This is a genomic window from Desulfoluna spongiiphila (assembly GCF_900101345.1).
GTDB lineage: Bacteria > Desulfobacterota > Desulfobacteria > Desulfobacterales > Desulfolunaceae > Desulfoluna > Desulfoluna spongiiphila.
Genome location: NZ_FMUX01000012.1, coordinates 115,343 through 173,013, shown reverse-complemented (window position 1 = coordinate 173,013; position 57,671 = coordinate 115,343). Strand labels below are relative to the sequence as shown.

Here is a 57,671-nt window from a genome sequence, read left to right as displayed (position 1 = left end):
TTAAACGAATCAAACAATGCGAAAGCACAGGAGAAGGAATCGGCTACTGTTTTTATATATATTTATCGAATTTAGTAAGTCGGAACCTATAAAGCCCCCCCAAAAATGTCAAGAATAAAGCTCGAACCCGGGCTGCTTTCGTATCGTTAAGCAAGCTGCCACTCCATTTTTCGAAAGCTATAAAAGCCTTGAAAACCAAAGCCGGACCCGTGTTTTATTTTTTCGACGACGCCGTGATTCAGCAACGCCGACCAGGGCAAGCCCACGCGCCTTCCAGCAACGGGCGTCACAAAGAAAAAAGGCACCGTCGCCTCCCCACAGAACACCCTTAATTGCAGGATTTCAGGGCAAAAAAAAGCCCCTGAGACCAAACCGGTTCCAGGGGCTTTCATATTCTTCCTGTACTGCCGTACCCGGCTAACAAAGGCTACAGGTCGCCCCGGCAGGATCGCTACGAACAGTTTTTCCTATTTCAGGCCACGAACTACAAGGAGTTCAGGCTGAGGGTCATGGGCTTGTCCTCTTCCAGGTCCCCCCTGAACCGAATGGCCCCGGGCTTGCGGTACCTGTCCGGCCCCGGAGCGGCGGCCATCCATTTTTCCCGCATGGCCTTGACCAGGCGAAAGGCGTTGGAGTCCAGCTCCACCACGCTCTTTTCCAGTACAAGCTTCATTTTTCCGCCCCGCTCTTCCAGGTGCATAAGGGGGGCAATGGGAATCCCCAGGGGTTCCCAGGACTCAAAGGATTTTTCGAGGTTCCGGATCCCCACCATCTGACCGGTGCTGCCCCCGGCAATAAGGCTGAAGGCGGTGAGACCCAGGTTGTACGTGTAGGTGCAGTCAAACTTCGTGGGATCAGAACCCCGTCCGTCATAACCGTAAAAATGGGTCTGGACCTTGAGGTTCGGAACGGATTTTTCGTAGATCTTTATGATGGCCGCCGGAACCGGGTCCTCTTCTTCCATGAGCTCTGCCTTCACCAGGGCCTGTTTCAGGGTCTTGAGGGAGATCAGCTCCTCCTTGACGAGGAGAAAACGCCCCACCCCGTAATTCCGGAAAATAACCGGCCCGTAAGACTCCGCGCTGAGGCCGGCCCGGGCAAGGGTGTTGGTAAAGTAGGTATCTTCGATGCCCACCTTGTAGCGTCCCTTCTCCTTGAGAATGCCCAGGTAGTCCTTGACGAGTTCCAGGATGACCCGGTCGGTCTCCACCTGGGAGAACTGGAAGTTGCCGTGGCTGTCCCGCTCCATGAGGAGCCCCGCCTTGAAAAATTCGGGGATGTCGCTGAAAAGTTCGTCGTCCCTGGCGTTCCAGATGGTCTCGGGCCCCATTTTACGGATCCCCCGCACCAGGCGCCTCAGGTACTCAAGCTTGTCGTCCAGGCTCCTGAAGTCCGAATGGAAATCCGTATCGTGGACATCGTTGTACTCGGAGATGATGGTGTTGAGTTTGATGATGAACACCTGGACCTCGTTGATGAACTCCAGAACCCCTTCGGGGATGACCACCACGCCGTAGTTTTTACCTACGGCAGCCCGCCGGACAATGGCGTCGCAGACCACCCGTGAGAGGTGACGCAGGGTCATGCCGTAGGCGGTGTAGTCCACGGTGCCTTCGGTACGGGCTTTTTCGACGCGCTCCTGATCCACATACTCTGCCAGGTCTTCGCCGATGAGGGTAAGGTTGGCGTGGGTTTGAAGGGAGACCTCCAGGGCAAGGTGGCTGGCCACACGGCCCATGACCTTGCAGAAATGCCAGTACTTGACATCGGAGCTGCCGTCGGTGCAGAGATCCCCGATATTCCGGGCAAAGGAGCGGGCGGCGCTGTGGAACCCGAAGGAGATGGCGCAAAGGCTCTTTCCTTCGGAATCTTTCACCTGAATGTCGCCGTCGATGGTCTTGGGCACCCCGATCACCTGAATGCCTTCGTCCTTCATGGCCTCTGCCATAAAGGCGGCGTTGGTATTGGAGTCGTCGCCCCCCACCACCACCAGGGCGTCGAGCCCCAGCTTTTTGCAGGTGCCGATGGACAGGCGCATCTTGGTGCGGGTATCGATCTTGGTGCGGCCGGTCTTGATCATGCAGAAACCGCCCAGGTTCCGGTACTGGTTGACCCTCTCGTCGGTAAGCTCGCAGACGTTGCCCTCGATGATCCCGTCCTGGCCGAGGATGAACCCGTACACCTTGTTTTCAGGGTTCGCTTTTTTGGCTGCGTCGTACAACCCGGCAATGACGTTGTGCCCCCCGGGGGCCGGTCCGCCGGAAAAGACGATGCCGATGGTCCTGGGGCGACTGTACCCTTCAACCTGCTGCCCGGACGCCGTCACCACCTTCTCGACCCGGTTCTCGATCAGGTGCGGCAGCTGTTCCCGTGCAGCGACATTGATGTCAAACCGGTACTGGTTCTGGGGTTCCAGGGCTGTGGGCCCGTTTCTAAACACCTCGCACATAGGCGGGGTGTACGCTCGTCGCTCCATGACATCCAGGCTGTCTCCGTCAATGATCTGTTTGGCACAGTCGTTTATAAGGAGGTCATCCAGGCTCATCAGAGGTTTTTCACACATAAGTGTCTCCGTTATAATCGCTCGATTCGGCGGGCACAGGCCGATCCGTATATAAGGGCGAGTCATCATCGCCCCTGTCGACATCATAGAAAAAAGCCGCACACATCCGAAGCGTGTGGGGCCCGTCTTAGCAGCAGGCACAATACATTCCGCCCTGCATTATTAAGTATTGCTATAGCAGACAGTTAAAAGAGGATGCAAGAACCAATCCATATAATTGGCCTGTCCCGCCACACCCGAAGCCAGGGTATTTCAAAAAATCATCGAAGGGATTCAGGCGTTTCCGCCAGCTTTACATCCCCACGGCGGAATGATATGTGATAGCTGACGTAACGGCAGCAACCCTTCGGTTCGACAGGCTCCCACAATCTGAGCCGCTCATTCCGCCAACCCCACGGAAACATCACCACCAATGAAGCTCAAAAAACTCGAGATCACCGGGTTCAAATCGTTTATGGGAAAAACACGCATTGTGTTCCCCCCCGGAACCACAGGGGTGGTCGGTCCCAACGGATGCGGCAAGAGCAACGTGGTGGATGCCTTAAGGTGGGTCATGGGCGAGCAGAACGTCCGCAAACTCCGGGGAAAAACCTCTGAAGACATCATCTTTGCCGGATCCGCCGGAAACGCCCCCATGAACATGGCCGAGGTCTCCCTCACCATCGACAACGAAGACGGCAGCGTGGTGGGGCCCTTCAACGAATACAGCGAGATCACCGTCACCCGGCGCATCTTCCGCACCGGCGAGAGCAACTACCTCATCAACCGGCAGCCCGCCCGCCTGAAGGACATCCAGACCCTTTTTCTCGGCACCGGCACCGGCAAAAACGCCTTTGCCGTGATCCAGCAGGGCAACATCGGCGCCCTCACCGACGCCAGCCCCGAAGAGCGTCGGGTCTTCATCGAAGAGGCCGCAGACGTCACCAAATACAAGGCGCGCAAGCGGGACACCGAGTCCAAGATCAAGTCCACCCGGGAAAACCTGGAACGCGTGGGCGACATCCTCGCAGAGCTTTCAAACCAGCTGGCCTCCCTCAAACGACAGGCAAAAAAGGCCCTGCTCTTCAAAGAACTCCAGCAGGGCATCCGGGACCTGGACCTCATTCTCTCCGGGGTGGAGTACCTCCAGCTGGGCCGAAAAGCCAAAGAGTTGGTCTCCTCCACAGAGCGAACCAAGGAGCGCACCAAAGCCGCGGTGACCAAACGGGACGCCCTTTCAAGCGCCATGGCCCGCCTCAAGCTCCACACCCAGGAGACCACGGACACCATCGAAGTCCACAATCAAAAAATCTTCGAACTGAAGCGCCTCGCCGACCGGGACGAAAACGAAATCAGCCACCAGCGGGACAAAGCTGCCACCCTGGAAACCGAGGTTACCGAAGACACCCGCCACCTGGCAGAGTCCGGTCACAAGAACCGGGAACTCACCGAAGAGATCCGCTCTCTGCGCCTTGCCCACGGAGACCTCGACCAGGTGGTCACCGACCTGGACAAGCAGATGGAGGCAGCCGAAAGCCGGAAAAACACCGTCAGGGCCCACCTCACCACCCTTGAAAAAGAGAGCCACAGCGCCTCCTCCCGCCACATGGCCCTTGTGGCCCGTGAAGCCTCGGTGCGCCATGCCTATACCTCCGCGGAAAAGCTCCATGAAACCGCCGACCGGAAACTCAAACGGCGGGACGAAGACCTGGCCACCGCCAGAACAGCCCTGACCTCGGCAACGGAAAAAGGACACGCCCTCGAAGGCGAGATGACGGAGCTTAAAGACCAGACCACCGAACTCCGGGACCATCTGGATGATCTTCGGGACAGCATCAACGCCCTTAAACGGGACGCCGCCGGAATGGACGAGGCCATCAAGGGCAAAGAGATTGAAGAGAGCCGCGTCCGCTCCTACCTTGATACCATGCAGGCCATGGTCCGCAACCTGGACGGATACGGAGACGGCGTCAAGGAAGGCATGGACCACCTGGATGCCCTGGGCTCTGCCTCCCAGGGGGTGGTGGCGGACCTCCTCCAGGTGGAAAAAGGGTATGAAGCCGCTGCCGAAACTGCCCTGGGGAGCCTCCTCACCCATATTCTGGTAGATTCCCGGGACACCGCCCTTCAAGGGGCACAGGCCATGGAGGATAAAAGCGCCAGCCGCTGCGGATTCCTCCCCCCGGGCAATGAGGCGATGTCCGCCTATGACGGAGCGCCCCTGCCGGGCTGCCGGGCCCTGGCCGATCTCATCGTCGTCGACGGCCCCTTGAAAGCCCCCCTGCCCGCCCTTCTCTCCCGGCTGTTTGTGGCCGAAGACCTTGCCACAGCCGCAGCGGCCCGGGAAGCCACCGACCACTGGGTGGCCGTTGCCACCCGGGACGGCAGCCTCGTGGACTTTTCAGGAGCCGTCGTAGCCGGTACGCCCGGTGCCTCCGCCTCCCTTCTCAAACGGCGCTCCGACATGGCCGAGGCCGAGGAAAAACTGTTCGCCATGGAAGCGGACCTGTCAACGACCCGCAACCTCCGAAGCGGAATCCAGACAGAGCTGGACACGCGTCGGGAAGCCCTGAAACAGGCGGAATCAGAAATGGGCGGCCTGCTGCGCATGCGCTCGGAAAAAGAGCGGGAGTGTCTCCTGGCCGACGAACAGATCAAGCAGGGCAAAAAGCAGCTCACCCTCATGGACCTGGAGACCGAACAGCTCTTAGGCGACCTCGCGGACCTGGAAGAGGAGATGGACGGGACACGTGAACAGCTCGCCGCCGCCCAGGGAGAACTTGCCGCCCTCGCCCAGGGGAAGGAGACAACAAACGAAAAACTCACCCTGGCAAGGGAGAGCCTTGAAAAAGCCGAACAGGCCATCGTGGAACTGAAGCTCTCCCTGGCCCGGGAAGAAGCCAGGCACGAAAACCACCGAAGCACCCTCAAACGCCTCACCGATTTTCTGAAGGAGGGCGAAGAGCTCACCCGCCGACTCACCGAAGGCATCGAGAAGAAAAACCGGGAGTCCGCCGCCAGCCTGGAACGGGCAGCCAAACTGGAAGCGGGCCTTGAGACGGCCTTTAAGAAAGTCACCGCGGAGGAAGAAAACCTGGCCGTCACCCGCCACCGCCTTGCCCGATTTGAGGCGGACATGGCCGAAAAGGAGAAAGAAACCCGGGAGCTGGCCGGACTCCACGACGAGCTCTCCGACACCCTCAGAAAAGAAGAGGTGGAGCTGGCAGGGGTCCTCACCCGGGGAGAAGAACTCAAAACACGGGTCTCCGAGCAGTACCGGGCCCCCATCGACGAGCTCATTCCCGCCTTTGAGGACCAGATCCACGACGTGCTCGAAGGCCGCTCAGAGAAAAAAGGCCTCACCGACAAACTGGCCGGGCTGAAGCGCAAAATATCCCGCCTGGGGGACGTCAACCCCGCTGCCGTGGCCCAATACGACGAGGTCAACGAACGCCACGGCTTCCTGACGGAACAACAGGCAGACCTCACCTCCTCCCTGGACGACCTGGAGGCCATCATCCGCAAGATCAACCGCATCACCCAGGAGCGGTTCATCGACACCTTCCACCGCATCAACGAAAAGCTCGACGAAATCTTCCCCCGCCTCTTTGAGGGAGGCTCCGCGCGCCTGGTCCTCACCGAACCCGGCAAACCCATGGAGACCGGCGTGGAGCTGATGATCCGGCCCCCGGGCAAAAAACAGGCACGCCTCTCCCTGCTCTCCGGCGGAGAAAAAGCCCTGTCCGCCATCGCCTTTGTCTTCTCTATTTTTCTTTTGAAGCCCTCCTCCTTCTGCGTCATGGACGAGATCGACGCCCCCCTGGACGACGCCAACGTCCAGCGGTTCAACAACCTGGTGACCATGATCGCCGAGAACTCCCAGATCCTCGTCATCACCCACAACAAGATCACCATGGAACACGCCGACATCCTCATCGGTGTCACCATGGAGAAAAAAGGCGTCTCCAAGGTGGTCTCCGTCAACCTCTGCGGCAAGGAACTCCCCACGGAATTTGAAGAGCTGAACACGGCACCGGTTTAGCAAAAGCGATGCCTCCGGCGGCAAGGTGAGCCACCTTGAAAGCTGGTTGCATCAGGGCTTTCCCCCTCGTTCCTCTGGGAAAATCACTGCGGCATTCATGGGTGACTTGTCCGTTTATTTTTTGCCGGCGCCCTGAGGCACCAAAGCTGGCTTGCGGATGTTTACAAGAGCCTCATCCCCTGATACATTACCGGGATTTATGACAGGGCCTTGGAACGCGCCCGATCCGCTCCCATGGCTGTTGGCCTCACATGCACCCTGGATGACCACCTGCTGGCCACGATGATGTCATGCGTTTCCGAGCCCCTTTTTTTACGCCCCGAATCAGAACACAGGACGATCAATATGGATATGACGGTTCTCATGGAGACAGTGTCTCCTTATCTTGCCCCGGTGAAATCAGCCCTTGAACGCCTTGCCGACGCAGTTGCAACGGCCATCCCCGCCCTTGCACCGTATAAAGAGGCCCTCTGGTGGATGGTTCCCGCAACGGCAGTGATTCTCATTCTCTTTCTCCTGGTGGTGAGAGCCGCCCTTAAAGCCCCGAAAAAGGTCAAACCTGCCGAGGAAATGCCCCGGGTTGCAGATCAGCCCGCCAAAGAGAAGCCTGAGGCCCGGGCCACACAGCCTGCCCCTGCCCGGAAACCGGCCCCCCAGGCAGCCCCCGAGTCCGTCGCCGCCGAAGCAGGCGTCATGAAGAGCCTTAAAAGCGGCCTCTCCAAAACCCGCAACGCCCTGTCAAGCGGTGTGGATGCCCTCTTCAAAGGGGGACGGGTCCTGGATGACGATCTCCTGGAAGAGCTGGAAGAGCTGCTCATCACCTCCGACGTGGGGGTGCGCACCACCATGGAGATCATCGAAACCCTCTCGGAAAAAGCCTCGGAGATCTCCAACTCCGCCGAACTCAAAACAGCCCTGAAAGCCCTGCTCCTGGAACGTATCTCCTTTGATGCGCCCCCTGAAGAGACCTTCAAAAAACCCCACGTCATGATGGTGGTGGGGGTCAACGGCGTGGGCAAGACCACCACCATCGGCAAGCTGGCCACCCGCTTTGTCCGTGAAGGGAAAAAAGTAATCATCGTGGCCGGAGACACCTTCCGGGCCGCCGCCTCGGAGCAGCTCACCATCTGGGCCGAGCGCTCCGGCGCCGACATCGTCCGCCACAAGGACAACTCCGACCCGGCCGCCGTGGCCTTTGACGGGGTCCAGGCCGCCGTGTCACGAAACGCCGACATCGTCATCATCGACACTGCAGGGCGCCTCCATACCAAAAAGAACCTCATGGAAGAGCTCAAAAAAATCCGGCGCAGCGTCTCCAAAACCATCGAGGACGGCCCCCATGAGACCCTCATGGTGGTGGACGCCACCACAGGCCAGAACGCCCTCACCCAGGCCCAGCTCTTCCACGAAGCCGTGGGCATCGACGGCGTGGCCCTGACCAAATTAGACGGCACCGCCAAGGGCGGCATCGTCATCGGCATCACCAGCACCCTGGGCGTGCCCCTGAAATACATCGGCATCGGGGAACAGGCCGACGACCTTCGCCCTTTTGACGCGGAAGAGTTTGCAGACGCGTTGCTGTAGCGGAAAAAGATCAAAGCATACTCCCGGTGACACCGCCGGGAGCCAAGCTTTTGAAAAATCGGACAAAAAGACATTGCAAACGATGTTGATTTATGAGACTTCGTGGATTTGTTTTTAGGGCTGGATCAAAAGAATAAAGCGACACGTTTTTTCCAAAATGTGGCCACGACCGGCATGAACCACGCGAACCCGGAGCTGGAATGACACCTCTGGACGACCTGTCAACACGCATGGAAGAAGAGCTCCTCAAAGGAGGAGCGCGGGGCATTGAGCAGGCAGCCCAAGCCCTTGACCCCGGCTATCTGCTCCGGACCGCCCAGGGCATCCTGGACAGCCCGGGGCCGGTGCTCATCACCACCGGGTTTCCCGTCTCAGGCACCTTTGAGACCGACGGGCCCGTGGGAGCCATTGCCCTGTACCGCGTGCTGGAGTATTTGAACGGATGCCCCGTCTTTGTCGGGGCACCGCCCCTGTCCACCCTCCTCGGAAAACGCTTCCAGGTCACCGAACTGCCCATCGCCACCCCGGAAGAGACCGCGCCCCATATCGCAAAGCTCATGGACACCCACCGCCCCGGAGCCGTCGTCTCCGTGGAACGCCCCGGCGCATCGGCGCAGGGCAGCTACCACAACATGCGCGGCTCGGACATCACGCCCCACGCGGCCAAGGTGGACGCCCTCTTTAACAGAGAGGACCTCTTCTCCGTGGCCTTTGGCGACGGCGGCAACGAAATAGGCATGGGCAATGTCCTTGCTTCCCTCTCAACCCTTCCCATCATCCCCTCGGTGACCCCATGCCACGAGCTGGTGGTCTCCTCGGTCTCCAACTGGGGCGTCTACGGCGTCATCGCCATGATGGAAGCCCTCACCGGCGAAGAACTCCTCGACCTCTGCGACCCCGCGCCCACCACCCACTGGCTGGTGGAAAACGGCTGCGTGGACGGCGTCACCGTCCGCCCTGAACCCACGGAAGACGGGTTTCCCTTAAGCCGCGGCGAAACCCTCATCAAACGCTTTCAATCCTGGGTCTCCCCCTTCAGCACCGAAAGCTATCCCAAAACAGCCTGATCCGCACCCAAACAAAAAAAGCCCCCTGCCGCTTGTACGACAGGGGGCTTTTTGGATGTAATGGCTGCCTCCGGCGGCCCTGCCGGGAGCCCAACTTTTGAAAAGTTGGATAAACAGGTTTTAAAAAACAGATTTCGCGATCTGCATGGCGTTTTTCCATCCATGAAGAACTTAACAAACCCACGACTTTAATTCACAGGCGCAGCCCGTCAGGGAATGTGATGAGCCTGAGGCACGAAGGCGAAAGAGCATTCCCGAACCTGGGGTCCAGGGGATTTATCCCCTGGCCGCCGGAGGCATGATTTTTTTCCGATCATCCGTTGCTTTCAAACAACTCTTTTGCCTTGTACGAGCTGCGCACAAAGGGCCCGCTGGCCACATCGGCAAATCCCATGGCAAGGGCCTTGGTTTTCCAGGCATCAAAGGCTTCCGGGGTGACGTAGGTTTCCACGGGAAGGTGGTCCTTTGAGGGCTGCAGGTACTGGCCGATGGTGAGGATGGAGCACCCGGCGGCCAGAAGGTCGGACAGGGTGACTTCCACCTCGGCGTCGGTCTCCCCCAGGCCCAGCATGATGCCTGACTTCAGCGGCATGGAGGGGGCTGTCTTGGCGGCATACCGAAACACATCCAGGGACCGCTGGTAGATGGCCTGGGGCCGAACCGTATCGTAAAGCCGGGGCACGGTCTCGATGTTGTGGTTGAGCACGTCTGGTTTCGCGTCGATGACGCACTGCAGGTCGATTTCGCTTCCTTGAAAGTCCGGAATCAGCACCTCCACGTACACCCCGTCGATGGTATCCCGCAAAGCGCGGATGGTGGCCGCAAAGGCCGAAGACCCGCCATCCTCCAGATCGTCCCGGGTCACGGAAGTCACCACCACGTAGGAGAGGTTGAGCTCCCTGGCTGCCTCGGCAACGCGCCCGGGCTCCTCCGGGTCCGGCGGCAAAGGCTTGCCCCCTGCCACCGCACAAAACCGGCACCCCCGGGTACACACCTCCCCAAGAATCATGAAGGTGGCCGTGCGACTGGAAAAACACTCCCACTGATTGGGACACTTGGCCTCCTGGCACACCGTATGGAGCGATGACTCCCCAATGAGCCGCCTCACCTTCTCGTACTCCGGTGAGGTGGGCAGGCTTCGCCGGAGCCACACCGGCTTTCTCTTTCGCTGATACACCTTGACCTGATCCCGACACACATCCCTGTCCATACCCATATCTCCCTTCATCAAAAAAGCAGTGCCTCCGGCGGCGAGGTGAGCCACCTCGAAAGCGGATTGCCCTTGCGCTTTGTCCCTCGTTCCTCGGGCCAAAGCGCAAGGGCCTTCGGCTCGGGCTTCGCCCGACATAAAAACTGGCGGTTTACACGGACTGACTCACAAGCTTCGAAGTAACAGGATACGTTATCGTAACTTGAAGATTACTCGAATTATCCGCTGGAATTTTTGCTGTTAACGGCTTAGGATCCGTCCTACTCGACAGGCTACCCTGTCAGGTTCCAGCCCCACATAAAGCCGACGGGAAACCATTCAGCTCATTCAGTGTCGTCTCAACCAGCCCTTCGAAAAAAAGCGTCCCAAAAGCCCGTTTCATCTCGCACCGCGCTGCGGTCATACTCACCTTTCGGCCCAGCTCCTGTTCGGCCGTGGTCATGGAGACGGCAAGCCCGCAGGGATTGATCCAGGAAAAGAAGGTAAGGTCCGGGGCCACGTTGAGGGCCAGGCCGTGAAAGGAGACCCCGTGATTCACCCGGATCCCCACGCTGCCGATCTTGGCGTCTCCCACCCAGACCCCGCGATTCACCGCATCGGACCGGGCGGACACACCCAAAGCATCCAGGGTCTCGATCATCACCTGTTCCAGGGCCCCCACAAAATCGGCCACGCCCATGCGCGCCTCGTCCAGGTGCACAATGGGATAGGCCACGAGCTGGCCCGGACCGTGCCAGGTGATATTGCCCCCCCGCTCGGTCTGGACCACGGAGATCCCCTGTTCTTTCAAAAACCCTTCGGAGACCACGATGTTCTCGCGCCCACCCCGTTTTCCCAAGGTATACACCGGCGGATGCTCCACAAGGATCACCACATCGCCGTCAAGCTCTCCGGAAAGGCGCATGGACACCAACCGCTTTTGCAAGTCATGCACCTCTTCATAGGCGGTTAACGGCAACTCTATGATTTTTGCTTTATTCATCACTCGCCCCTCCCACAACCGCATCAAACAACCCCCCGGCCCCCTTATCCCCTGGAACGCCGCACTCCGGTGCGGCACGGGTCACGACGGACGAAAAAGCCGCACAGGAGTGCGGCGCTCCATTTCGGTCGATCTTTCACCGTTCGTTACGCATGTCATAAACGTTCAGGATATCGCAGTCCACACCGCCGGAGGCAGCCCGGTTAAAGTTGATAATCAATGAGTTACGATAACGAGCCCTAAGCCTTCAAGGCTTGTCGTATTGCTCGTATAAACCATCAGCATATGTTTCGGGCGAAGCCCAAGCCGAAGGCCGTTGCGATTTGGCCCGAGGAACGAGGGACAAAACGCAACGGCAATCAGCTTTCGAGGTGGCTCACCTCGCCGCCGGAGGCTTGCTTTTTCGCGATTCAGCTCCCCCCGGCTAACCGCAAAGACACGGCTTGCGTGCTGCGGCAGTTTCGTCAAGGCGCCTGACTTTGCTTCGCGTGGGGGCATTTTTCAGGAGTTCGGGGGACTCCTTGGCCTCTTTGGCGATGGCTTTCAGGGTATCAATGAAGTTATCGATGTCCTCTTTGGTCTCCGTCTCCGTGGGCTCGATCATGAGGGCGCCGTGCACCACCAGGGGAAAGTAGATGGTGGGGGGATGGAAGCCGTAGTCTATGAGGCGTTTGGCAATATCCAGGGTGGTGACCCCGTCCTCTTCCTGGCGGGCATCGGAGAAGACGCATTCGTGCATGCAGGTCTTATCGAAGGCCAGGTGAAAGGTGTCTTTGAGGCGTTCCTTGATGTAGTTGGCGTTGAGGACGGCGTGGGCACTTGCCTCTTTGAGTCCTTCGGCTCCCATGGAGAGGATGTAGCTGTAGGCCCTCACCATGACCCCGAAGTGGCCGTAGAAGGTCATCATGCGCCCGATGGAATCGGGATAGTCCGTCACGAGGCGGTAGGTGTCCTGGATTTTTTCCACCCGGGGTACGGGGAGGAAGGGTTCAAGGGTCTTGTTGACGGCCACGGGGCCGGAGCCGGGACCGCCGCCGCCGTGGGGCGTGGAAAAGGTCTTGTGGAGGTTGAAGTGCATGACGTCCACGCCGATCTCCCCCATCTTCACATAGCCCATGATAGCGTTCAGGTTGGCGCCGTCGCCGTAGACCAGGCCGCCTTTGTCATGGACGATCTCGCAGATTTCCCGGATGTTCTCCTCAAAGAGCCCCAGGGTGTTGGGGTTGGTCACCATGATGCCTGCGGTGTCCTCGTCCATGAGTTCCCGGACGTCTTCCACCCGCATGATCCCTTCTCCGTTGACGGGAACCGCCACCGGCGTGTAGCCGCAGAGGGCCCCGCTGGCCGGGTTGGTCCCGTGGGCGGTGTCGGGGACCAGCATTTTCGTACGAATCTGCCCTTTCTTCTTGTGGTAGGCGTAGATCATGAGGATGCCGGTGAGCTCACCGTGGGCTCCCGCCGCGGGCTGGAGGGTCACCGCGTCCATGCCGGTGAGCTCCTTGAGAAAGTGCTCCAGGTCGTACATGAGCTTTAAGGCCCCTTGGGTCCGCACCTCCGGCAGGAGGGGGTGGGCGTCGGCAAAGCCGGTGAGGCTTGCCTGGCGCTCATTCACCTTGGGGTTGTACTTCATGGTGCAGGAACCCAAAGGATACATGCCGGTATCCACACCGAAGTTCCAGGTGGACAATCGGGTGTAATGACGCACCACCTCCACCTCGGAGAGGTCGGGAAAGTCGGGGCCATCTCCTGCCAGGTCCCCTTCAAAAGAGACCTCGTCCACATCGCACTCGGGCAATGAAAACCCGCAGCGCCCTTTCTTTCCTTTTTCCCAGAGCAAAGGCTCGTTGAGTATCAGGCCGGAATCGCCTTGTCTGTAGCCGCTCATGCCGTCACCTCCTTGACCAGCTGGTCCAGATCGGTCTTCGAGAGGGTCTCCGTCACGCAGAGGAGATAGTGCCCTTGAAGTTCCGGGTAAAAACGTTCCAGGGGAAGGCCCGCCACCACCATCTTGGCCAGGAGCCGCTCGTAGGTGGCCTCAAATCCTTTCGGGAACTTCACCACAAACTCGTTGAAGGTGGGGGAGGCAAAGGTGATCTCCACCCCGGCCCCGGCCAGGGCCTTTTTCAGGTACTCAGCCTTGTTGTGGTTGATCTGGGCAAGGCGCCGGAAGCCGCTGCCCCCAAGGGACGCCATGTACATGGCCGCGTTCAAGGCGCAGAGGCCATTGTTGGAGCAGATATTGGACGTGGCTTTCTCGCGCCTGATATGCTGTTCCCGGGCCGCCAGGGTGAGCACGAAGCCCCGTTTGCCGTCCAGGTCCGTGGTGGCCCCCACGAGCCGTCCGGGGAGCTGGCGCATATGGGCCTTGGTGCTGGCCAGAAGGCCCAGGCCGGGCCCGCCGAAGGCTTTTGGGATCCCCAGGCTCTGCCCGTCTCCGGCCACGATATCCACGCCCTGCCTGCCGGGATTTTTCATCAGGCCCCAGGCGATGGCCTCGGTAAAGGAGCCGATCATCACCCCTTTTTTGGCATGGATGGTATCGGAAAACCCCTTCAGGTCTTCCACCACGCCGAAGAAGTTGGGGGACTGCACGGCAACGGCGGCAAGGTCGTCCATGGCCTCAAGGGCCTTTAAATCGGTTCGCCCCTCCGGGGTATAGGGCACCTCCACCACCTCGACACCGGCCGGGTCCATATAAGTGCGGATCACCTCCCGGTGGAAGGGGTGGCAGAGGACGGAGACGGCCACCTTCTTTCGTTTTGTTTTTTTCACAGCCATCAAAAGGGCCTCGGAGAGTCCCGTGGCGCCGTCATAGTGTGACGCCGTGGCAACATCCATGCCCAGCAGGCGTGTCACCAGGGTCTGGAACTCGTAAATGCCCTGGAGGGTCCCCTGGCTGATCTCGGGCTGGTAGGGGGTATAGGCCGTTGCAAATTCGGAGCGGGAGAGAAGGTAGGGAACCGATGAGGGGATGTGGTGGTTGTAGCTTCCCGCTCCGATGAACACGCGGTACTCGTTGGAGGACGCCATGGTGGCGGCCAGGGAGTCCATGTGGGCGTTTAAGTCCCACTCGCTCATGGCCGGGGGAAGGTCCATGGGTGTTGAATTCCTGCACGCGTCAGGAATGGTATGGAAGAGGTCGTCCACGGTATCGACACCGATGACCTTGAGCATCTCGTGGATGTCTTCCGGGGTATGGGGCAAATAACGCATCGCAAAACTCCTCTTATGCTGAAAAAATCCGGGCAGGGGCACTTCCCCTTCCCATGCTCGGCCAGGCCACGAGGTGGCCACGCCGCTCATGGGGGAGACACGGTGTTGCCGTCTCCTCAGGCGTCAAACAACGCCAGGTAGGCGGCTTTGTCCAACAGCGCCTCCATTTCGGACGGGTCCGCAGGTTTCACACGAATCAGCCACCCTTCACCGTAGGGAGCGCCGTTGACCAGGGCCGGATCGTCTTCAAGGGCCTCGTTGACCGCCACAATCTCACCGCCGATGGGCATGTACAGCTCGGAGACCGCCTTCACCGACTCCACGGTGCCGAACTCCTCTCCCTTGTCAAAGCTGTCCCCAACCTGGGGAAGCTCCACGAACACAATGTCGCCCAGCTGATCCTGGGCGTAGTCCGCAAGGCCGATGACAACCTCATCGCCCTCCACCCTGGCCCATTCGTGGTCCGTGGCGTACTTGACATCTTCCGGCAACACAAGCTGACTGATCTCTTTCATGGATTCTCCTTTGCAGGGTTTGTCTCCTGCCCCGGGCCGGCCAGCTGCCCCACGGGGTGGCTGATCAGGCGGACGGGTTTCTCATGTGGGTGATATATGCCAAGCCTTTTCGCTTCCGAGGGCTCGGGGTCCAGACAGGGTTCCGGTGGTGCCGGAGCCATGCCGTTACAACATCTCGCGTATGGGGCGCCGGGCCGTGCGTCCGGGGCGGATATCCGAGACAATCTCCACAGGGACCTTGCGCTTGCCGTCGGTGAGCACCACCTTTTCACCGGGAGAAAGGGCACGGTTCACGTTGAGGAAACCGCAGGAGAGCCCGCGCACCTTGGCCCCTTCGGGCAGGGAGCCCGATGCGGACGAGACGATCTGCCCGTCGTGGCGCCCCAGGGCCACGTCCGTGGTGCAGGTAAGGATGGCGCCGATGGCCTCCCCGTCTTCGGTGAGAACGCCGCTGCCCTCCCCGGCGGGTACTTTCCGGGGGTCAAAGCCTGCAAAGGCGACGGTAAACGAAGCATCCGAAGGGGCTTCAAGGGCGGTACGACCCCGAAACCGCTTGGTAAATGCCGTCTTTCCGGCATCCCAGGGAAGGGTAAAATCCCAGGGGTGGTTGATAAAGGGCCAGTCCCCGATGTCCTGGTGGGACAGGGGCAGCATGGCCCCTGCGCGCAGCGAGTCCCGGGAGGCAAGACCGCAGGGGCACAGTCCGGCCCCTTCACCGGCCTCAAGCAAAGCCGTCCAGACCGCTTCGGTCTTTTCCGGGACCACAAAGAGTTCGAATCCGAATTCACCGGTATACCCGGTACGTGACAGGAGAATGGGCGTGCCGTCTGAAAGACGGACCCGACCGGCCTGGGGGGCGCGATCATCAAAATGGCCTTGAAAGGAGAAATAGGGCATCCCGGCAAAGACCGTTTCAGGGTCTTGAAGGATGGCGCCCAGGATCTGTGCGGCGCGGGGATCCTGGATATCAATTTTACCCAGGCTGTCGGTGAGGTCTGTAATAAGGCTCAGACGGCCGTCGGAGTACCGCTCCAGTTCCATGGCGATGGGTCCGCCCATGCCGGCGTTTACGCAGACCATGAAGCGATCGGCCGCCATCTTGTAGACCAGGGCGTCATCGATGACATGGCCTTTATCGTTTAAAAACGCGCCGTAGACGGCCCGGCCCGGTACCAGGGGCCCCGGTTCCTTTCCGATGCAGCGGTCAAGGTCTTTGCAGAAGCACTCCTGGAGCAGGTCGCGAGCCCCCCCGCCGTCCACAAGGATCACGGCCATGTGGCTGGTATCAAAGAGCCCAGCCGCAGTGAGCACCGCCATGTGCTCCTCCCGGGTGCCGCCGCCGTACCAGAGGGGCATCTCATAGCCGCCGAAATTCGCCATGTTGGCACCATGGTCACAGTGCCAGGCGTGCAAGGGGGTCTTTTTCACCGTCGAATCCATACGCATCTCCTTTCCGGTTGACATCATCGTGACACGGAATCCACCCCGGACAAACGCAACGCACGGTCAGTAACAAGGATGCATGCTGAGGAAATCGCTGAGACATCGAAGAGGGGGGAGGAGAAAGCGTGGAAGGGTACAGCGGTATACCATCTGATGAAACCTGTCCTTTTTATGAAAACCCGCGACATCATCATCACCTGCCAGAGTTCTCGAAGGCGGCACGCCGGCCGAAGAAGACCCATCCTCCTTCCGCCGGAACGACCCGGACCATCCCGGTGGGTTCTCCCAGGCGCCCCATGACGCCTGATGAGCAACCACCTCCTGATTCACCTACAACAGATAGGGCACCTTCAAATTGTACCCTTTATAGACCACAAAGGTTTCAACGGACTGGATATCCTTTACCTTGGAGAGCTCTTCGGTATAAAATTCAAGAAGTCCGTAGCCCTCCTTGAACAGCACCTGAACGATCAGGTCATACCGGCCGGTTACAACGCTCACCGACACCACCCCTTTGAGCCGACTGATCTCTTCGCCCTTGTCCACGAGATTGACGTGGCTGATGTTCATCCCCACAATCACCACCCGGTGCCCCCGAAGGGATTCGGGGTTCACAAGGCCGGTTACATCAAGGACCCCTTCATCCTGAAGGCGCCTGACCCTTGCCCGGACCGTGTTTTCGGTGATGGAGAGTTCTTCGGCGATCTTCTTGAAAGAACGCCGTCCGTCCCGAAGCAACTTCATGATGGCAATGTGGGTTTCATCGATGTTCATAGACTCTCTTTTGTCCGTTGTGTTCTTTCGCTCGTCAGTAAACATAATTTTTTCACTTTCTGTCAATAATTTTTTGAAATATTCATGTTTCCATCAATGATGTTGACAATTTTTGACGTATTACTTAATAATCTTTCAAACAACTGATTCACATTTCCCCAACCGATGCCCCGTACAACACGTCACCGCCCACCATCCCTGCCTGCGCCTATGCGGTTTGCGCATCCCGTGGATGACGAGGTGCCGGAGGCATCCGCATCAAGGAGAAAAGGCATGGCAAAACGAATCATCGTCATCGGAGCCGGACCCGGCGGCTATGTGGCAGCCCTGAAGGCCGCAGCCTTGGGCGCCGAGGTCACTGTTGTTGAAAAAGAGGGCGCCGGCGGCACCTGTCTCAACTGGGGGTGCATCCCCTCAAAAATCATGAAAACCAGTGCCGACCTGATGGAAAAGATGGCCCAAAGTGAAACCTTCGGGATCGAGCAGGTGGGAAGCGTTGCCGTAAACATGGCAGGCCTTATGGAGCGCAAGCGCTCCGTCATCGCCACCCAGCAGAAGGGCATTTTGGCGCTTTTCCAACGGGCCGGGGTCACCTGGATCCACGGGTCGGCCAGGATTGCCGGAAAAGGACGCCTCGCCGTAACCGATGAAAACGGTGAAACCAGCGATCTGTACTGGGATAATCTTATCATTGCCACGGGTACCGTGCCAATGGCCTTGTCTGCCTTTCCCTTCGACGGCAAACGGGTGGTCTCCAGCAACGAGGTCCTGAGCCTTTCCGAGGTCCCGGAAAGCATCGCCATTGTTGGCGGCGGCGTCATCGGCTGTGAATTTGCGTTTATCTTAAACGCCCTGGGGGCCAAGGTCACCCTCATCGAAGGCATGGACCGGGTCCTTCCCATCGACTCCGTGGACGAGGCGTGCTCGAAGCTCCTCACCCGGGAGATGAAGAAAAAGAAGATCACCCTGTACACCAACCGCACAGTAACCGGCGTCGAGACCGCCGACGAGTGTGCCCGGGTCACCATCGGCCCCTCTCCTTTTGCTGAAAACCCCACAGCCAAAGAAAAAGAGATCCTCACCGAAGAGGTTGCCATGGTGGCCTTCTGCGTGGGCCGCAGCCCCAACTCCTCTGACATCGGCTTAGAGCACACCGGGGTCACCGTGGACGACCGGGGCTGGATCCGGGTGGACGACGGCATGCGCACCAGCGACCCGGCCATCTACGCCATCGGGGACATCACCGGGCCCGAACGGATCATGCTGGCCCACGTGGCCTCGGCCGAAGGGGTGGTAGCCGCCGAAAACATCATGGGTCAGGACCGCACCATGGACTACACCGCCGTGCCCAACGCCATCTTCACCATGCCCGAAGTGGCCTGCACCGGCCTCACCGAAGCCCAGGCCCGAAACCAAGGGCTTGACGTGCGCACCGACACCGTCCTCTTCCGCGCCATCGGCAAAGCCCAGGTCCTGGGGGAAATCGCGGGCCAAGCCTCCATCGTCTCGGAAACGGACACCGGAAGGGTCCTGGGCGTTCACATCGCAGGCCCCCACGCCACCGATCTCATTGCCGAAGGGACCCTTGCCGTTAACAAACGCCTCACCGTCACGGACCTGGCCGAAACCATCCACGCCCACCCCACCCTGGCCGAGGCCATGCTGGAAGTCGCGTTAAAAGCGTCCGGCAACGCCCTGCACGGGTAGTCGAAAAACACAAAAAGCATGCCTCCGGCGGCGAGGGTGGCGAAGCCACTGTAGCGAAAACACCTCGAAAGCATATTGCCATTGCGCTTTGCCCTTCGTTCCTCAGGGCAAATCGCAATGGCATTCGCCGCGGGCTGCGCCCGCCACCAAAGCGTGTGACGATACGGGTATTGTCACACATTCTGTAACGGTGTGGACTCAGTGTCGTAACATTCTCGGAATCAGTATTCACCTGAGCACCTTCGGCGGCAAGGGCGGCGGAACCACGATAGTGAAAAATCTTTGCCCGTTTCACCCAAAAACCTAAAGCTTGCGGCCCTTCGCGTCTGTGCTATAGTAAAAAACAGAATTTTTTAAAGTGCATAACACCCAACCTCCAACCAGACGGCGGCCCATGACCCACTCTGCTGAGAGTTTGAAACTGGAGCTGAAGTTTTCCGATCGCATCGGCGTCGTGGCCGATCTCACGCGCGAAGTCACGGACAAAGGGCTCAACATCCTCTCCATGGAAGTCATCCAGGACGGGGAAGCCGCCATCGTCTACATGGAGCTGACCCGTCCAAAGGGCAATCATCCCGCCCCGGCAGCCCTGGTAACGGCCTTCCACGGACTGCCCGGGGCCCTGTCTGTCCGCCTTGTCCGCACCCTCCCCCGGGAACGCAGGGAAAAACACCACCAGGCCGTCTTCGACGGCGTCTCAGAAGGCATCATCGCCACCAACGAAAGAGGCCTTGTCACCACCATCAACCCCGTGGCCTGCCGCATCCTGGGCTACGAGGCCCGACAGCTCCTCGGCAAAAACATCCGGGACATCAAACCCGAAGGCAACATCCTGCTGGACTGCATGGCTCAAAAACGCCCTTTGAGCCGCCGGGAATCCGTAGTCACCTCCGACGGACGGGTCGAATTCTACGCCTCGGCGCGACCCATCCACGACGCAGGCGGTCGGTCCGTGGGCACCGTGGTGCTCATGAAGGACCTTAAGGAGGTCCAGAAAATGGCCCGGGAGGTTGCGTCCCCGACCACGGCCTCCTTTAACTGCATCCTGGGCAACAGCAACGGAATAAAAAACGCCATCCTCCTGGCGCGGCGCATCGCCCCCACCGACGCCACGGTCTCTGTCCGTGGCGAAAGCGGCACGGGCAAGGAGCTCTTTGCAGGAGCCATCCACTTTGAGAGCGACCGCACCGGCCCGTTCATCGCCATCAACTGCGCGGCCATGCCCGAGCCCCTTTTGGAGAGCGAGCTCTTCGGCTACGCCGACGGGGCCTTCACCGGAGCCCGTAAAAAAGGAAAACCGGGCCTTTTTGAGGTGGCCAGCGGGGGCACCCTCTTTCTCGACGAGATCGGAGAGATGCCCGCCGGGCCCCAGGCAAAAATCCTGCGAGTCCTGCAGGAGGGGCTGGTGAGACGCATCGGGGGCACCCGGGAAATCCCCGTGGACACCCGTATCATCACCGCCACCAACAAAAACCTGGAAGCCATGGTTCAAAGGCGCCTCTTCCGGGAAGACCTTTACTACCGCATCAACGTGGTGCCGGTCCACATCCCCCCCCTTCGTGAACGCCGAGAAGATATCCGGCGGCTTGCCCCCCATTTCCTGGACCTTCTCACCGAAAAACTGAACAATCCACGCCAGACCATTTCGGAAGCGGCCATGGATAAACTCATGGGCCATCACTGGCCCGGAAATGTCCGTGAGCTGAAAAATGTGATGGAACGGGGGGCTATTTTGGGAAACGGGCAGGTCGTGGAACACGCAAATATCCTCTTCAGCCATGAAGCGAACCAGCCTCCCCTCTCCGGTGCCGAACCCCCAGACCCCCAGGGGGGCTTGCGACACCTCACCGCCCGGTTCGAAACCGATGTGATCACCCGGGCCCTCAGGGATACCGGCAGTATCCGGCAAGCTGCCCTTAGCCTGAGCGTCTCCCACACCGCCCTTCTCAACAAGATCAAAAAATACGGCATCCGTGTGGAACAAAAACGTTCCGTTGGAACGTATTCGTTCCAATAAGTCAACAGACCAAATTTGTTGACCTAAACCCAAATCAGGAGCTAAAGCGGTGCGATTTCGAACCATCTTAGCCCTTCTCTTCCCCACCCCCCGATGGCCCGTTGCGTTTTTTTTGAGGCCCACTTCCGGCTGCCCGAAAAATACTCCAACCCCTTTGTTCACGGGATGTTCTGCCCGGATTCACCGCCGCACTTTCACCAACCGGGATCTCCTCGCCGGATCTTTTTTGTCCTTCCCAGCCTCAGTGGCAGTGTTTTTGCTCCCTTTCATATCCATGGCCGGACGGCCACCTCCCACCCCGGGCCGTCCACACCACACGTTCACAATCCCCGGCGTGGCCCCGCTCCCTGTGTTGTGCCCCCGCCGAAAAACAGGCCGGCTCTGCCGGCCCCATGGAGGTTTCAATGATCGTAGGTATCCTGAAAGAGATAAAATCAGAGGAAAATCGTGTCTCCATGACCCCTTCCGGGGTTGAAGTAATGACCGCCAACGGGCACACCCTGCTCGTGGAACAGACCGCAGGCGTCGGAAGCGGCTTCTCCGATGCCATGTACGTGGATGCCGGGGCGGAAATCGTCGCCACCCCCGCCGAGGTGTTCGAGCGATCCGACATGGTTATGCACGTCAAAGAGCCCCAGCCGTCTGAGTACGCCATGGTGAAAAAAGACCAGATCGTCTTCACCTACATGCACTTTGCAGCCGACGAGGGACTCACCCGCGACTTCCTGAAAACCGACTCCGTGGCCATCGCCTACGAGACCATTGAAGACACCTCCGGAAGCCTGCCCCTTCTCACCCCCATGAGCGAGGTGGCCGGACGCATGTCCGTCCAGGAAGCCGCCAAGTACCTGGAACGGGTCCACGGAGGACGGGGCATTCTCCTGGGCGGGGTAACGGGCGTGCCACCGGCCACGGTGGTGGTCATCGGCGGTGGCATCGTGGGCACCAACGCGGCCCAGATGGCCTGCGGGCTGGGGGCAAAGGTCTACCTGCTGGACATGAACCTGGACCGCCTTCGCCACCTTGGCGAGGTGATGCCCAAGAACTGCTTTCCCATGATGAGCTCTCCGTCCACGGTGCGGGAGTTGATCCGGGAGGCGGACGTGGTGGTGGGGGCTGTTCTTATTCCAGGGGCCAAGGCGCCCAAACTCATCACCCGTGAGATGCTCGGCACCATGAAACCCGGAGCCGTCATCGTGGACGTGGCCATCGACCAGGGCGGCTGCTTTGAGACCTCCAAACCCACCACCCACGGCAACCCCATCTACGAGGTGGACGGCATCATCCACTATTGCGTGGCCAACATGCCCGGTGCCGTACCCATCACAAGCACCATCGCACTGACCAACGCCACCCTCCCCTACGCCGTAGAGATCGCAAACAAGGGGTGGAAAAGGGCATGCAAGGAGAACGAGGGCATTAAGCTGGGACTGAACATGGCCCAAGGAAAGATTACATACAAAGGGGTCTCCGACGCCTTCGGCCTGGAGTACACCCCGGCCGATACCCTCCTTTAAAAAAAAGAAGGGTGTCTTTCGACCTGCCCGCAGGGCCCTTGGGGGCCCTGTGGGATTTCGGTGCCCCCTGCCCCTCCGTCCCGGGGGTATGCGCTCCCAGGGGAACCAACATCCTCAGCACTTTCAATCCTTCCTCACCGGGAGATGGGAGATCTCCCATCGTGAGAACCACCAATATCCTCATATTTAAAAGCAGATATTGATTATTTATGCAAATCATGCTCTACTAACTTCCGTTTCCTTTAAGAATATATTTTCCATACAGATCTTTCTCATCTGAAGATGACGCTCTCTCCACTCGCCTGCTCCGATATTTTATTTTCTCTATTTCATACATGAAGTTATCGCCCCGACCCACCGGGACAAATAGCTTCTTTTTCTTTCTGCGGGTTGTGAAGGAGCTGTGACTAAGGCACGATATATCCCGGGCGGGAGGCACCGCCCGGTGCATATAGGCAAATCACACCACCACTGGAGGAATTTTATGGAGAACTTTATTGCGTTACTGGATAAAATTGACGGTATCATCTGGGGAATCCCCCTTCTCGTCCTACTCGTGGGGACCGGCCTGTGGCTGACCATCTCCCTTCGAGGGATTCAGTTCACCACCCTTCTTCACTCCCTCTACCTCGCCCTTGTCAAACGCAAAGAAGAAGGTGACGAGGGAGACGGCGACATCTCCCACTTCCAGGCGTTGATGACAGCCCTGTCCGCCACCGTGGGTACCGGTAACATCGCCGGCGTGGCAACGGCCATCGCCCTGGGGGGGCCCGGCGCCATGTTCTGGATGTGGGTCACCGGCCTGGTGGGTATGGCCACCAAGTACGCCGAGGCCGTGCTGGCCGTGAAGTACCGTGAAAAAGACGAAAACGGCAACATGTGCGGCGGCCCCATGTACTACATCACCAACGGCCTCGGGTGGAAATGGATGGGGGTTCTCTTCGCCCTGTTCGCCTCCATTGCAGCCTTCGGCATCGGCAACATGGTCCAGTCCAACTCCGTGGCCGACGCGGTACACGCCACCTTCAACATCCCCGTGGGCGTCACCGGCGTCATCCTCATGATCTTTGTGGGCCTTGTGGTCATCGGCGGCATCAAGAGCATCGGCAAGGTCACCAGTGTGCTGGTACCCATCATGATCGTCTTCTACATCGCCGGTTCCCTGATCATCCTCATCATGAACGCCGGCGCAATCCCCGCAGCCCTGACCCTTATCATCAAGCAGGCCTTCAGCCCCACGGCAGCCACCGGCGGCTTCGCCGGCGCAGGCATCATGCTGGCCGTACGCATGGGCGTTGCCCGCGGCGTCTTCTCCAACGAATCCGGCCTCGGCAGCGCGCCCATCGCGGCAGCGGCAGCCCAGACCAAGCACTCCGTCACCCAGGCCCTGGTCTCCATGACCCAGACCTTCATCGACACCATCATCGTCTGCTCCATGACCGGCCTGGTCCTGGTCATCACAGGCACCTGGTCCAGCGGAAAGAACGGGGCCGAGCTCACCACCTTTGCCTTCCAGGGAGCCCTCCCCGGCGGCGGCCTCATCGTCACCATCGGCCTGATCCTCTTTGCCTACTCCACCATCCTCGGCTGGTGCTATTACGGCGAAAAATCCATCGAGTACCTCTTCGGTGAAAAGGCCATCATGCCCTACCGGGTCGTCTTCGTGATTTTCGTCGGCATCGGCGCCACCTTGAAGCTCAACCTGGTATGGACCCTGGCCGATATCTTCAACGGGCTCATGGCATTCCCCAACCTCATCGCCCTTCTGGCCCTGACGCCCATCATCATCAGCGAGACAAAAGACTACTTCGACAACCACTACAAAAAGTAGGCAACCGGGCCCTTCAGGCAAAAAAACCCGCCCCCCGGACAGGGGGCGGGTTTTGTCGTTTTCAGGCCATTCACCGTTTCAATCGGCGAGCAGGCTCTTCGGGTGGGCTTGTTGCCACAGGTGCCATGAGGTGTCCTCATGGGCTATTTCCTGGAGCGTTTTGCCCAGGTGGTGCCCCTGGATGGCCTTAAGCCCCTTTTCTTCGGGGTACCAGAGGCTGCCGCTCTCCTTGTCATAGAGAACGAAGGTGTTCCGGTACGTCCAGCCCGAGGGAGCCAGTGTCAGGGATTCGCCGTCCACGTCTCGGCTGTACACAGCCGACAGGTTTACCAGCGGTCAGTAGGCCGCGGCAACCGATGCCCCGGCCAGTGCCGTGTTGAGGATCTCGTGACGGGTCAGGATATCCACCGAAACCGCCCGGGCGTCATCTTCGGCACCAAACCCGATGACCCGCGTCCCACCCCACAGGCCGGAGGGGGCCCTTGAAAAGGCACCCTCATCCAGGGGGACGATGGCATCGCGGCCGATGCCGTACTGAAACCTTTCAGGCTCGAAGCCCAGCTTTTCAGCGTCCGTCACCTCCCATCGCTCGCCCATGCGATCGACAATCCACACCCGGTCCCCGTTGCGCTCCACAGGGGCAGCCCATCCCCACGCGCTGCACAGGAGAAGGGCCAGCACCAGGATCCATTTTTTCCCGTTTGTAGCCATGACTGTCTCCCTTTGCCCGATGCCGGGCATTTGGTAAACCATGTCATCCGATTATACCATGCCCCCACAGGACAGACCACCTGAGCCGCCGCCCCCCTTAAGGGGGAACTGTTCCCTCCCGATCCCCGGCACGACACGCAGGCATAAACGCATGTTATCAGCTCAATCATTGTTCACTTTTCGTCTTGACAAGGGTGAAATCCGACGATATGAAGAGACAAACTCATCGCCACTACAGACTGAGCAGAGCAGGTTGCACCACCAATAGTCCGGCTTCACAGCCCCATCGGAGGTCCATGGAATGGATCACCCATTCAACACCAAAGACGAGCTGCAGGCCGTTCTCAACACTTTGTGGGAACGCATTTTCAGCACACCGACCATCCTTTGTGACCTGACCAGCGCCAACCTGGCCGTGCAGTTCCGATTCACCGATTTTCACACCAGCATGACGATTCAAGCGGGCAAAGACGGCCACCAAATTCTCTGGGACGCAGAGGTCACGCCGGATGTCCTGATGATCCTCTCCTCGGAGACCAGCCACCGCTTCTGGATGGAAAAGCTCAACATCCCCCTGGCCCTTGCCAGCCGCAAAATCGTGGCCAAGGGCTCCGTTCAAAAGGCCCTGAAGCTCCTTCCTGCCCTGAAACCGGCCTTTGCCCTGTACCCTGAGGTATTAAAGGACATGGGGTACGGGCACCTGCTCGCAAGGCCCGCCCCCACGGAAAAAAGACGAAAACGCCCCCTCTTTTCATTCCGAAAGCCCTCTCCGCCACCGGAGCCCCCCCGTCATCCCTTCCCCATGGATCACGAAGAGACAAAACGAAAGCTCACCGCACCACCGGCGCATACGGAACCCCCGGGCCTTGTGGACCTTTACGTGACCATGTGCACCATCCGTGCCTTTGAGGACCATCTTTCGGAGGCATACCACCAGGGCAGCATCCCCACGGAAGCCATTCACCTCTCCGTGGGGCAAGAAGCCGTGGCTGCGGGCGTGTGCCTCAACCTTCGCCCCACGGATCTCATCAACACCACCCACCGGGGGCATGGCCATATCATCGCCAAGGGTGCGGATCTGAACCGCATGATGGCTGAACTTTACGGGAAACAGCAAGGGCTGTGCGAGGGCAAGGGGGGCTCCATGCACGTCACGGACACGTGTGTGGGGGTCATGGGAGCCAACGGCATCGTGGGGGCCGGTTACCTCCTGGCCATGGGGGCGGCCCATGCCCTGAAATACCAGGGAAAGGACGACATCTCCGTGGTGTTCTCCGGAGACGGGTCGGTGAACCAGGGCATGTTCCACGAAGCCCTCAACATGATCCAGGTCTTTGACCTTCCCGTCCTCATTGTCATTGAAAACAACCTCTACGGGGAGTTCACCCATGTGGAGCGCCACTCCGCCGACCCGGAGATCCACCGGCGCATCGCGGCCTACCACATCGAATCCTTCTGCCTCGACGGAAACGATGCCGAACACATCTTCACCGCCGTCGGCGAGATCATCGGACAGATGCGCCGGGACGGGCGTCCCCGGGCCGTGGAGCTGAAAACCTACCGCTGGCACGGTCACATGGAGGGAGACCCCGAACACTACCGCACCAGCCAGGAAAAACTCACCCACATGCAGGACGACCCCGTCCGGCGCCTGAGGAAAAGCCTCCTTGAGCAGGGACTGGCCACCGAGCGGAAACTCAGCACCCTTTCCCGGGACATCGAGGCCCGAATCGACAAAGCAGTCCAGTTTGCAAAACAAAGCCCTGCCCCTGAACCGAAAGAACTCCTCACACGGGTCTATGCACCGGACGATCCGTCCCTTCATGAAGGGGCCATCCCCATGGAGAGCGCCGGAACAGATTTTTCCTGCTCCCAGGCCATCAACCAGGCCATTGCCGAAGAGATGAACCGGGATGAACATGTCTTTCTCTGGGGGGAGGATGTGAGCCTGGGCGGGTATTTCAATGTGACCGACGGGCTCTTCGACACCATGGGCCGCGACCGGATCATCGACACCCCCATCAGCGAAAACGCCATCGTGGGCGGAGCGGTGGGGGCGGCCATGGCCGGCCTCAGGCCCGTGTGCGAGATCCTCTTTGCCGATTTTCTCACCTGCTGCATGGACCCCATCGTCAACCAGGCCGCCAAGCTCCGCTACATGACCGGCGGACAGGCCTCCCTGCCCCTGACCATCCGAACCCCGGTGGGCAGCGGCATCGGCATGGCCGCCCAGCACTCCCAATCCATGGAGCGCTATTTCCACGGCACCCCCGGACTCATCGTCGTGGCCCCAAGCGATGCCTACACAGCCAAGGGGCTCTTGAAGTCAGCCATCCGGTCCAACAACCCCGTGCTCTTTTTTGAACACAAGCTCCTCTACGCCGCCACCGCCCCCCTGCCCGGCCCGGAGTACACCCTGCCCCTGGGCAAGGCGCGCATCGTCCGCAAAGGAAAGGACGCCACCCTGGTGAGCCACCTGCTGGGAATCTCCGTGTGCCGGGATGCTGCCCGCATCCTTGAAGCACGTGGGTTTGACGTAGAAATCATCGACCTGTGCACCCTCTATCCCATGGACACCGGCACCCTCCTTGGCTCCGTTGCCGCCACCGGTCGCCTGATCACCGTGGAAGAGGGCCCCATGACCGGCGGTATCGGCGCCGAGGTGATCAGCCGCGTCTGCACGGCAGGGTTTCATCACCTCAAGGCCCGCCCGGTCCGCATCGCCGCCCCGGAATGCCCCATCCCCTATGCAAAAAACCTGGAACACAGCATGATCCCGGATCCCTCCCGGGTAGCCGATGTGGCCGAAGCGCTGATCCTGGGATAAAGGGCCTGGCGGCCTGCCCCGCAAACAAAGATGGAAAGCCGACTCCCCAGGACCGGAATATGGTAAAATCTGAACATGGATAAAAAACCGACATACGACGAGCTGGCGGCAAGGATTGAAAAACTGGAAGGCATGCTGGAAGATGAAGGCCGTGTGGTGCAGTGGGAGATCCTGGGGCACCTGGCCGAAGCCTGGGACCGGGACGGCCCTCCGGGAATCGTGGAAAACCGGGATCTGGCCGCGGTCCTGCACCTGGGGACAGGGGCGGTGGCCGTTGCCTTGAAAACCCTGTCGACTTTAGGGATCACCGACCATGACACCATGGGGTATGCCTCCTACCTGACCCAGGAAGGCTACGACATCGCAAAAAGGCAGATCCGCACCGTCCCCCTGGAGGAGCAGGTAGAAAAGGCAAAGGGGGAAAGGGTCAAGGGGACATGGGGGAAAAAGCGGAGGTCCAAAGGGTCATAGACTTAAGGGCTAAGGGCTAAGGGCTAAGGGCTAAGGGCTAAGGGCTAAGGGCTAAGGGCTAAGGGCTAAGGGGATGGTGGATCAGAAGGGGGAAGCGCACAAGGAAAAAACGTTACGGAGCGAGATAGGGTTTAAGGGCCTTGAAAAAGTGGCCTGCCATGATGCCGTACCCTTTGTCGTTGGGATGGATTCTGTCGCTCATGAGGCCGGGCTTGCCCAGGATGCCGTCGTAGATATCGGGCACGAGCACCACCCCCATCGCGTCTGCTGTCTCCCGGTACCCCGTACCAAAGTCACGCCCCCAGAAAGGAATGTCGATGCCCCCCAGAATCACCATGGCCCCCTCCTGCTGAAAGACTCCGATAATAAAAGACAAATTCTGAAAGGCCACCTGCCTGCCCACCCCGTTTTTCAAATCGTTGCCCCCCAGCGTAATCAGGACGATACCGGGGTTGTACCCCAGCACATCATCGAGCCTGGCCATGGCGCTTTGGGTCGTCTCACCGGGGACACCTAAATTGATGATCTTCCGACCGATACGGGCCGATAGCTGGGAGGGGTAAGAGCCACCTTGCCCGGCGCCGACACCGGAGGTAAGGCTGTCGCCGAATGCGACGATGGTGGGATTGGCCGGAGGGGCATTTCGGATGGAACGTTGCCTGCCCGGGCCGAGGAAGGACCAGACAGCGACGGCAAGACACAAAACGATGACACCAAAGATGATGCGTTTGTTCATGGCCGTCCCGGTCAAGGTGCCCCGAAAAGGGTCCTCAGCATAAAAACAAGGAAAAATAGGATTGATCCGCGCGATGCCGCCATCTCCCAAGCGCTACGGTCAGGAGCGGCAGCCGCCCACGGTGTTCAGACGCGCGTCAAAGACGCCCTTTACACCGGTTTTCGGATCAATCGGGAAAAGGAGCGTTCTACCACTTCCAGCCCGCTCCGGATGTTGTTCTGCAACACGGCACGGACCTGGGCCTCATCTTTGGACTTGATGGCGGCCAGGATCTGACCGTGCTCAAAGGAGAACTTATGGCAGTCGGTGATCTCCTGGCGATACAAATTAAGAAAAGTCTCCACGGACTCAATCAGTTTGTACACGATGGAGCAGAGATGGGGAAGATTGGACGCCTCGTAAATGGTCTTGTGAAACTCGCGATCCAGGGCATAAAAATCGGCGTCCACACTGGCCATGCGGCCGTGAAGTTCTTCGAGTACGGCGATCTTATCGGGGGTGATGTTGTGCATGGCCTCCACGGCGAGCTGGGATTCCAGGTCCACGCGGATATCAAAAATAATGGAGATCTCCTTGCGTGAAGGAGGGCTGGCCACAACGGCCCCCTTGTACGGGATATTCTTCACCAGGCCGGAACGGTCAAGGCGCATCAAGGCTTCCCTGATGGGGCCCCTGCCGATGCCCAGTTCTGTTTCAAGGTCCGACAGCACGAGCCGGGTGCCGGGCAACTTCACACCCGTAAGAATCATATCACGAATCTTTTCATAAGCCACAAGGGACTTCATCGAAGATACATTGTTGTCCAAAGTATTGTCTCCTGCCTGTCGTCATCAACGGTACGGGACGTTTAAAAAAAGCGACATTGCCCGGCGCACGGTGCACATCTGAGCTCGCGTCATGTCCCTTGTCTGAAACAACATAAGGGGCTCGAAAATAAATCCAGCCTTTATAAACGGGCAACGCCGGGAGGGGTTGCCCGGAACATCATGGCCGAACGAACAGTCAGGGTGCGGAAAAAGGGGGCGCCGGGAAGATAAATCGCGTCAAACTCACCTTTTTAACACACCCTTGTTTATTTCGTACAGCACTCTTTGTCAAGGTGCGGATAGCTCGGTATGGGGCATTTTCCCTTCCCGGGCAACCGCCACAATCTCACGGGCCAGAACATCGGCTGCATCCACGCTGCGGATGGGCAATTCACCCCCGCCGATAATGCCGAGTTCCGTGCATCCGAGAATACCGACTTCAGCGCCTTTGGCGGCAAGATGGGCACAGATGTCCGAGAAATCCTGACGGACTTTCTCACCGGTCTCACCGGCCTTGACTCGCCGAATCACACCCAGGAGCTGATCCTGCACCGGCGCATCCGGGTACACCACGTCAACCCCGCGGGCTGCAAAGCGGGTTTCATACAGCTTGGTCATCAACACGGCCGTGGAGGCAAGCACACCAGCCTTCCTGATACCGGGGTTTGCAGACACCACCGTCTCCACCACCAGGTCCACGAGGTGGACCACGGGAATCGACACGGCGTCGGCCACGTTGTAATAGTAATGGTGGGCCGTGTTGCAGGGGATCACCAAAAAATCAGCCCCCCAGGCCTCAAGGCGTTTGCCCATGTCGGCCATGCAGGGACCGGGATCTTCTCCGTCCCCGTCGATGATGGCCTTCATGCGCGAAGGCACCTTGGGGTTGTTGTCCACAATACATCGCAGGTGGTCGATATCATCGGCAGCCGGGGTGAGCGCAATGATGCGCTTCATAAGGTCCACCGTCGCTTCCGGCCCCATGCCGCCCAAAATTCCCGGAATCTTCTCCGCTCCGGAATGCTGACACGTATTTTCCATATTGCCTCCCAAAGACCGGATGAGGACACACCCAACCACCCGGCATCACAGTGCATTTGACGTCCCGCAGTTGTCAAAGCCCCATAAACGAAATGCCGGGACGGCCTAAAGCCGCCCCGGCAGGAAAAGCACAGGCTGCACACTGAGCATCAACGTGCAGTGCTCACCTTAAAAAACTACGCACGGAAGGTGTCGAGGTATGCGTAGAGAGCGGGAGAACCGCCGGTGTGCAGGAACAGCACGTTGGCACCTTCGGGGAAAGCGCCTTTGCGTACGAGACCGATAAGGCCCGCTGCAACTTTACCGGTGTAAACGGGGTCGAGGAGGATTGCTTCCTCGGCTGCGAAGAGCTTAACCGCTTCAACCATGTCATCAGAGGGCAGAGAGTATCCGGGACCAACGTACTCGCCGTAGCACTTAACGGCGTCACGCTCAATGCCGCCTTTGATGCCGAGCAGCTCAGCAGTGTCCTGGGCCAGCTTGTAAACACCAGGCTCCTGATCGGCTGCAGGCTTGGATACGTCGATGCCGTGAACGGGAATGCCAGCGTTGGTGCCAACCATACCGACGACCATGCCAGCGTGGGTACCGGCAGAACCGGAAGGAACAACCACATGGTCAATGGAAAGACCCATGGTGTTGAGCTGGTCCATCATCTCTTCGGCACATGCGGCATAACCCAGGGCGCCAATGGGGTTAGAGGCTCCGCCGGGAACGATGTAGGGTTTTTTACCGGCAGCTTTGAGCTCTGCTGCGGTTTTCTCCATCTCAGCCATCATGTTGGAACCGCCCTCAACAACACGCTTGGTTTTTACACCGAGGAGTTCAAAGAGGAAGTTGTTGCCGCTGCCGTCCTCTTTGTAAGAGCCTTTGACGCGCTCTTCGAGAACGAGGTGGCACTCAAGGCCTTCTTTGGCAGCCCAGGAAGCGGTCAGACGGCAGTGGTTGGACTGGATGGCACCACAGGTAATGATGGTGTCAGCGCCCTTCTCGATGGCGTCGGCAATGCAGAAGTCAAGCTTACGGGTTTTGTTGCCGCCGGAAGCACCGGGAAGCAGGTCGTCACGCTTGATGAAAAGGTTCACTTTGCCGCCGAGGGCTTTGCTGAGGTTTTTCATGGGCTCAATGGGAGTCTGACCCTGGAGGTAACCACGACGGGGAAATTTAGTGAAATTCATTTTCGTTAAGTCCTTACTAATAAGTAATGAATATTTACCGGATCTATCTGCAAGGTCCGTGGGTCGGGCGAGGTGAACACCACCATCGCCCGAAAATCATCTTCTACAGAGCGATAATCGCTTCTACTTCGATGTCGGCGCCCAGGGGCAGCGCAGCCACCTGGAAGGCGCTGCGAGCGGGGAAGGGCTCGGGGAAGTATTCGGCGTAAACCGCGTTAACAGCCTGGAAGTCGGCAATGTCTGCCAGGTAAACCGTGGTCTTTACGGTCTTGGCAAGGGAAGTGCCTGCCTCTTCAGCGATGGCGACAAGGTTCTTGAAGGAGGCGTGGGCACGCGCTTCAATGGACCCTTCGGGCATCTTGCCCGTGGCCGGATCGATGGGAAGCTGACCGGAGGTAAAGAGAAGTCCACCGGCAACCACTGCCTGGGAATAGGGACCGACTGCGGCGGGCGCATTGTCCGTATGAATTGCTTTTTTGCTCATGGGTTCACTCCATGTTTCACGTTGTTCAGCGGGTTTCCCGTGAACACGTCTGGTTGCACGTTATATATAGGCGCCGACCGAGTCGGCGCGTGTTGTCAAAGCACAGGCCCGGGCGATTAGAAGCCCATGGCACGGGGCAGCCACATCACGATGGAGGGGCAGTAAGCCATGATGAGAATCACACCGATGGTAATGGCACAGAAAGGGAGTGCCTTCAGCGATATCTCTTCAAGGGTTACCCCGCCGATACCCGAGGCGATGAACATGTTCTCACCCAGGGGCGGTGTGGAGAAACCAACGCCGCAGCAGCAGACCAGCACGATGCCGAAGTGGATGGGATCCACACCGAGGCCGGTCATGATGGGCAGAAGGACTGGGGTTACCAGCATAATGATGGCCAGGGTCTCCATGAACATCCCCATGAAGAGGAGGAAGAGAACGACCAGGAGCCAGATGACATGGACATCGGAGGTCACGGAAAGCAGCAGCTCTGCGATCATGTCGGGAATTCGGTACTGAACCAGAAGGCGTCCGAAAGCGTAGGCGGTGAACATGATGACAAGCACGCGGCCCGTAAGCCAGCTGGTGGTCTCAAGGGACTCCATAAGCCCTTTGAGGGTGAGCTCTTTGTAGATAAAGATGCCCACGAAAAGCGTGTAGAAAATGGCCACAATGGCGGACTCGGTGGGGGTAAACATACCGGAGTAGATACCGCCGAGGATAACCACAGGTGCCAGGATGGACCAGAAGCCCTCTTTCATGGTCTTGCCAACGTGCTTTACGGAGAGGCTGGGCATGCCTTTGCCGTAGCCTTTGCCGCGGCAGCGGAACACATGAACGACGATCAGGCCCACGGAGATGAGAAGACCGGGCACAACGCCCGCCATGAACATCTCGGTGATGGATTCCTGGGCGGTGACGCCGTAGATAACCATGGGGATACTGGGAGGAATGATGATGCCCACACCGCCGGAGGCAGCGGTTGCAGCCGATGCGTAGCCGGGATCGTACCCGCGCTTGATCATGGCCGGGATCATGAGCATGCCCACAGCCGCTGTGGTAGCAGGGCCGGAGCCGGAGATCGCGCCGAAAAAGATACAGGCCAGGGTGGTGGAAATGGCAAGGCCACTGTCAAGGGACCCGACCATGGACTCAGCCACCTTCACAAGGCGACGTGAGATGCCCGCACTCTCCATCAGCGCTCCGGAGAGCACAAAGGCCGGAAGGGCCATAATGGGAAACTGGTTGACCGAAGAAAATGCGACCTGTACGAGGGTGGAAAGGTCCTGACCCACCGTAAAGAAAGCCGCCATGGCTGCCACGCCGAGTGACACCATGATGGGCGCTCCCATAAAAAGCAGAGCTGCGAAAGAAATGAACAGAATACCTGCAGCCGACATGTCCTTTTCCTCCTAAGACTTTTCTGCTTCAGAGAGCATTTTTTGGGTTTCCTCAAGATCCACGGAATCAACGTCCTTGATTTCGATTTTGAGAATGTATTTCATGATGTCCACCTGGATGATTCGAATGGTCATCAGCGCGAAACTGATGGGGAAAATCCAGTACACATAGGCCATGGACCATTCCAGTGCCGGAGAATGAAAGGGAAACTCGGTGAGGTCACGAATTACCTCGATACTCTTTTTGATCATCACCACGTTGAAACAGATCCAGATGGCGTCGGTAACGATCATCGCGATATCCTGCACCACCTTGGGGAACAACTTGAACTGAATCATCACGCGGTTGTGAGCTGCCAGTCGAGCAGCATAGGCGGCACCGAAAAAGACGAACCATACAAACGCAAATCGGGAAATCTCTTCACTCCAGGGAATGACGTAATTGAAGCAAACCCGAAGAGCGATCTGCAAAAACAGAATGACAACAAAAAAGCTTAGCAGTATCTGGCAAATGTAACTTTCAATGTTATCAAGCAGTTTAAATAAACGCTTTGCAAACATGGGGATTATTCTCCTCACCCGGTGAACGATGAGCTGCGAAGGGGCGGGAAAAGCCCCTTCGCAGCACCTTTAATCAGCTACTACTTCTTGCCGAGGGCTTTAAGAACGAGATCGACGTTCTCTTTACCACCGATGAAGTCGTAGTACTCAGGCCATACTTTTTCCATGGCGAGTTTTTTCCAGACTTCTTCGTCTTCGAGGGTGCTGACTTCAACACCGCCCTTGATCATGCCTTCTTTTGCCTTCTTGGCTTCCAGGATCTGGAAGGCGATGCAGTACTGCTGGGCTTCGATCCCTGCACGTGTCAGGAGAGCGCGGGTTTTGTCATCGTATTTTTTCCAGGAGCGCTCACCAACAATCAGGGGCTGCAGAGAGTACTGGTAGTGTACCTCGGTCAGGTAGTCCTGAACTTCGTGGAACTTGGTGGTGTAGTTAACGATGTAGGGGTTTTCCTGACCGTCAACAACGCCCTGCTGAAGCGCGGTAAAGGTCTCAGACCATGCCATGGGAACAGGGTTGGCGCCCCAGGACTTGAGGGTAGCCATGATGATTTTGTTCTGGGGGATACGAATCTTGAGACCCTTTACGTCTGAAATCTTGCTGACAGGACGCTTGGAGTTGGTGATGTACCGAAAGTTGGAGTAGGTCCATCCCAGGATTCGGAAGCCGCCTTTTTCGATGGCCAGCTCGTTCCAGTGCGCACCAAGACCACCGGTGGTGGCTTTGATGGCATCGAAGTGGCTTTCGATCAGGTAGGGCATGGTGAGGGTACCAAGCTGCTTAACAAAGGGAACCGCGTTGCCCACACCGATGAAGGCCATATCCAGGGTTCCGCGACGGGAGTTCTGGAGCATCTCGGTTTCGGTACCCAGGGCACCGTTGGGGAAAAGCTGAACCTCGATTTCGCCATTTGAAAGAGACTCGACAAGGGACTTGAACTGCTTGGCCATGGCACCCTGGTCAGACTCGATGGCATCGCCCATACCAACACGGAAAATCTGCTTGGCAGATACACCCTGTACGGTGAAAGCCATGGCGAGTACTGCGATGGCGGTAATACAAAGTTTCCTGAACATCACTTCCTCCTAACTTCGTTGTGTCAAAGGTTCCGCCATCCTTCCCTGGAGGCCGGAGCTCAAGTTACACATATCAAATGTATACATTTGACACATACAGAGTAATCCGGTCCCTGGACCCCAATGAAGGAGACGGGTCCCCTGTTTCCAGAGGACATCTTTACATGCGGGCCACCCCCGCACGCAAAATGTGACATGCTGAACCTCAGCAGGCAAACGCTCTGTCTCCCGGTTTTCTTTTACGCCGAGGGCCAAATGCATGCTGTGGTGTACCATACATCGACCCAAAAAAAATCCCGGAGGGAAGAATCAATCCCTTCCCGCGTCACCTGAACAGCCTGCCCGTCAAAAAGGCCTGCCGTTTAATTTTTCATGCCGCCCCCGATCCTGCCTGGATTCGAGACATCCTTAAAAGATGCCGCCGCATGAAGGATGCTATCCGCACTCTCCGTATTTTCCGCCGCTCAGGCCACTTCCCTTGGGGCCGCGTGACAGAAACAGGGGATTGCACCCTTGCTTGAAGATGAGATGGTCTGAAGACCGCCCGATAATTCCTGGGCAGCCCTAGGGCTTTTTCAAGCACACGACCCCCGCATCAGCATGTAAAACACTCAATCACCGGATCCTTATTATAAGGATCACGCGTATCAATCTCTTCAAACAAAAACAAGGGGGACAGGAGGAGCGAAGGGGGGAGCCCCTCCCTGTCCCGTGCTGCTGATCTAAGAGAGGACCTCTTCGGCAACTTCCCGAAGAATCTCTGCAATCAGCCGACAGTCATCCAGATCAAAGGTCAGGGGTACCCGCATGTCGCACATAACGGCGAGAATGCGGTTTGTCTCTTTGAGTTCCGGAAGATTGCCGAAGTATTTCCAGCTTCCGTAGGCACTGGTAAATCCGACGGGTTCGGAATCACCGAACCATTTCAACTCCACGCCGCGCTTCAAGGCGGCTGCCAAAAATTTGCGGATGGTGGCCTCGTCCTGCCCGGCAAGGGAGAACTGAATGGAACTTCCCACGTACGTCTCTTTTTCAGGACGCTTGGGACAGGTCATCCCTGGAATTGAATTGAATCCCTCTTCAAGGACCTGGTACCTCTCGTTCCATCGCTGGCACTGGGTGTCCAGATCACGCAGCTGGAACCTGAGAAGGCTGGCTCGAAGATTGTCCATTCGGCTGGAGTAATTGGGGGTAAGTTTCTTTACTTTTTCAAACACTTCCATGCCGGGGCGTGAGGTGTGCTTCTCGTAGAGCATGTACGAACCGGAATGGATGATGGCGCGGGCAATGACATCGGGATCGTCGGTGGTCAAAAGACCGCCTTCCCCGGAGTTCATGTGCTTGTAGGTCTGGGTGCTGAAGCAGCCTACCTTGCCGAAGGAACCGGACTTCTTGCCGTCCCAGTACGCGCCCATGGTGTGGGCACAGTCTTCAATAAGGACCAGGCCGTGCTTTTCACAGATCTCCATCAGCCGATCCATGTCGGTGATGTGGCCGCGCATGTGAGAAATGAGGAACCATTTCACATCGGGATCTGCCGCTTTTTTCTCCAGATCCACAAGGTCGATGGTGTAATCGTCGGTGATCTCCACCAGGACGATTTCAGCACCGGCGTTGTGAATGGCGCCGGGAACCGGGGCCAGGGTGTAAGCGTTGCAGAGGATCTTGTCTCCGGGCTCGACCCCGACACTTTTTAATGCGAGGTACATGGCCATGCCGCATGAGGCGCAAGAGAGGCAATACTTCGCGCCCATATAGGCGGCAAACTCCTCTTCAAGAAGAGCCGCTTCGCCCTTCTCACCGGCACTGACATTGTAACGGTGAAGCTTGCCCGTGCGCATGATCTCCACGGCACGTTCGATGGACTCTTCACTGATGGGTTCCTGCTGAGTAAATTCCTTGGTAAACCGTTTGACAGATGCGTTTCCCATGCGACCTCCTGAATATCTCAAAATCAGGGATGGGGAGCAAACAAAGGCTCCCCACCCCGTATCGTCAAGCTTCGGCGCTTAGCCGATCAGACCCTTAGTACTTGGTCTGGTTGTACACTTCGAAATCCCACTCTTCGTTGGGGAAGAACTTGCGCAGACGCCAGTCACAGGCGCGGGCGTGACCTTCCATGCCTTCCACTCGGGAAAGACGGGAAGCAGCACCACTGACCACTTTGTTGGCTTCGGGCTTGATCTCCTGGTAGGTCATGATCTTGAGGAACTTGTGGACGTTGAGGCCACCGGACATGTAACCGGCCTTCTTGGTGGGAAGGATGTGGTTGGTGCCGGAGCATTTGTCGCCCTGGGGTACGGTGGAGCCTTCGCCGAGGAAAAGGGAACCGTAGTTGGTGAGACGGTTGGTCCACCAGTCGAGGTCTTCAGCCATGACCTGGACGTGCTCGGAAGCATACTCGTCGCTGACTTTGGCAACCTCTTCGCGATCTTCGCAGAGAACGATCTCACCGAAATCCCTCCAGGAGGTGGCGGGGGTTTCGGGGTCGGGCATGTCGGCGATAACCTTGGGCATCAGCTCAGCCACCTTCTCTGCCAGCTCGCGGCAGTCGGTGTGGAGCCATACGGGAGAGTCGAGGCCGTGCTCGGCCTGGGAAACCAGGTCAACCGCAACGGTCATGGCATCGGCAGTCTTGTCGGCGATGACGGAAGACTCGGTGGGGCCTGCGAATACGTCGATGGCGCATGTTCCGGTACCGGAAAGGATGGCCTTGGCTTCGGCGACAAAGGCGTTGCCGGGTCCGACGAGGATGTTGGCAGCCTTACCGGTGAAGAGGCCGTAAGCCATGGTGGCAATGGCCTGAACGCCGCCCATTTCGATAATGATATCTGCGCCGGCAAGTTCCATGGCGTAGACAACGGCAGGAGCAATGCTCTCACCGCGGGGAGGGGAGCAGGCGATGACGGTTTTAACACCGGCAGCCTTGGCAGTGGCAACACTCATGATGGCAGAACAGGCGTGGGCAAAACGGCCACCGGGAACGTAGCAACCGGCCACTTCCATGGGGATGACCTTCTGGCCGAGACGAACCCCTTCAAGGGTCTCTTTTTCGAACTCAACGATGCTCTCACGCTGAGCCTTGGCAAACCCTGATACCTGGTCGTAGGCGAACTGAAGGTCTTTTTTGACCTGCTCGGGAACTTCGGCGATGAGCTTGGCTTTCTTCTCATCGGAAAGGACGAAATCACCTTCCCAGTTGTCGAATTTCTTGGCAAGTTCACGAACGGCTTCTTCGCCTCGGGTTTCGATGTCCTTGAGGATCCCCTCGACGATGACGCGCTTCTGGTCGCTTACTTCTTCAAAGCTGAGTTCTGCTTTCTTGATAAATTCCATTGACACACTCCACATGTATATAAAATCAATCCAAAAAAACTGCGTTTGACCCTCACAACGTGAGGATGAATCATGTATAGCCGGGGACTCTTTTTGTGTCAATATTTTTTATAATGTTTATTCGAATTTATTTTATAAAATCTTTTCGAATCTTTTAGAACAAGCCCCACCCAGCAGACAACATCCTGAATCGATGAAAAATAATTTCCCCATGCATGTCCACCAGTGCCCATGACCCCGCGGTTGTCATCCGCCTTGGGCACCCCGGAAGCTCCCCTGTCGTTTCCAACAGGCCCCCGGCGGCACCCTCAAAACGACCTCCTTATAATATGCGTCTCCTGCACCTCTGGCTTATGGGGATGACTCATCGGGCTCCCCAGGAACAGGCAGGGCATACCCGCCGTGCCGACATAAAAAAGGCGCCGATCTCTCGGCGCCTTTTTTTAATGACGTCTTGCGCTCCGCCGTCTGTGGCGGAGCTTTGTTTCCATGTGCTTATCCGGCCACATCAATGCCGAGATCGCATCCGAGGGGGCCTTCGCACTCCAGATTCGGAGTCCTGACGTCAATGTGTCCCTCTTCACGCTCTTCATCGGTTTCAATGTAGTTGTGTTCGGTTTCGGTAAATTTCATGGTATCTATTCTCCCGGTTGGGATTTTTTATTTTTTTATCGGGTTCTTAACGGGGGTAAATCTCTTGTTACCTTACAAGATAAGACCGGATGTTTTCGTGTCAAATAGTTTTTTTAGGATAGACTAATATTTTAGGATCAAAACGCATGGAGCCCACCTGACACGTGGTTCGCCCCCAAACATCAAGGGCCCCCGATGCAAAAAAACAGCACCGGAGGCCCCTGTCCATCATGACATATCCGTATCAGGCAAAAAGCAGAAGGCTGACGGCCATCACAGCCATCCCGGCGATGACACCAAAAATGGCATGGTGGTGCTCCCCGTATTTTTCGGCCGTGGGAAGCAGGCCATCAAGTGAAATAAACACCATGATCCCTGCCACCGATGCAAACAGCAACCCGAAGACCATATCGTTGAAATACCGCATGAAAATCAGATACCCCGCAAGGGCCCCCACCGGTTCTGACAACCCGGACAGAAAGGAGTACCCGAAGGCCTTTTTCCGACTTCCCGTGGCAAAGTAGATCGGAACGGAAACGGCGATGCCCTCCGGTATGTTGTGGATGGCAATGGCCACGGCAATGGAGATCCCCAGGGTGGGGTCCTGGATGGCGCTGGTGAAGGTTGCAAGCCCCTCCGGAAAGTTGTGGATCCCGATGGCAAGGGCCGAAAACATGCCCATACGCAGAAGCGCACCGTTCTTCGCGTCCGCCCCGGCCATCACAGCCTCTCCGTTCGGCCCCATCTCCTCTATTCTGTGATATTCATGGGGGTTTTCAAAGGAGGGAACAAATTTATCGATGATTCCGATGACAGCGATCCCTCCGAAAAAAGCAAGGGTCGTGTACCAGTACCCGAGGGTAGGCCCCACAGCCAGTGAGAGGGAGTCCCGTGCCTTCACAAAGATTTCGATCATGGAGACATAGATCATCACCCCAGCGGAAAAGCCTAAGGAGACGGCCAGGAATTTGGTGTTGGTCTTCTTGGTAAAAAAGGCAAGGGCACTGCCGATGCCGGTGGACAGCCCGGCAAAGGCCGTAAGCCCGAAGGCGAAAAGGACGGTGCTCATGGGGATCGCTGTGGACATGGGAGGCTCCAGTACATCAGGCATGGGGTTGGAAGAGGCACACCGGAGCCTTTATTTTGACGGAGCGTTCCCCCATGTGTCAACGGTTTTTCGCAAGGGCCCGTTTCAAGGGACAATCGACCATGGGCTCACCCCGCCGATACCCCTGGAGAAGGGCCACGGACTCCTTGGCCAGGCGTCGCCGGACCCGTCGGCGCTCCCCCTTGACGCGGGCAATTCGCAGGCTGTCGTAGGCGGTCGTCTGGTGGCGCATCCAGGCGATGACCGCGGCCTCGGCCCGCTCCTCAAGGGGAATGCGGCGGGTTCGTGCCACGGTGCCGCTTCCCACAGGGGAGGCGAGCTCGGTGACGGCCGTTGCCAGCTCCTCGGCAAGCCCCTGGTGGCACGGATGAAACTTGAGATACGCCAGCACAGCCCCGTTGAAGTCTTCCACGTAGGCACCCTGCTCTTTCTCCCGCCGGGCTTTGTCCGCTGCGCGCTTTTTCTTGTAGGCAGGGGTCTCCCGTTCCGTTTCCAGAATGACCCGCAGGGACCGGATGGTCTCCGCCGGGGCCCACACACCCCTGGAAAAAAGTTTGCGCCCTTTTTTCTCCTGCACCTGCCAGTGGGGACCGGCCTTTTTCACGCGCCGTGTCAAAGCAGCATCCCCGGGAGGCAGAAGCGCCCAGCCCCGGGGCGCCACAAGGGACTCCCCTTTTTCACCGATTACGTGCCTTGCGGCCTTTCCCGGCCTCACGACCCGACTCTCTTCCGACATACCCATCCTTAATTCAATCTTACGTAGTCACGGTTCAGCTCAAAATGCCTTCTATGGTCAAAGGCTCAGGAAAAAACAAAAGCGAGGCCTCCGGCGGCGAGGTGTGCCACCTCGAAAGCAGGTTGCGGATGCGCCTTTAAGGTGAAATCTATTGAAGAATAATTACAGAACCAGTTTGTTTAACGTTAACCCCAAAAGGCATAAACTGGGCAGTTACCCATGTGCCTTAATGCCGATCTCTCCAGGGCCTGTAAAGCCACCGCATGATCATCCCCGCCCGGTCCGGGGGCTGCTCCAGGATTGTTTCGTAATACCCGCGCATGATGACACAATACCGCGCCCGGTTCTCGGCATCCCTCACATAGATATCCGGCTGGATAAAAACACGGACCTCTTCGCCGAACCGGGCATACATCATCTCGTCCACCGGCACCATGGCCTCATCGTAGAGCTCCTCGGAAGGCAACTTGCCCGGTCCCACAGAGTGAGCCATCACCGCCACGAACACCTCTCGGAAATAAGCCCGGGTCTCCTCCGAAATGTCCCCACCCCGGGTGGCGCCTTCCCCCTCGTCCCAGAGGGGGCCATAACAAAAGCCGTCATGGTATGCGGAAAGATCTGCCATCTCCCGGAGCTTGTACTCCACAAAACGCACAAGGGCCGCATCCGTGGCCCGGTAGAGGCCGTCGTCAAAGGCCTTCATGAGAATGTCGTTGACCCGGTCCATGACGGCGTCTTCGTCACCGTTCTCATACCGAAGGGAGTACAGCAACCCCACCACCAGCTCATACGCCCGGGCGTCCCTTTCTTTAAGGACCCCGTAAATGGCATCCCGGGACACCTCGTCCTCCAGTTCTTCGCGGACGGTTCGGGACTCAGGCATTTTAAAAGGCGGAATGGGTGCCACATACCGATCGATAACCGTCACACTCAAAAAAAAGAGAAACAACCCGAACACGATACACAGTCCGCGCCCCGGGGCAAATTTCTGATCCAGTTCGTGGGCCATCACCACACTGACGACCACCGCTCCCCCCATGCAGATCCACGGCAACATGCTCCGGTCCTTTCTCACGCGGTTCTCTTGGCCCTCAAGGGCCGGTCACTCACTGAAACTCAGCCGAATACCGCCCTCTGCAACAGCAGACGTAGCACACACCCAGCGGAGTATCGCCCCGGCTTCCTCAGACGGCTGAAAAGCGATGGCCTCATAATACGAGGTAACCAGGCGGCAATACCTGGCTCGGTCCTCTTCGTCCCTGACGTAGCGCCCGGGATCCTTAAGGAGCCTCAACTCACTGCCATGGCCGGCTCGAAGTTCCTCCATGACGGCCTTCATGGCCTGATTGTAGGCGGTTCGGCTGGGGACGGGGTGCCCCCCCCGGGACGCGGAGGACAGAACCTCCATGAACACCCCGGTATACAGATCGCGCATCTCTTCCCCTATAAAGTAGGCCCGGTCACACCCGGCATCCTGCCCCATACCCACCGTCAAACACGCATCCGGCCGATCCCATGCCGTCTCCTGAAGCTCCCTGAGTGTCGCCTGCATGTAGTGAACAAGGGCACTATCCGAGGCCTTGGGAAGGTTGGCATGGAGAGACTGCGCCAGGATTCTGTTGACCTCCGGAGAGTCATAGGCCTGCGCCATGGAACTCAACCCGGACGCCGCCATGCAGTCAACCAGCGCCTGGTACCCTTGGGGGTCACATTGCGCAAGCACCCTGCACACGGGATCCTTCCTCAACCGGGTCTCAAGCCCATCCACAAGCGCCGGGGGTTTTCCAAGACCCGCCACGGGAATGTCCACCAGAAAACGGTCGATAAGCGAGCAACTCCCGAGAAAAAAAAAGAGGTAGAGACCGATCAAGGCCAACGGGCCTCCCCGCGTCATCTGCCTCAATTCAAGGGCCAGGGGAATACACAGAACCGCTGAGGCCCCCACCAGCAACCACGGTGACACATCCATACCGCTCCTGCCATGACTGTTTCATTAACCTTCGATAAGGCTATATCTAAGGTGCGCCCGTTTCCGGGGGCTGCGTCCCAGCCTGTCCCGCGACCTTCTCCATGATCTCTTTGTAAAGCTCTGTGGCGGCAGCGTCGACACCGGTGCCGTCCTCGGCCATGGATGCCATGGCCTCTTCGATCAACTCCCGGACATCGGGGACCTGCCCCAGGTTCTCATGGGCTTTGGCCTGTTCAAGCAATGCGTCGTAGAGGGCATCGTATGTTTCCAGAGCGCCCTTTCGCGTCTCGTCATCCTGTCCGGTAAGACCGGGATCCCCGACGTCGGGCGTTCCCCCTGCAGGTTTTTCGCCTTCACCGACCAACTGCAAGTAAAGCTCCAGGGCTTTCCTGTACTCTGAATTGTTCTTCAGCGCCCTGGACGCGGAAAATGCTTCCTCGGGGGTGACGTACGTAAAGGGATCGGCCTGGTCCATCACGCTCTGGAGCCTGCGATTGTAGGCATCCATAAGGGCTTCGGTGGACCCGCTGGGCTTGGTGATCTCCGCGTTGGAGGGAGGCTGGTTTTCAGCCGGACCGTTTGGGACCCCGGCCTCGGAGACCGGTGCTCCCTGGGATGCGGCCTCCGTGGACTTGCCATACGACGCCGCCCCGGCAAGGGAAAACGGGCCCACCCAACCAACGATAAGGGCAGCGGCCATCAGGGCACGCCCCACCGAGCCGACACTTATGCAGGATGTCCTGCGGGTGTTTTCCTTATACATAATCTCACCTCGTTTTCTTTCGAGGGCAGTCATCGCCCCCGTCGTATGTGTTGCCGGGCCCCGAAAAACCGTAAACCCATCATGAATCATGATGCATAATATCGGGATAAATTTCAACAACGACTTCCCCCGGGGCAGGGAAAGCGAAACAGCCATTGCACCTGCTCCAGAGCCTCCTCCTGCCCAATACGGGAGCTTACCCGTCGGCTGCGTCACCCTGCAAAATGGGCTGGATATTTCAGTCAATTTGGTATATTCCATCGGGCGCTTTGCCATGATCCCATGGCCGAGGACTTGAACACACGCAAGCCTGATGAGGGTGAAGGGAAACGCAATTGATGAATCCATTTGTTGTGGGTCAACGCTGGGTCAGTGAAACCGAACCGGAACTGGGGCTGGGCACCGTCTGGGCCGTGGAAACAAGGCGGGTCACCGTCCGATTTGAAGAGAGCGACTGCACCCGGCAATACTCCGCGGCTGCCGCCCCCTTGCGCCGGGTCACCTTCAAACCCGGAGATGCGGTCACAAGCCGGAACAAGGCCTCTTTTTCCGTGGACACCGTGGAAGAGGTCGAAGGGATTCTCGTCTACTGCGGCAACGGCCACGAGCTGCCGGAATCCGAGCTCTCCGACACCTTGAGCTTCTCCTCGCCCGTGGACCGCCTGGCGGGCGGTTTTGCCGATGCCTCTGCCCTTTTTGACCTGCGCGCTGAGGCCCTCTCCCAGCACCTGAAGGCCAAGGCCTCTCCGGTGCGCGGGTTCCTCGGAGGACGCGTGGACCTCATCGGCCACCAGTTTCACATCGCCCGGGAAGTATCCGAACGCCGCCTCCCCCGCGTGCTCCTGGCCGATGAGGTGGGCCTGGGCAAAACCATCGAGGCCTGCCTTATTCTCCATCGCCTGCTCCTGACCGAACAGGTATCCCGGGTCCTGATCCTTGTCCCCGATGCCCTGGTACACCAATGGTTTGTGGAGCTCCTGCGGCGCTTCAACCTCCACTTTCGCATCGCAAATGCCGAGCATCTCGCCGAAGCGGCACAGCGCGATCCGGCAGGCAACCCCTTTACAGACGACCAGTTAATCCTGGCCCCCCTGGCCACCTTAAAAACGGAAAAACACATGCTCAACGCCCTTACCGCAGGCTTTGACATGGTGGTGGTGGATGAAGCCCACCACATGGAGCCCGAGGGTCACAGCTTCCAATGCGTGGAGGCACTGGCCCGTGCCAGCCGGGGCCTGCTCCTTCTCACGGCCACGCCGGAGCAGATGGGACAAAAAGCCCATTTTGCCCAGCTTCGTCTTTTAGACCCCGCCCGTTACCCAGGATTTGAGGCCTACAAGCGGGAAGCAGACGGTCACCGAAAGGTGGCGGCCCTTGCCGAAAAACTGCTGGACAACAAGGCGTTGACCCTTCCGGAGCAGAACACCCTTTCCACCCTGACCAAGGCCCCCGGATCGGATCGCCTCGCCGTGGTGGAGGACCTCCTGGACCGCCACGGCCCCGGCCGGGTGATTTTCAGGAACACCCGAAAGTCCATCAAGGGATTTGCCGGTCGGGTGCCCAACCTCTGCAGCCTCGACGCCACGGCCGGGGCCATCGCCCTGCACCACGAAGAGCTTCGCCATGAACAAGACCAGGATGCGCCCATGCCGGACCTCGCAGATGACCCCAGAATCCACTGGCTGGCCCGGCACATCAAGGCCCACCGCCATGAAAAGATCCTGGTCATCTGCACGACCCGCCAAAAGGCCCGTGCCATTGAATCCGCCCTTGCACGACACCTCTCTGTGAAGATCGCCCTCTTCCACGAAGAGATGCCCCTCATCCGCCGAGACCGTAACGCCGCATGGTTCGCGGAAAAAGACGGCGCCCGCCTTCTCATCTGTTCGGAAATCGGCAGCGAAGGACGAAATTTTCAATTCGCAAGGCACCTGGTCCTCTTTGACCTGCCCACCAACCCGGAAAAAGTGGAACAGCGTATCGGCCGCCTGGACCGCATCGGCCAGGAGCACGACATCACCATCCACGTGCCCTTTCTTGCCCAAAGCGCAACCGAGATCTCAGCGCGCTGGTACGAAGCCATGGGCCTTTTTTCCCGATGCGTGCCGGGCCTTCATGCCATCGGGGCCACCCTCAAAGCCCCCCTTGACGGCCTCATGGACCAGGCCATGGAGACCGGCCATGTGCCCGTACCCGAGCTGGATGAACTCCTGGCAGAAACCCGGCGGGTCACCGCAGACCTTGCAGCAACCCTGGAAAAGGGGCGGGACAGGCTCCTTGAGCTCTCGGCCAACCGTCCCGAACGCATCAAAGCACTCCTTGCCATGGTCAACGCACAGGACAGCGCCCCGGAGCTTCCCGGTTTTATCCTCCGCCTCTTCAGGCACCACGGCATCGAGGTGGACATGGCCGATGGAAAAACCGTGCTTTTGGAGTTCAAGGAGAGCGACGAGCCCTCCCTTCCCCTGCCCCCCTTCCGGCGCAACCCCCTGGTGGTCACCTTTGACCGCAACACCGCGCTGAAACGCGAAGAGATCGAATTCTTAACCGCGGATCACCCCATGGTGGTAGGCGCCCTGGAGTCCTTCCTCGGATCGGATACCGGCAACGCGGCCCTGGCCTGCCTTCCGGGAGCAGAAGAAAACGGACTCCTGGTGGAACTTCTCGGGGTACCCGAGTGCGTGGCCCCTGCCCGCCTGCGCGTGGACCGGTTCCTCCCCACCGCCCCGTTTCGCATGGTCTTGAACCACGCGGGGGAAGAGGTCACCGACCGGTGGAGCCCCGGAGATCTCTCCGAAGCCCTGGAAGACCTGCCGACCCCATGGCTCTCCGAACACCCCTCGCTGGTCCGGGAACTCCTTCCCGGGATCATGAAGCAAGGCACCGCTGAAATGGACGCCCAAAGCCGCGCCCTAACCGATACGGCCACCGTCGCCATGGCAGCCTTCATGGACCGTGAGATCTCCCGCCTCACCGCCCTGAAAGCCACCAACCCCGACGTTACCGACGCCGAACTCACCGCCCTTGTCACCGAAAAACGCGCCATGGAAACCGCCCTTGGAGGATGCCGCATCCGCCTTGATTCCCTGCGCCTGATTCTGCTCATGCCATGACGGTAACGCGACTCCGGGGACTTAAAAGGGACACCGCAAAAATCAAACCGGCAAAAAGATGCCTTCTATGGTTAAAGTTGGGTAGAAAAAGCTTGCCTCCGGCGGCGAGGTGAGCCACCTCGAAAGCAGGTTGCGAATGCGCTTTCCCCTTCGTTCCTCAGGGAAAATCACATTCGCCTATGGTTCAGATTAAACTGAATCTGTTTTTTTAACCTGTTTATCAAACTTTTCAAAAACTTGGCCCCCGACAGGGCCGCCGGAGGCTTGTTTGAACTGAATAGTTACCCGGCGTTTTTTTAATTGTGCATCTGTATATTAAGCGTGCCCTTATCACCTCAACGGGTAAGGCATTGCGCAGGGCATGGGCAGGCCGCGGAAAGATGACCTTCGCAAGGGGAAGGTGGCGCAGGGAAACGCCTCCTCGATTCGCGGCTCCCTTTCTCCCCTTGATCATTTTCGCAATATAGCGTATTACTGAGAAAAAAAAGTTAAAAAGTTACCTTCGTCATACTCCCTTACCAATCACAGATTGGAGATTTGTATGCCCCAGTTCCTTTTTGCCCTTCTCCTCACCTTCAGTACGGACAATGCCAACTTAAACACCCACCTGGAGGAGTCTACCTGGCTCCACGGACGGTGGCTTCATGTCGCTGTCTCTTCGCAACCCCCTGCCGATGAGGCATCTCCAGCACCAAAATGCCCCCGGGAAAAACACGTCCTGCTCTTCAGCCCCGACGGTGACTTGCGAAAATACTCCCCCACGAAAGGATGGAATCGCCTCCTTCTGGATGTCTCCGTGACGGACGACACCGTTACCCTCCAGCACCAGAACCGGGACCGGTTCTGCCTCGTGGCCCAGAAGACAGATGAGGGGTATTTAAAAATGTGCACACCCGGCTACGGCGATTTCTACTACAAAAAACTCGACCCCAAAATGCGGCTCGAAGAGATCGACTTCATCCAGCCCCCGACGCGAACCCCGTCGCAGTCGGTGGACATCGGGCGATGACCCATGCTTCCGACACGCCGGCTCCTGAAACTGCTCCCCCTGTTTCTTCTCCTTCTCCCCACTGCCCTGTGGGCCGCTCCCCCGACACTCCAGAAAGCCGCCACCTACACCGGTGAGGAACACATCACCGGATGGTTCATGAGTGAAAAGCTCGACGGAATCCGTGGGTACTGGAACGGGACCACCCTGGTCACCCGCAAGGGAAAAACCATCCATGCCCCTGCCTGGTTCACCCGGGACTTTCCCCCCTTTGAGCTCGACGGCGAACTCTGGAGCACCCGTGGTGATTTCTCTTTTATCCAGGGCACCGTCATGGATCACAGCCCATCGGACCACTGGAAACGGATCACCTACAACATTTTCGAAGTACCCAACACTCAGGGCTCCTTTCCCCATCGCCTTGCCAGGGCCCGCCAGTGGTTTAAAACCCACCCCGAAGCCCCTGCCCGTATCATTCCCCAGATACCCTGCGAAGGGCCGCATCATCTGGAGCAATTCATGGCATCCGTAGAAAAAAAAGGGGGAGAAGGCCTTATCGTCAAAAACCCGGACCTCGCCTACCACACCGGCAGGTCAGCCCACGTCCTCAAGGTCAAGCACGCGTCGGACATGGAGGGAATCGTAATAGGCATCAATGAGGGAAGAGGAAAATACAAAGGAATGATGGGAAGCTTGAGGGTCAGGCTGGACAACGGCGTGGAGTTCAACCTCGGCACCGGGTTTACCGATAAGGCACGGAAACAACCTCCCCACACGGGAGCGGTTGTCACCTTCAGGCACCACGGCTTCACCCACACAGGCAAACCCCGGTTTGCATCTTACATGAGGGTCCGCACCGACTGACAGATCCCCGTCAGGACCCGAACCCCCCATGCTCGAAAAGAATATGAAACCCGATGAAAAAAAGCACCAGCCCCCCGAGAATCTCCGCCCAGTGACTCAAGCGGGATGTGGAGGCAAAGCGGCTGCCGAGCTGCATGCCAAGGAGGGTAAACATCGAGGCGGTGACACCGATGACAATGGCGGGAAAAGCAATGGCCACATCCAGAACCGACATGGAAAACCCCACGGCCAGGGCATCGATGCTGGTGGCAACAGAAAGAAGCACAAGGCTCATGGAGCGGGTTGGGTCACTTGTCTCCCCGGCCTCCTCTTCATCCTGGAAGGCATCCCAGAACATCTTGCCCCCCACAAAGGCCAGGAGCCCGAAGGCGATCCAGTGATCGAAGCTCTCCACAAAGGAGCGGATGTTCACCCCCAGGCACCACCCCAGCACCGGCATCAAGGCCTGAAACAGGCCGAAGTGCCAGGAGAGGCGAAACATCTGTCGGGGATTGACGGTCTTCAGCCTGATGCCCACGGCAACAGAAACAGCAAACGCATCCATGGCAAGGGCCACGGCAAGGGAGATCAAAGGAATCAGTTCCACAACGCCACACTCTAAGGTCATGGGCTCAAAGGCAACCAAGAGGGTTTGGGCCACGGCCCATCTCCCCGGCATGTTCAAAAGAAACCCATTCAATAATTAAGATTAAAACCCGCCCGGCCCTTCTCATCAGGGCCTGCCGGGCACCCTTGCTTTTGCATCGGAATGACGGCGCGATAAAAAAGCTGCCCCGGCCATCCTGATCATAATACCGACCCAGAGCGTACACCACGTTGCAGCGGAATGAAACCGTCGGTAAACTCTTTTTTCAGCACATCCACGTCCATGTCCCGAACCCATCCCGGCAGGTGAAACCAGATGGGGTGGAACCCGTACCCTCCATGCACCATCTCGTCAATGGCCTCCTCTTTGGTCCACCCCTGCACCACCACACGATACAGCGCCCCCATGACGCCCGTTCGATCGGCACCATGCCAGCAATGAAACAATACAGGCCTGTTGGAGGGTTCCATGAGCTCAGAAAAAAATCGGGCCACCTTTATCTCATCCGGTGCCCAGGTCTTCATGGGGACCCTCACAAGGCGAAGGCCCGTCCCCCTGGCCTCATCCGTGTCCGAATGGAAAAGCCTCAGGTTGATCACCGTCTTGATCCCCCAGGACTCAAGGTTCTTCATTCCCAAAGCCGATGGCTGGGCGCTGCGGTACACCCCCTCATCGAGTCGGTGCAGGTTGGGAACCCCCTCCATGGACATCGGCACCGCCCAGGCCCGGGGCCTTGGCTCCTCGCCACCATACGCCGTGGCCCCCATCACCAGACACATCGCAAGGGTGATCATGATCCGCATCGCGAGACTCTCCGCTACAGGGTTAAAGCCTAAAGACATGATAATAAAACGCCTCCGGCTGCCAGAGAATGATCCCCTGGGCCACAGGTTGCGACTGATGTCACCCCTCGGTCCCTCAGGGCGACATCAGTCGCGGAGATATTCATCAAATCAACCAAAACCTGTTTATCTAACGTTTCAGAAGCTTGGCCACCGGAGGGAAGTTTTTTCCCGGTAACGTTAAACACGGAAGGCTCTTCTGGCTGTCCGGTATGCCCTCACCCCCCCACCGCCCACTGAAGAATCCAGAGGGAGGAAAGACCGGAGGCAAGGGTCAGAAAAACGCTTCGTTTCCAAAGGGCCACGGCAAGGGCCACAGCCCCGGCCAGAAGGCGCAGGTTACCAAAGGAGAGGTCCACAGCTCCGCTGTGCATAAAAATGGCCGGGGTCACAAGGGCCGGAAGGACAGCTGCAGGAACCAGGCGAAGGGCCCTTGCCAGCCGCGGGTGGGGCTCTTTGCCCCGTTGGCGCAAAAGAAAGGCCCCCCGCTCGGAAAAGGTGACAGCGCCGCACAGCAGCGCCACCACAAAAAAGGCGTCGTGGCTCATGGGGTCTCCCGTAGGGTTCCGGCCTCAAAAAGAAGCCCTGCGCCGATCCCCGTCAGGGCGGCAACGATGATGTTGAGCCCGCAGGGAAGACCGGCGGCAACCACCGCCGTGACACCGGAGACCAGGGCCGAAACAAGGGTAGGCCGATCCTGGACCGCCGGGACCAGAAGGGCCATGAAGGTGAGGGGCACGCCGAAATCGAGGCCCCAGCTCGCAGGCACCCCGGCCCCTAAGAGGACCCCCAGGCCGTTGCACACATGCCAGGCAAAAAACACGGTAACCCCGGTGCCCATGGTGTAAGCAAAAGGATACCGACACCCTTCCGGCTGATTGAACTTTGTCAGGGAAAGGGCGTAGGCCTGGTCGGTCAACAGATAGGAGAGCAGCGGCCGCCACCTGCCGGGCACGGGCCTGAAGTGCGGGGAGATGGAGGCACTGTACATCACAAACCGCAGGTTGATCACCAGGGCGGTCAGCACCATCACCACGGCCGGTGCCCCCATCACAAAAAGATGGGTCACGGCAAGCTGTGCCGCTCCTGCAAAAATCACAACGGGGATCACCACCGCCTGCCAGACGGGCAGCCCTGCCTCCATGGAGGCAATCCCGCAAATCAAGGCAAAGGGAACCACCCCCAACATCAACGGAAGGGACGCACGCACCCCTTCCAGGAACGTCGCCCGCTCCTCTTCACACCAGCCCATCACATCCTCCGGCATCACAGAAAAAAACATCAACACCGACTTATGTACAGCACTGGAATGGGAAAAGAAAAGGGAAAGACAAAAAAACAAAAAAGGCCCCGGCAAGACATGGTGTTCCTCCCGGGGCCCCGTGACATCAAGGCATCAGAATAAGGGCTATGACAAAAATAAAGCTCACACGTATTGGCGAGTGTGATAGCGCTCTGGGAGTGTTACCCATCGGTGAATTCGCGTCATCGCTCAAACGGCCAACACGTCAGGGTGTATCATTGTTTTCCGGCCGAGCCCTAAGCCGCAGGCACCGTTAGAAGGTGAAGTTTGCACCGATGGCAACGGTGGTGGTGGCGTTTTCGGTTTCCAGCTTGACGCCGGTGGTCTGGTCGGTGATGGTCTCATCATCCCAGATGGTCCTGGCAACGGCCGCGTTGACCTCCACTCGCTTGGTAATCTGCCAGGAGACGCCCCCGCACACCTGCCAGTTATCAGAGTAAAGCACCTCGTAGGACCCGATATTCGCTGAATAATACCCATCGATATCGTTCCAGAGGAAATCGGTATAGACGGTTCCGACGCTTGTGGAAAAGCCTTCGGTCCACTTGCAGGTCCCGGTGATGCCGTAGGACTGGGTGTCACCTGCCATATCGGAGATATCTTTGCCACCGCTGTCTTTCCCCCAGTCGGCATCTTCCTGGAACCAGTAGCTGTAGTTGGCCTCCAGATAAAACCGCTTCAGGATATCCCATCCGACCCCAAACCCCAGCATGGCCGGAAAATCCCGGGGGTTCTCCGCGCCATCGACATACAGCCCGAGGTTGTCCTGGTTCACATCGGCCTTGAAGTCAAGGTCCACCCTGGACTGATACTGGATGCCGATGTTCACCCGGTCCGTGGGATTGATGTTGATCCCCACGATATATCCGGCGCCCTCGGCGCTTTCGTCTACATCCACCTTGTTGTCGCTGAATCCCCCGCCGGCGATGACGGTATCGAACAGACCGTTGCTTGAGGCAACGGACACGGTGCCTTCGATGCTGTTGTCCGCATCGATGTACCGGCCCCCCAGGGCCACCGACACCATGTCGTTGAATTTGTAGGTCCCGCCCAGGGTAAAGGTGAGGTACATGGATTCTGCCTCAAGGCTCTCCCCCGAGGTGGAAAGGGTCGCAAACACATCGTTGCCCGTAAGCCCCCCGCCGATGACATCGGCCACGCCACTGGCAATGGAGCCGGGAATCAGCACATTGGTTGTAAAGGACCCCGTGGGGTAATCAACCACGGCACCGCCCCCGGGAATATAGAAACCACCCCAGAGCGCCCAGTCATTTCTGTTGTACGCCGCATAGATATTGGGAAGGAAGGGGTCGTCCCCGTCCTGCTCGAAGCTTTTCTCCCCCATGCCCGCGTTATAGGAGTGCTCCGGCTCACGTCTCATGCTCTGGTTGCCGATGTTGATGGCCACGCCATCGGGCAGCTCCGTGATGCCGCCGGGGTTGTACACCACGATATCGGCCCTGTCCGTTGCGGCGTTTCGGTTCGCGGTCCGCATCCACTCCACGCTCATGTTGGAAAGGTTGTCGATGTTGGCCAAAAGATCCGTGGAGATAAGACAGACTGTCAGTAGCACTGTAGTGAAAAGAACCGCTCGTTTCATACCACCCTCCCTGGTCATGAAGATGGCAGCCGTCCATGGGAACAAGGGGCCCTTAAAGGCTCAGGCGGCCGCTGAGCGGCCCACGTGAAACCGGCCCTGTGGATCATCCGCCTGGGTCATGGAAAGCAATACCATCAGTGATGAATGTCGCTTCGTGCCGATACGCCGACGCCATGTAACAAGGGGCAACCGAACCCGGAAAACACACCCGGCCCACCCGGTCGCCCCCGGCCAAACAGGTTCTTACTGACAAACAGATATTCCACTCATAATCAACGTTCATTTCTGACGTTAGCCCCGGGGGCCAATGTTTGTCAACCATTAACTGACCGGTCAGTGCATGGTTAAAAAGCCTTGACCAGAATTAAACTGACCAGTCAGTTTTCTGTTGACACCCGAAAATCCTTTTTCCTATAGTGAGGTCAACGCACTTCGTTTTCCATGTATTTACCGAAAATTAAGCAAGCCGCCTTGCCCACGCAGGGCAGCCGGATCAGACAGGACATCGGGCCATGGGCTTGACGCAAACGCCTTCACAGCAACGGCAATGGCCATTGCAGAACGTTCCCTGGTTACGCCCCTTCCCGAACGGCATTGGCAAAAAATCAAGGTGAGACGAGGTAGAGACCATCATGACCAAACCCGGATACGCCATCAGCCAGTACCACGACACCCGCAAAATCTACGAACAGCTCAACGCCCTCATCAGCCAGCCCATCCGGACCCTTCGAAAAGAGGCCCTTAACGGGTACCTGGGTTACTTTGATGAGAAGTGCAGAACCTCAAAGCAAATGGCCGAGGACGCGGCCAGGGTCATACCCGGCGGGGTCCAGCACAACCTTGCCTTTAACTACCCCTTTCCCCTGGCCTTTGCCAAAGCCTCCGGAGCCCACCTACAGGACGTGGACGGCAACCGCTACATCGACTTTCTCCAGGCGGGAGGCCCCACTGTCCTGGGAAGCAACCCCGAACCCGTCAGGGCCAAGGTCCTCGACCTGCTCACCACCTGCGGCCCCGCCACCGGCCTCTTTCATGAGTACGAAATGAAGCTGGCCCGGTTCATCTGCGACCGCTTCAGCGGAGTGGAGATGTTCCGCATGCTGGGAAGCGGCACCGAAGCGTGCATGGCAGCCGTCAGGGTTGCGCGGGTAGCCACCAGGAAAAAAAACATCATCAAACTCGGCGGGGCCTATCACGGCTGGAGCGATCAACTGTCCTACGGAAACCGCATCCCCGGGCTCCGGTCTTTAGAGTCCCACGGCATTCCTCTTGCCTGCTTCAAATACACCCAGGAGGTCTTCCCCAACGACATCCACGCCCTGGAAAAACAGCTGAAACGAAACAGGCTCCGGGGGGGCACGGCGGCGGTCTTTATGGAACCCATGGGCCCGGAGAGCGGCACCCGTCCCCTGGATTTCGACTACAACGGCCAGGTCCGGGATCTCTGCACAACCTACGGCGCCCTCCTTGTCTTTGATGAGGTGGTCACCGCCTTTCGCATCGGGGTCGACGGGGCCCAGGGATACTTCGGCATCACGCCGGACCTTACCATCTTCGGCAAGGTGGTGGCAGGCGGCTACCCCTCGGCGGGGGGTATCGGCGGCAAGGCCGAGTTCATGGCCTGTCTGGCCGGAGGACTCGGGGGGAAAAAATCAAAAAAGGCCCATGTGGGGGGAACCATGGCCGCCAACCCCTTGAGCGCCGCCGCCGGGTACCACACGGTGAAGATGATCGAGGAGACCAACGCCTGCGAAACAGCGGGAAAAGCCGGTGACCGGCTCACCGGGGGGCTCCGGAAGCTCATCGAAAAATACGGGCTCCCCTTTGTGGCCTACAACCAGGGATCCATCTGCCACCTGGAGACCGTGGGCACCATGCTCTTTGACATCAACCTCTTCAAACCCTGGCAGATCCCCGCCAGGATCAAAGAGATCCACGCACGCAAAGACGTCATGACACACATGGGGGCCGCCTACATGGCCGAAGGCCTCGTCACCCTCGCCGGAAGCCGCCTGTATACCTCGGCCGCCGACACCGACGAGATCATCGATGACGCCCTGAACCGATTTGAACGTGTTTTCCTGAACATTGAAGGGGTAAAGGCTTAGGCAAGACATCCCGGTTTCACAGGAAAAAGAGGAGACGGTACCGGACTGTTTACCGATACGTATAAGGAGCATCGCATGGAACTCACCCAAGCCCGCGACATCGTGTACCAGGCCGGGCTGGACCTGGCAGGGGAAGGCCTTGTGGCCCGAACCTGGGGGAACATCAGCCTTCGCCTGGACTCAAGGTCCTTTCTCATCACCCCCAGCGGCAGGCGCTACGAGACCCTGAAGCCGTCGGAGCTCGTGGTGGTCACCATTGAGGACCTCTCCCATGAAGGCAGCATCAAACCCTCCTCCGAAAAAGGCATGCATGCAGAGATCTATGCCCTGCGTCCCGACATCAACGCCGTGGTCCACACCCACCAGCGCCAGGCGTCCACCGTGGCTGCCGCCCGGAAAGAGGTGACCGGGCTGTCCGAAGCCCATGCCCGGCTGTTGGGGGAAAGCGTTCGCTGCGCCGCCTACGCCCTGCCCGGGACAAAAAAACTCGTAAAGGCGGCAGGCGCGGCCCTTGACGGGGAGCGCAAGGCGGCCCTGCTGGCCAACCACGGTGCCGTCTGTGTCGGAGGCACCATGGAAGAAGCCTTCCGGGTGGCCCAGGCCCTTGAAGGGGCCTGCGAATCGTTCATCGCCGAGGCCTTTGCCCGACGATACGGTACCCGGGCGCACACCATGGAAGAGATGCATGCCTGTTACCTGAAAACCCTGCCCTGAAAGGAGCGCCCCATGCCCATGCCGTCCGCACCCCGGAATATCTGCGAAATGGCCCAGATACTCCTGTCCGAAGGCCTCTGCACCGACCACTCCGGCTGCTTAAGCGCCCGGATGGGAGGTCGCCTGTGGATCACCCCTGAAGACACCAAACTCTCTGAGTTGACCCCTGACGCCCTGTCCGTTGTGGACCTTGCCACCTGTACCCCCCTGGAGGGTCCCAGGCCGGACCGCCGGTTCGCCCTGCACAGGGCTCTTTATAAGAAACGAAAGCACCTGGGCGCCCTTCTCCACGCCGACCCCTTGAGCATTCTCACCGCCTCCCGGGCAGAACGCGATGTGCCGCCCCTTCTGGACGACATGGCCCAGCTTGTGGGAATTTCCGCAAGGATCGCCCAGTCCTGGCCCTGCCGGGGAACCGCCCCGGTGATCGCCGCCATGAGAGGACGAAACGCCGTGCTCCTTAAAAACAGCGGCGCCCTCTGCGGCGCCGGGACCTTTGACGATGCCCACGCCGTGGCCCAGGTCCTGGAAAAAAACTGCAAGGCCGTCATCGAGGCCACCTTCTTAGGGGGCGGCATCACCATCAACCGGGGAGAGGCCCTTCTCATGCGCACCGTCTACCAGCTCACCTACGCCAGACAAAACACAAAAAACGTCCCTTCTATGGTTAAAGTCAGATGAACCACAGAGTCACAGAGGGCTTAGCGAAAAAACCAGAAAGAGGCCTCCGGCGGCAAGGTGTGCCACCTTGAAAGCAGCTTGCGAATGCGCTTTCCCCCTCGTTCCTCGGGGAAAATCACATTCGCCTTTGATTTTGATTGGTCTGAATCTGTTTTTAAAGCCTGTTTGTTAAACTTTTTAAAAGTTTGGCCCCCGGCAGGGCCGCCGGAGGCATCTTTAACTTGGTTGCCTCCGGCGGCGAGGTGTGCCACCTCGAAAGCAGCTTGCGAATGCGCTTTCCCCTTCGTTCCTCGGGGAAAATCACATTCGCCTTTGATTTAGATTGAACTGAATCTGTTTTTAAAACCTGTTTGTCAAACTTTTCAAAAGTTTGGCCCCCGGCAGGGCCGCCGGAGGCACCTTTCACTATTCACAACTGCCTACCCACCACTCACTGCCCGCCGCTCAACAATCCCGTGGACAGCATGTCATGAAGGGTCGCAACGGCCTGCTCTTCAGTGGCTTCATCGGGGTGTTGCAGCAGGTGGCTGCACACGCTGTCGATAATCCCTGCAAGGGCCACGGCCGAGAGTTTCAGGTCAATGGGTTTGAT

The 57,671-nt window shown here is 58.5% G+C and carries 48 protein-coding genes (1 of these 48 cut by a window edge); 15 read left to right on the top strand and 33 right to left on the bottom strand.

Going from position 1 to position 57,671, the window contains the following annotated elements; all coding sequences use genetic code 11:
• Positions 1-146 precede the first annotated feature (146 nt).
• Complete coding sequence (locus tag BLQ12_RS16585) at positions 147-392, bottom strand: hypothetical protein (protein ID WP_092212066.1); 246 nt, start codon at positions 390-392, stop codon at positions 147-149.
• 92 nt (positions 393-484) lie between these two features.
• Positions 485-2,563 carry a 6-phosphofructokinase gene (locus BLQ12_RS16580; protein ID WP_092212064.1) on the bottom strand — a complete coding sequence of 693 codons (2,079 nt, stop codon included), beginning with the start codon at positions 2,561-2,563 and terminating at the stop codon, positions 485-487.
• Between the two features lie 412 nt (positions 2,564-2,975).
• Between BLQ12_RS16580 and smc the strand changes: the two genes are divergently transcribed.
• From smc to BLQ12_RS16565, 3 genes are all read left to right on the top strand, one after another.
• Complete coding sequence (smc, locus tag BLQ12_RS16575; RefSeq protein ID WP_092212062.1) at positions 2,976-6,584, top strand: chromosome segregation protein SMC; 3,609 nt, start codon at positions 2,976-2,978, stop codon at positions 6,582-6,584.
• A gap of 345 nt (positions 6,585-6,929) precedes the next feature.
• The gene (ftsY, locus tag BLQ12_RS16570) at positions 6,930-8,168 is read left to right on the top strand and encodes a signal recognition particle-docking protein FtsY (protein WP_254782071.1); all 1,239 of its coding nucleotides are present in this window, start codon (positions 6,930-6,932) and stop codon (positions 8,166-8,168) included.
• A 200-nt stretch (positions 8,169-8,368) separates the two neighbouring features.
• A complete protein-coding gene (locus BLQ12_RS16565; RefSeq protein ID WP_092212060.1) occupies positions 8,369-9,235 on the top strand; it encodes a glutamate cyclase domain-containing protein in 867 nt (288 codons plus the stop codon).
• 313 nt (positions 9,236-9,548) lie between these two features.
• On the opposite strand, the gene lipA is transcribed toward BLQ12_RS16565, so the two are convergent.
• The 7 genes from lipA to BLQ12_RS16530 all read right to left on the bottom strand — a co-directional run bounded on the left by lipA (position 9,549) and on the right by BLQ12_RS16530 (position 17,372).
• The gene (lipA, locus tag BLQ12_RS16560) at positions 9,549-10,445 is read right to left on the bottom strand and encodes a lipoyl synthase (protein ID WP_092212058.1); all 897 of its coding nucleotides are present in this window, start codon (positions 10,443-10,445) and stop codon (positions 9,549-9,551) included.
• Positions 10,446-10,725: 280 nt separating this feature from the next.
• Positions 10,726-11,427 carry a lipoyl(octanoyl) transferase LipB gene (gene lipB / locus BLQ12_RS16555; RefSeq protein ID WP_254782070.1) on the bottom strand — a complete coding sequence of 234 codons (702 nt, stop codon included), beginning with the start codon at positions 11,425-11,427 and terminating at the stop codon, positions 10,726-10,728.
• 424 nt (positions 11,428-11,851) lie between these two features.
• Positions 11,852-13,312 (bottom strand): aminomethyl-transferring glycine dehydrogenase subunit GcvPB, encoded by a 1,461-nt coding sequence (gcvPB, locus tag BLQ12_RS16550; RefSeq protein WP_092212054.1) that lies wholly within the window; start codon positions 13,310-13,312, stop codon positions 11,852-11,854.
• On the bottom strand, positions 13,309-14,640 hold the full coding sequence (gcvPA, locus tag BLQ12_RS16545) for an aminomethyl-transferring glycine dehydrogenase subunit GcvPA (protein WP_092212052.1): 1,332 nt from the start codon (positions 14,638-14,640) through the stop codon (positions 13,309-13,311). The genes gcvPB and gcvPA overlap by 4 nt, the downstream gene beginning before the upstream one ends.
• A 116-nt stretch (positions 14,641-14,756) precedes the next feature.
• Positions 14,757-15,155 carry a glycine cleavage system protein GcvH gene (gcvH, locus tag BLQ12_RS16540; RefSeq protein ID WP_092212050.1) on the bottom strand — a complete coding sequence of 133 codons (399 nt, stop codon included), beginning with the start codon at positions 15,153-15,155 and terminating at the stop codon, positions 14,757-14,759.
• A 165-nt stretch (positions 15,156-15,320) separates the two neighbouring features.
• The gene (locus tag BLQ12_RS16535) at positions 15,321-16,595 is read right to left on the bottom strand and encodes an aminomethyl transferase family protein (protein WP_092212048.1); all 1,275 of its coding nucleotides are present in this window, start codon (positions 16,593-16,595) and stop codon (positions 15,321-15,323) included.
• A gap of 333 nt (positions 16,596-16,928) precedes the next feature.
• Positions 16,929-17,372: an Lrp/AsnC family transcriptional regulator gene (locus BLQ12_RS16530; protein ID WP_092212046.1), complete on the bottom strand. Its 444-nt coding sequence runs from the start codon at positions 17,370-17,372 to the stop codon at positions 16,929-16,931.
• Between the two features lie 273 nt (positions 17,373-17,645).
• On the opposite strand from BLQ12_RS16530, the gene lpdA reads away from it, so the two are divergent.
• The 4 genes from lpdA (at position 17,646) to BLQ12_RS16510 (ending at position 24,444) form a co-directional block, all read left to right on the top strand.
• Positions 17,646-19,079 carry a dihydrolipoyl dehydrogenase gene (gene lpdA, locus BLQ12_RS16525; RefSeq protein WP_092212044.1) on the top strand — a complete coding sequence of 478 codons (1,434 nt, stop codon included), beginning with the start codon at positions 17,646-17,648 and terminating at the stop codon, positions 19,077-19,079.
• Positions 19,080-19,473: 394 nt separating this feature from the next.
• A complete protein-coding gene (locus BLQ12_RS16520; protein ID WP_092212042.1) occupies positions 19,474-21,096 on the top strand; it encodes a sigma 54-interacting transcriptional regulator in 1,623 nt (540 codons plus the stop codon).
• Between the two features lie 404 nt (positions 21,097-21,500).
• Positions 21,501-22,613, top strand: a complete 1,113-nt coding sequence (gene ald / locus BLQ12_RS16515; RefSeq protein WP_092212040.1) for an alanine dehydrogenase — start codon at positions 21,501-21,503, stop codon at positions 22,611-22,613.
• 484 nt (positions 22,614-23,097) lie between these two features.
• Positions 23,098-24,444 (top strand): alanine/glycine:cation symporter family protein, encoded by a 1,347-nt coding sequence (locus BLQ12_RS16510; RefSeq protein WP_092212038.1) that lies wholly within the window; start codon positions 23,098-23,100, stop codon positions 24,442-24,444.
• Positions 24,445-24,522: 78 nt separating this feature from the next.
• Here BLQ12_RS16510 and BLQ12_RS28390 read toward each other — a convergent pair whose 3' ends face one another.
• Positions 24,523-24,768: a DUF3179 domain-containing (seleno)protein gene (locus tag BLQ12_RS28390; RefSeq protein ID WP_367888786.1), complete on the bottom strand. Its 246-nt coding sequence runs from the start codon at positions 24,766-24,768 to the stop codon at positions 24,523-24,525.
• A gap of 12 nt (positions 24,769-24,780) precedes the next feature.
• Complete coding sequence (locus tag BLQ12_RS28385) at positions 24,781-25,155, bottom strand: DUF3179 domain-containing (seleno)protein (protein ID WP_092212034.1); 375 nt, start codon at positions 25,153-25,155, stop codon at positions 24,781-24,783.
• 301 nt (positions 25,156-25,456) lie between these two features.
• Between BLQ12_RS28385 and BLQ12_RS16495 the strand changes: the two genes are divergently transcribed.
• Together BLQ12_RS16495 and BLQ12_RS16490 are read left to right on the top strand one after the other, a co-directional pair.
• Positions 25,457-27,982 (top strand): thiamine pyrophosphate-dependent enzyme, encoded by a 2,526-nt coding sequence (locus BLQ12_RS16495; protein ID WP_092212032.1) that lies wholly within the window; start codon positions 25,457-25,459, stop codon positions 27,980-27,982.
• 75 nt (positions 27,983-28,057) lie between these two features.
• Positions 28,058-28,453 carry a hypothetical protein gene (locus tag BLQ12_RS16490; RefSeq protein ID WP_092212030.1) on the top strand — a complete coding sequence of 132 codons (396 nt, stop codon included), beginning with the start codon at positions 28,058-28,060 and terminating at the stop codon, positions 28,451-28,453.
• A gap of 112 nt (positions 28,454-28,565) precedes the next feature.
• On the opposite strand, the gene BLQ12_RS16485 is transcribed toward BLQ12_RS16490, so the two are convergent.
• The 16 genes from BLQ12_RS16485 to BLQ12_RS16415 form a co-directional block, all read right to left on the bottom strand.
• The gene (locus tag BLQ12_RS16485; protein ID WP_092212027.1) at positions 28,566-29,189 is read right to left on the bottom strand and encodes a GDSL-type esterase/lipase family protein; all 624 of its coding nucleotides are present in this window, start codon (positions 29,187-29,189) and stop codon (positions 28,566-28,568) included.
• A 149-nt stretch (positions 29,190-29,338) separates the two neighbouring features.
• Positions 29,339-29,995: a GntR family transcriptional regulator gene (locus BLQ12_RS16480; RefSeq protein ID WP_139164006.1), complete on the bottom strand. Its 657-nt coding sequence runs from the start codon at positions 29,993-29,995 to the stop codon at positions 29,339-29,341.
• Positions 29,996-30,283: 288 nt separating this feature from the next.
• Positions 30,284-31,036 carry a cysteate racemase gene (gene cuyB, locus BLQ12_RS16475; protein ID WP_092212023.1) on the bottom strand — a complete coding sequence of 251 codons (753 nt, stop codon included), beginning with the start codon at positions 31,034-31,036 and terminating at the stop codon, positions 30,284-30,286.
• A gap of 176 nt (positions 31,037-31,212) precedes the next feature.
• Positions 31,213-32,214 carry a D-cysteate sulfo-lyase gene (cuyA, locus tag BLQ12_RS16470; RefSeq protein ID WP_092212021.1) on the bottom strand — a complete coding sequence of 334 codons (1,002 nt, stop codon included), beginning with the start codon at positions 32,212-32,214 and terminating at the stop codon, positions 31,213-31,215.
• A gap of 103 nt (positions 32,215-32,317) precedes the next feature.
• Complete coding sequence (locus BLQ12_RS16465; protein ID WP_092212019.1) at positions 32,318-32,698, bottom strand: RidA family protein; 381 nt, start codon at positions 32,696-32,698, stop codon at positions 32,318-32,320.
• A gap of 116 nt (positions 32,699-32,814) precedes the next feature.
• The gene (locus tag BLQ12_RS16460) at positions 32,815-34,098 is read right to left on the bottom strand and encodes a TRAP transporter large permease (protein ID WP_092212017.1); all 1,284 of its coding nucleotides are present in this window, start codon (positions 34,096-34,098) and stop codon (positions 32,815-32,817) included.
• Positions 34,099-34,110: 12 nt separating this feature from the next.
• Positions 34,111-34,659, bottom strand: a complete 549-nt coding sequence (locus BLQ12_RS16455; protein ID WP_092212015.1) for a TRAP transporter small permease — start codon at positions 34,657-34,659, stop codon at positions 34,111-34,113.
• 80 nt (positions 34,660-34,739) lie between these two features.
• Positions 34,740-35,735, bottom strand: coding sequence for a TRAP transporter substrate-binding protein (locus tag BLQ12_RS16450; protein WP_092212013.1), 996 nt, complete (start codon positions 35,733-35,735; stop codon positions 34,740-34,742).
• A gap of 722 nt (positions 35,736-36,457) precedes the next feature.
• Positions 36,458-37,666 carry a DegT/DnrJ/EryC1/StrS family aminotransferase gene (locus BLQ12_RS16445; RefSeq protein ID WP_092212011.1) on the bottom strand — a complete coding sequence of 403 codons (1,209 nt, stop codon included), beginning with the start codon at positions 37,664-37,666 and terminating at the stop codon, positions 36,458-36,460.
• Between the two features lie 94 nt (positions 37,667-37,760).
• Positions 37,761-39,071: a histidinol dehydrogenase gene (gene hisD, locus BLQ12_RS16440; RefSeq protein ID WP_092212009.1), complete on the bottom strand. Its 1,311-nt coding sequence runs from the start codon at positions 39,069-39,071 to the stop codon at positions 37,761-37,763.
• A gap of 495 nt (positions 39,072-39,566) precedes the next feature.
• Positions 39,567-39,704, bottom strand: coding sequence for a hypothetical protein (locus BLQ12_RS27500; RefSeq protein ID WP_175469871.1), 138 nt, complete (start codon positions 39,702-39,704; stop codon positions 39,567-39,569).
• 244 nt (positions 39,705-39,948) lie between these two features.
• Complete coding sequence (gene zupT, locus BLQ12_RS16435; protein WP_226860183.1) at positions 39,949-40,791, bottom strand: zinc transporter ZupT; 843 nt, start codon at positions 40,789-40,791, stop codon at positions 39,949-39,951.
• A 79-nt stretch (positions 40,792-40,870) separates the two neighbouring features.
• Positions 40,871-41,548, bottom strand: coding sequence for a DUF2293 domain-containing protein (locus tag BLQ12_RS16430; RefSeq protein WP_092212007.1), 678 nt, complete (start codon positions 41,546-41,548; stop codon positions 40,871-40,873).
• 226 nt (positions 41,549-41,774) lie between these two features.
• Positions 41,775-42,605, bottom strand: a complete 831-nt coding sequence (locus tag BLQ12_RS16425; protein WP_092212005.1) for a hypothetical protein — start codon at positions 42,603-42,605, stop codon at positions 41,775-41,777.
• Positions 42,606-42,650: 45 nt separating this feature from the next.
• Positions 42,651-43,517, bottom strand: coding sequence for a hypothetical protein (locus tag BLQ12_RS16420; protein WP_092212004.1), 867 nt, complete (start codon positions 43,515-43,517; stop codon positions 42,651-42,653).
• A gap of 46 nt (positions 43,518-43,563) precedes the next feature.
• Entirely contained in the window at positions 43,564-44,280 is a 717-nt protein-coding gene (locus BLQ12_RS16415) for a hypothetical protein (protein ID WP_092212002.1), read from the bottom strand.
• 338 nt (positions 44,281-44,618) lie between these two features.
• Between BLQ12_RS16415 and rapA the strand changes: the two genes are divergently transcribed.
• The 3 genes from rapA (at position 44,619) to BLQ12_RS16400 (ending at position 49,245) form a co-directional block, all read left to right on the top strand.
• The gene (rapA, locus tag BLQ12_RS16410) at positions 44,619-47,393 is read left to right on the top strand and encodes an RNA polymerase-associated protein RapA (protein ID WP_092212000.1); all 2,775 of its coding nucleotides are present in this window, start codon (positions 44,619-44,621) and stop codon (positions 47,391-47,393) included.
• 541 nt (positions 47,394-47,934) lie between these two features.
• A complete protein-coding gene (locus BLQ12_RS16405; protein WP_092211998.1) occupies positions 47,935-48,402 on the top strand; it encodes a hypothetical protein in 468 nt (155 codons plus the stop codon).
• A 3-nt stretch (positions 48,403-48,405) separates the two neighbouring features.
• Positions 48,406-49,245 (top strand): DNA ligase, encoded by an 840-nt coding sequence (locus tag BLQ12_RS16400; RefSeq protein WP_092211996.1) that lies wholly within the window; start codon positions 48,406-48,408, stop codon positions 49,243-49,245.
• A 10-nt stretch (positions 49,246-49,255) separates the two neighbouring features.
• Here the strand turns inward: BLQ12_RS16400 and BLQ12_RS16395 are convergent, their stop codons facing one another.
• The 5 genes from BLQ12_RS16395 to BLQ12_RS16375 form a co-directional block, all read right to left on the bottom strand.
• The gene (locus tag BLQ12_RS16395; RefSeq protein WP_254782068.1) at positions 49,256-49,885 is read right to left on the bottom strand and encodes a manganese efflux pump MntP; all 630 of its coding nucleotides are present in this window, start codon (positions 49,883-49,885) and stop codon (positions 49,256-49,258) included.
• Between the two features lie 146 nt (positions 49,886-50,031).
• Complete coding sequence (locus tag BLQ12_RS16390) at positions 50,032-50,634, bottom strand: dual specificity protein phosphatase family protein (RefSeq protein ID WP_175469870.1); 603 nt, start codon at positions 50,632-50,634, stop codon at positions 50,032-50,034.
• 257 nt (positions 50,635-50,891) lie between these two features.
• Entirely contained in the window at positions 50,892-51,221 is a 330-nt protein-coding gene (locus tag BLQ12_RS16385; RefSeq protein ID WP_092211992.1) for an AzlD domain-containing protein, read from the bottom strand.
• A complete protein-coding gene (locus BLQ12_RS16380; protein WP_092212115.1) occupies positions 51,218-51,925 on the bottom strand; it encodes an AzlC family ABC transporter permease in 708 nt (235 codons plus the stop codon). Before BLQ12_RS16380 ends, BLQ12_RS16385 begins: the two co-directional genes overlap by 4 nt.
• 304 nt (positions 51,926-52,229) lie before the next feature.
• Positions 52,230-53,576, bottom strand: coding sequence for an OmpP1/FadL family transporter (locus BLQ12_RS16375; RefSeq protein ID WP_175469869.1), 1,347 nt, complete (start codon positions 53,574-53,576; stop codon positions 52,230-52,232).
• 632 nt (positions 53,577-54,208) lie between these two features.
• On the opposite strand from BLQ12_RS16375, the gene BLQ12_RS16370 reads away from it, so the two are divergent.
• The 3 genes from BLQ12_RS16370 (at position 54,209) to BLQ12_RS16360 (ending at position 57,079) form a co-directional block, all read left to right on the top strand.
• The gene (locus BLQ12_RS16370; protein ID WP_092211988.1) at positions 54,209-55,684 is read left to right on the top strand and encodes an aspartate aminotransferase family protein; all 1,476 of its coding nucleotides are present in this window, start codon (positions 54,209-54,211) and stop codon (positions 55,682-55,684) included.
• Between the two features lie 75 nt (positions 55,685-55,759).
• Positions 55,760-56,398 (top strand): class II aldolase/adducin family protein, encoded by a 639-nt coding sequence (locus BLQ12_RS16365; protein WP_092211986.1) that lies wholly within the window; start codon positions 55,760-55,762, stop codon positions 56,396-56,398.
• A 12-nt stretch (positions 56,399-56,410) separates the two neighbouring features.
• Entirely contained in the window at positions 56,411-57,079 is a 669-nt protein-coding gene (locus tag BLQ12_RS16360; RefSeq protein WP_092211984.1) for a class II aldolase/adducin family protein, read from the top strand.
• Between the two features lie 430 nt (positions 57,080-57,509).
• Here BLQ12_RS16360 and BLQ12_RS16350 read toward each other — a convergent pair whose 3' ends face one another.
• Positions 57,510-57,671 carry the final stretch of a TetR/AcrR family transcriptional regulator gene (locus BLQ12_RS16350; protein ID WP_092211980.1) on the bottom strand. It continues 435 nt past the right edge of the window, so 162 of the gene's 597 nt are visible here — the last part of the coding sequence; its start codon lies beyond the right edge, outside the window; its stop codon occupies positions 57,510-57,512.

Excerpts from the sequence above, each read along its gene's own strand:
- BLQ12_RS16585 (WP_092212066.1), bottom strand. The coding sequence starts at position 392 with ATGAAAGCCCCTGGAACCGGTTTGGTCTCAGGGGCTTTTTTTTGCCCT.
- BLQ12_RS16580 (WP_092212064.1), bottom strand. The coding sequence starts at position 2,563 with ATGTGTGAAAAACCTCTGATGAGCCTGGATGACCTCCTTATAAACGAC.
- smc (WP_092212062.1), top strand. The coding sequence starts at position 2,976 with ATGAAGCTCAAAAAACTCGAGATCACCGGGTTCAAATCGTTTATGGGA.
- ftsY (WP_254782071.1), top strand. The coding sequence starts at position 6,930 with ATGGATATGACGGTTCTCATGGAGACAGTGTCTCCTTATCTTGCCCCG.
- BLQ12_RS16565 (WP_092212060.1), top strand. The coding sequence starts at position 8,369 with ATGACACCTCTGGACGACCTGTCAACACGCATGGAAGAAGAGCTCCTC.
- lipA (WP_092212058.1), bottom strand. The coding sequence starts at position 10,445 with ATGGACAGGGATGTGTGTCGGGATCAGGTCAAGGTGTATCAGCGAAAG.
- lipB (WP_254782070.1), bottom strand. The coding sequence starts at position 11,427 with ATGAATAAAGCAAAAATCATAGAGTTGCCGTTAACCGCCTATGAAGAG.
- gcvPB (WP_092212054.1), bottom strand. The coding sequence starts at position 13,312 with ATGAGCGGCTACAGACAAGGCGATTCCGGCCTGATACTCAACGAGCCT.
- gcvPA (WP_092212052.1), bottom strand. The coding sequence starts at position 14,640 with ATGCGTTATTTGCCCCATACCCCGGAAGACATCCACGAGATGCTCAAG.
- gcvH (WP_092212050.1), bottom strand. The coding sequence starts at position 15,155 with ATGAAAGAGATCAGTCAGCTTGTGTTGCCGGAAGATGTCAAGTACGCC.
- BLQ12_RS16535 (WP_092212048.1), bottom strand. The coding sequence starts at position 16,595 with ATGGATTCGACGGTGAAAAAGACCCCCTTGCACGCCTGGCACTGTGAC.
- BLQ12_RS16530 (WP_092212046.1), bottom strand. The coding sequence starts at position 17,372 with ATGAACATCGATGAAACCCACATTGCCATCATGAAGTTGCTTCGGGAC.
- lpdA (WP_092212044.1), top strand. The coding sequence starts at position 17,646 with ATGGCAAAACGAATCATCGTCATCGGAGCCGGACCCGGCGGCTATGTG.
- BLQ12_RS16520 (WP_092212042.1), top strand. The coding sequence starts at position 19,474 with ATGACCCACTCTGCTGAGAGTTTGAAACTGGAGCTGAAGTTTTCCGAT.
- ald (WP_092212040.1), top strand. The coding sequence starts at position 21,501 with ATGATCGTAGGTATCCTGAAAGAGATAAAATCAGAGGAAAATCGTGTC.
- BLQ12_RS16510 (WP_092212038.1), top strand. The coding sequence starts at position 23,098 with ATGGAGAACTTTATTGCGTTACTGGATAAAATTGACGGTATCATCTGG.
- BLQ12_RS28385 (WP_092212034.1), bottom strand. The coding sequence starts at position 25,155 with ATGGCTACAAACGGGAAAAAATGGATCCTGGTGCTGGCCCTTCTCCTG.
- BLQ12_RS16495 (WP_092212032.1), top strand. The coding sequence starts at position 25,457 with ATGGATCACCCATTCAACACCAAAGACGAGCTGCAGGCCGTTCTCAAC.
- BLQ12_RS16490 (WP_092212030.1), top strand. The coding sequence starts at position 28,058 with ATGGATAAAAAACCGACATACGACGAGCTGGCGGCAAGGATTGAAAAA.
- BLQ12_RS16485 (WP_092212027.1), bottom strand. The coding sequence starts at position 29,189 with ATGAACAAACGCATCATCTTTGGTGTCATCGTTTTGTGTCTTGCCGTC.
- cuyB (WP_092212023.1), bottom strand. The coding sequence starts at position 31,036 with ATGGAAAATACGTGTCAGCATTCCGGAGCGGAGAAGATTCCGGGAATT.
- cuyA (WP_092212021.1), bottom strand. The coding sequence starts at position 32,214 with ATGAATTTCACTAAATTTCCCCGTCGTGGTTACCTCCAGGGTCAGACT.
- BLQ12_RS16465 (WP_092212019.1), bottom strand. The coding sequence starts at position 32,698 with ATGAGCAAAAAAGCAATTCATACGGACAATGCGCCCGCCGCAGTCGGT.
- BLQ12_RS16460 (WP_092212017.1), bottom strand. The coding sequence starts at position 34,098 with ATGTCGGCTGCAGGTATTCTGTTCATTTCTTTCGCAGCTCTGCTTTTT.
- BLQ12_RS16455 (WP_092212015.1), bottom strand. The coding sequence starts at position 34,659 with ATGTTTGCAAAGCGTTTATTTAAACTGCTTGATAACATTGAAAGTTAC.
- BLQ12_RS16450 (WP_092212013.1), bottom strand. The coding sequence starts at position 35,735 with ATGTTCAGGAAACTTTGTATTACCGCCATCGCAGTACTCGCCATGGCT.
- BLQ12_RS16445 (WP_092212011.1), bottom strand. The coding sequence starts at position 37,666 with ATGGGAAACGCATCTGTCAAACGGTTTACCAAGGAATTTACTCAGCAG.
- hisD (WP_092212009.1), bottom strand. The coding sequence starts at position 39,071 with ATGGAATTTATCAAGAAAGCAGAACTCAGCTTTGAAGAAGTAAGCGAC.
- BLQ12_RS27500 (WP_175469871.1), bottom strand. The coding sequence starts at position 39,704 with ATGAAATTTACCGAAACCGAACACAACTACATTGAAACCGATGAAGAG.
- zupT (WP_226860183.1), bottom strand. The coding sequence starts at position 40,791 with ATGTCCACAGCGATCCCCATGAGCACCGTCCTTTTCGCCTTCGGGCTT.
- BLQ12_RS16430 (WP_092212007.1), bottom strand. The coding sequence starts at position 41,548 with ATGTCGGAAGAGAGTCGGGTCGTGAGGCCGGGAAAGGCCGCAAGGCAC.
- BLQ12_RS16425 (WP_092212005.1), bottom strand. The coding sequence starts at position 42,605 with ATGTTGCCGTGGATCTGCATGGGGGGAGCGGTGGTCGTCAGTGTGGTG.
- BLQ12_RS16420 (WP_092212004.1), bottom strand. The coding sequence starts at position 43,517 with ATGGATGTGTCACCGTGGTTGCTGGTGGGGGCCTCAGCGGTTCTGTGT.
- BLQ12_RS16415 (WP_092212002.1), bottom strand. The coding sequence starts at position 44,280 with ATGTATAAGGAAAACACCCGCAGGACATCCTGCATAAGTGTCGGCTCG.
- rapA (WP_092212000.1), top strand. The coding sequence starts at position 44,619 with ATGAATCCATTTGTTGTGGGTCAACGCTGGGTCAGTGAAACCGAACCG.
- BLQ12_RS16405 (WP_092211998.1), top strand. The coding sequence starts at position 47,935 with ATGCCCCAGTTCCTTTTTGCCCTTCTCCTCACCTTCAGTACGGACAAT.
- BLQ12_RS16400 (WP_092211996.1), top strand. The coding sequence starts at position 48,406 with ATGCTTCCGACACGCCGGCTCCTGAAACTGCTCCCCCTGTTTCTTCTC.
- BLQ12_RS16390 (WP_175469870.1), bottom strand. The coding sequence starts at position 50,634 with ATGCGGATCATGATCACCCTTGCGATGTGTCTGGTGATGGGGGCCACG.
- BLQ12_RS16385 (WP_092211992.1), bottom strand. The coding sequence starts at position 51,221 with ATGAGCCACGACGCCTTTTTTGTGGTGGCGCTGCTGTGCGGCGCTGTC.
- BLQ12_RS16380 (WP_092212115.1), bottom strand. The coding sequence starts at position 51,925 with ATGGGCTGGTGTGAAGAGGAGCGGGCGACGTTCCTGGAAGGGGTGCGT.
- BLQ12_RS16375 (WP_175469869.1), bottom strand. The coding sequence starts at position 53,576 with ATGAAACGAGCGGTTCTTTTCACTACAGTGCTACTGACAGTCTGTCTT.
- BLQ12_RS16370 (WP_092211988.1), top strand. The coding sequence starts at position 54,209 with ATGACCAAACCCGGATACGCCATCAGCCAGTACCACGACACCCGCAAA.
- BLQ12_RS16365 (WP_092211986.1), top strand. The coding sequence starts at position 55,760 with ATGGAACTCACCCAAGCCCGCGACATCGTGTACCAGGCCGGGCTGGAC.
- BLQ12_RS16360 (WP_092211984.1), top strand. The coding sequence starts at position 56,411 with ATGCCCATGCCGTCCGCACCCCGGAATATCTGCGAAATGGCCCAGATA.